This window comes from Sphingobacterium alimentarium, assembly GCF_004342685.1.
Classification (GTDB): domain Bacteria; phylum Bacteroidota; class Bacteroidia; order Sphingobacteriales; family Sphingobacteriaceae; genus Sphingobacterium; species Sphingobacterium alimentarium.
This window is the reverse complement of the sequence record NZ_SMBZ01000033.1, coordinates 1-42,690: the sequence shown is the minus strand read 5'-3', so window position 1 is coordinate 42,690 and position 42,690 is coordinate 1. Positions and strand designations below refer to the sequence as shown.

The window sequence follows — 42,690 nt, the reverse complement described above, 5'->3', positions numbered from 1 at the left end:
TTCTTTGAAGCGCTCAAAATCAAATTTCTCGTTGTTCATTATACTGTGTCTAAAAATAAGTATTTATTTAATGACACAGTTTAATTTACACCCTCTAAAAAGTACTATTATTTCTATTACATCTCTATTGAATGCTTGCAAATTACACCTTAGGTGTTACTTTTTATTTAATAATTATTCTCAACGATATGTCTGGTAAAATGTTTTTCTACTTGCAGGTTTTATCTAAAGATTCAAATAATGAAATCCATTCGTGCAACACTAATTGAAGATAATGCCATTTTAAATTTCTTGTTTAAGAAATTTCTGGAAGAATATACCTCCAGAGAGATAACGCCGGAGATATTTGAAAATGGTCAATTAGCATGGGAGCATTTCATTTCCATAGAATCACATCCTGAATTATTGCCCGATATTATATTTTTAGACATCAATATGCCGCTAATGAATGGATGGCAGCTCCTTGAGAACCTTGTCAACAATAATTTCGAATTTATATATAAAATTCCCATATATATAGTGAGTTCTTCACAGATTTCCTTAGATAAAAACAAAATGTCGGAGTTCCCTTTTTTAAAGGATTACCTGGTAAAGCCTATCGATAAACATACATTTTATAGTTTACTGGATAAATATTTTGAGGAGGACTTTAAGTAATTGTCCCTGCATAGGTTTAACTTTACATTCATCTAAATGACCTAATATTTTTGGGGTGTAGCAAAAAATATTTCTACAAATTGATACGCAAAGCAGGGTTAAATGTAGTTTATCAAGTGGTAAATAGTATCACGCTTTACTTTTTAAATTTCACTTTGCCAATAGGATCAATTCTTGAGTCAATAAAATATAGTGAGGTTGATCTGTTCAAAAAGCGCTACAAGAATAACCTACTATAATAGTTTATATAATTTTAGCACGAAGTTTACTATGTATAAGTATTTAAAAATATTTATCAGTGTTATTCTCACTGTCTTTTCCTTGAATCTCTCCGCCCATCATACCTTTAAATTGAGCGAACTGAATAGTAAAAGGTTTATAGGGAATTATCTAGGTGTCTTACAAGACCCTAGTAATACAGCTACTGTCCATAACCTTCTTAGCAGTAAGCAGAAATTTGATTATAACTGGGGCGACGTACCAAATCTAGGAGTTACGGAAAATAACAATTGGCTGCATTTAAAATTTATTAATGACACCCCTGATCAAAGACTACTGATTTATATTTCCAATCCAACTATAGATGAAGTAACTTTTTATCGTGTATTTAACGATAGGATCGACAGCGTAAAAGCGACCATTGATGACCCATTAACTACTAGAGCTGTGCAGCATCAATTTTACGCATTTGATATTGCCGCAGGATTAAATGACACGGTAACTTGTTTTGTAAAAATTAAAAGCACAAAACAGTTAATCATACCGGTTTCATTATCCGCCAAGGGAAAAGTGGTACGTGAGATTATTCGATATGACCTAGCTGCAGGCGTTTTCATTGGCATTATGCTCATCGTATTGTTATATAATTTATTTATTTACTGGGGCGTTAGGGACGAACATTACTTAGCATTTGTTCATTATATTTTTTGGGTAGCCTTAGTCCAACTCGCCATATTAGGTGTTTTTACACGTTTGAATTCCTTTATACCCTTTTCCACCATACACCTTATAACTTTTGGTGGAGCAATGTCGGGCATTGCGTCAATCATATTTGTAAAATCCTTTTTAAATATAAAGGCATACAGTTATAGGCTAACCGTTCTATTAAATATTATACTTGCAGGAGATATTGCTGCTATCTTGATATTATTTGTAGGCTTTCCAACAATAAGTTATCAATTAGTAAATTTCGTGGCGGCCGTAGGTTCCGTATGCGTTTTTGCTGTAGGGTACAAGGCGCTGCGGGCAGGAAATAAATCCGCTAAATTGTTTTTAGTGGCTTGGGGTATTTTTCTTGGTAGTGTTATCATATATGTTTTAAAAGATTACCAGATTCTACCTTATACAGATTTCACCAACCAGGCCGTTCAAATCGGCGTTTCTATTGAAGCATTACTTTTATCTTTTGCCCTAGCGGATAAAATCAACATTTATAGACGTGAAAAAGAAGAATCCCAAGCCAAAGCGTTGAAGATTCTGTTAGAAAAAGAGCACCTTGTCCGCGTTCAAAATATTGAGCTAGAGAGAAAGGTATTGGAAAGAACGCAAGATTTAACCAATGCCAATGAATCGTTAGAGTCCACATTAAAGCACCTAAAAGAAACACAAAGTCAACTAGTAGAGGCGGAAAAAATGGCCTCCCTAGGGCAGTTAACAGCAGGCGTGGCACATGAAATAAATAATCCCATTAACTTCGTAACTTCTAATGTGGCCCCCTTAAAAAGGGATATACAGGTTTTATGGGAAGTAATTGAAGAATTGGAAAAAATCGCAACAGATACGAACCTATCACCAGAGCAGAAAGAGCTGCTAATAAAAAATTATAGCCAGGAACAAGATTTAGACTATCTAAAAACAGAAATTGAATTTTTATTAAAGGGAATGCATGAGGGTGCAACACGGACTGCAGAAATAGTTAAGAGTTTAAGGATATTTTCTAGAGTGGATGAAGACGCTTTAAAATCGACAGATATTAACGAGGGTTTGGAGTCCACGCTTGTTATCTTGAACAGTCTATTAAAAGATAAAGTTAGCGTAGTAAAGGAATACGGAGATATTCCATTAGTAGAATGTTATGCCGGGAAAATGAACCAAGTCTTTTTAAATATTTTTTCCAATGCCATTAATGCCATAGAGCAAAAGTTTCCTTCGAGTGCTCAAGGGATAATAAAAGTAGAAACTATATATGACCCTGCTGGCGAGCAAGTCATCATAAAAATTACCGACAACGGAATTGGAATCCCAGAAGATATAAAAGATAAAGTGTTTGAGCCGTTTTTTACGACCAAAGATGTTGGTAAGGGTGTTGGTTTAGGCATGTCTATCGCCTATAAAACCATCCAAAACCATAATGGGAAAATTACCATTGACTCTGAGCAGGGAGTAGGTACTACTTTTAGTATAGTACTTCCCAAATCACAAGTATAAGAAGGACTATTTAGTATGAAAAATATTGATATTCTATATATAGACGATGAAGAGAATAATATCAATAGCTTTAAGGCGAATTTGAGATTACTTTATAACATTCACGGCGTCACAAATACCCGGGATGCAGAAATTATTCTAAAAAATAATCCAGCTATCAAAATTATAGTCTGCGATTATAAGATGCCCGGAGAATCAGGCGTGGATTTTTTTAGACGTATTAAGAGTAGCTATCCTCAGCCTATCCGCATACTACTGACGGCTTATGCGGATATGAGTATTGTAATAGCAGCAATAAATGAGGGTAATATATTTAAATTTATCCGTAAGCCCTATGTAATAGAAGAAGTGATTTCCACTATAGAAGAAGCGAATCAATTCTATTCGGCCACTTCTATGCTAGAGCGCAGGAATGCCCAGTTGCAGCAGGCCTACCACGAGCTTGACAAATTTGCTTATAGCATAAGCCACGATTTACGAGACCCCCTAGCGAGTGTTCTCTCTGCCATTTCATACGCTATGGAGTTGCAAAGAGTAGAAGAAATTAGCGAAATGTTACTTCTTATGCAAAAATCAATATCCATACTGGATCAATATATTGAAAATCTGAGAGACTATTATTTGGTTAGGCGAGGAGAGCTGAATTTAAGAGACATAGATTTTAGACGTGTTGCCCAAGACATACGTGCATTTTATCAAATAGCTACCGAGCAACATCATATTAACTTGGATATTGAAGTTCATCAGCACACTTCTTTTAAGAATGATCTTTCATTAATAGAGCTCATTGTATACAACTTGCTGAATAATGCATTCAAATATTATAAAAAAGAGGAGCTTAACAAACAAGTGTGGCTAGACATTCAAGTTGCAAAAGGTTTTGTAAAAATAAAAATTAAGGATAACGGAATTGGAATACCTCAAAGTGATCATCAGGAAATATTCAAATTATTTTACCGCGCCAATGCGCAAGCTCCAGGCATGGGATTTGGCTTGTACAATATTAAGAGTGCTTTATTGAAGTTAAACGGATCAATTGAAGTGGATTCCCAGCTGGGATTAGGAACAACCTTTACTGTCAAAATACCCAGCAAATAATATCTGCGTTAAGACAAAAGTTTCTGGCGTAACAGGAATTCCAACTGTTCGTTAGATAATTCTAAATGAGAGAATTTTTCAAGCGTAGACTTCCTGGCGGCATAAATTTCGTATGCAGCCTCGATTGTGTCCTCCAAAACTTTCTGGTCCCAAGGTTTTGATAGATAATGGTATATCTTACCTTTGTTAACGGCATCAATTACTGCACTCATATCTGAATAGCCCGTGAGTAGTATGCGCATAGGTTCGGCATTAATTTCAATGACCTTCTCCAAAAATTCCACACCTGTTAATCCAGGCATTCTTTGGTCTGATATAATGATCTCTACTTGATTATTCCTTATAATCTCCAGTGCGTCATTACCATTTGTTGCGGTCATGACATTGTATTTTTTGCGGAAAGTAGCTTTAAATGAGAATAGATTATTTTCCTCATCATCCACATATAACACGGTAATTTTTTTCATAGGTGCAATAAAAAGTAAATAAACATTTACTATAAAACAACGACACTAATTTATGGTAATTGTTACTGCATCCTCGAACAAAATATATGTTATATAGTTTAGATGGTATACAAAAATAATCTCATACCCCTACAGCAGAAATATTACTTATCCTACTGCTATACTATTATTCCCCTCCATATGATCAAGTAAAGTAGGGTTCAATATAGTACAGGTTCTTAATAAATCTCGAACAGGGTATTTTGCTACGACATCCTGAAGCGCAAATAATTGTTTCTTATGGTGTAGATCTGTACCCACAAAATCATACATTCCAGACTTAAGCATGGTAAGGGCTGCCACCTTGACTTCTGTACCGTAATAACGACTAATTGATAAAAGATTGAGTTGTAAAAGACATCCTGCATCTTTTATCTGCTTATACATATCAAAATTATAGTGATAATAATTATATCTTTCAGGATGTGCTAGAATCGGTTTATAACCAAGATTCTGAATGTCCATGATCGTTTTAAAAAGCGCATTGGATTCCGCTAGGTAGGACATTTCTATAAGTACATATCCACCCGGCATCACGCACAAATTATCTTTATCTATCAGAGGGCTTATTTGTTCATCAATCATATGCTCTGCGGCAGAGAATATAACAGCTTTATTCTTGGAATTTTGGAGAGTCTCTTCTAAACTAGTATATGCCGCTTGAATGGTACTTTTTGTATTTGGATATAAATCCGCCATAACATGCGGTGTACAAATATATTTATTAAATCCTAACGTATTAAGACCTCTTATGAGTTCTAAAGAATCTTCTAAAGTTTGTGCTCCATCATCAATGCCAGGGAGTAAATGATTGTGCATATCCACTTCTAAAAAAGAAAGCTTACCCATCGAGCGTACCACTTCTTTATCGTCCTTTTTACGGTTAAATAAGCTAGAAAAAAATCCCATATATAAAATCTAGAAAATAGTCATTAAAATTAATACTAACAACATTCGCGCCATTAAATTAAACAAATTTAATTTATATGCAAATATAACTCTATCGATAGTTATAAGCAACATGACCTATGTATATGTTACACGAAATGAAATGCAGATATGCGACATCAAAGAAGTAATTAATATTACTTTTTATAGTGAATGATATTAGATCGAATACATCTGAATCTATTTATATTTGCTAAACTCTTATAGGGTTTTCATCAGCACTTGACATACAACGTATTGTAGTTTAAGTATTTGGGAATAACCTATAAGACGAGCAAACCAGACCATACTACTTAAAAGTGAAAACGAACCACTATTCGCTGATTGAGCTAGTAGATATTTTAAATTTAAATTCAACATTATATGGAATACGGAATTCAGTATATAGATCCGTCAATATTTATACCATCCGCAGATTCAAATCTTGCTAAATCCTATTTGAATATAATAACTACGGACAATAAGGCAAGCTCTATTATAATTGAAGATGACTGTGTAGAAATCGAACCTCATACGGTATTAATTATAGGACCCCAGTTGAATGCGCGTGTCAACTTCCAAGAGAAATCACCATATCATTATTTATTTTTTTCTGAAGGTTTCTATTCGCAGGCTCAAAATGACAGCATATTGCTACCTCAACTAATGGGGATAGTTGAATCGGAAGGCGGATATTTAAAAGTAAGTATTCCACCGGATTACATTTCCTTTTCTCAGTTTGCAAATAACCAACTCAAGCAAGCCTTTGAGAATTACAGCAATTCACCTTTGATAAAAGATTTAGTTCATCTGATTATTCGCCAAATTATAATTTATGTTTATCTGAAACTTACAGAAAACCAAATTAACGTGGTCTCTCCGTTGACCCATGTGGATAACAGTTTACTATGGAATTTTTACGAGCTAATAGACAAACATGTCCACAAAGAAAAACATATATCGTTTTATGCAGAAAGCCTTAAAACTACACCTAGAAGGTTAGCCTCCCTGACTAAAAAAGCTGTGTCTAAAACTCCCAAAGAACTTATAACAGAAGGCCATTGCTGTCCCATTAAAATCTGAAATTGTTCTTTGAAATATTTGAAATATAGTTAGTTACGGGTGTTTTTAGACCGAACGGACTTGAAAACATAGTTTTGTGTCAGATGAATCTGACAGTCTATGTTTCAAGATAAATATGTTTTCGCCCAGTTGGCCTCGTTTCTCAACCGCAGTAAGTTTAATCGTATCGTAGCCAAGTATAATGGAGACAAGTATGTTAAGCACTTCACTTGCTGGAACCAATTGCTTGCATTAATGTTCGGACAACTTTCCAACCGTGAAAGTCTGCGGGATTTGGTGATCGCACTTGATGCCCACCAATCCAAATGCTATCATCTAGGAATGGGCAAGAATGTCTCCAGATCATCGTTGGCCAGAGCCAACCAGGACAGGGATTACCATATCTTTGAGGAGTACGCCTATTACTTGGTCAACCAGGCCAGAGAAACCAGATCCACCAAGATCTTCGAGTTAGGTGGGAACGTGTATGCTTTCGATTCGACAACGATCGATCTCTGTCTTTCCGTGTTCTGGTGGGCAAAGTTTCGCAGGAGAAAGGGAGGTATCAAAGTACACACATTGTATGATGTGGAAACGCAGATACCTGCATTCTTTCATATCACCGAAGCTTCCGTTCACGATTCAAAAGTCATGAATCAAATACCTTATGAATCAGGGTCATATTATATATTTGACCGGGCGTACAATAACTTTAAGTTGCTATATAAGATTCAACAGATAGGAGCATATTTCGTGATCAGGGCAAAGACTAATCTGCAGTACAAAACCATCAAATGGAAACGCAGATTGCCCAAAAATGTGCTTTCAGATCTAACGATCGGATTGAGCGGATTTTATCCAAAACAGTATTACCCCGGAACACTTCGGCTGGTCAAATACTGGGATGAACAGCAGGAAAGAGAGTTAGTCTTTTTGACCAATGCCACCCACATATCAGCTCTGCAGGTCGCGGATCTTTACAAGAACCGCTGGCAGGTAGAATTATTCTTCAAATGGCTAAAACAGCACCTTAAAATCAAAAAGTTTTGGGGTACTACTGAGAACGCAGTTCGGATACAGGTCTATGCTGCCATCTGTACCTACTGCCTAGTGGCCATGGTTCAGCACGACATGAAACTGGACAGAAGTACGTACGAAGTGCTACAGATATTAAGCATCTCATTGACCGATAAAACCAACTTGCGTGAGCTCTTTAGCAAAACTAAATTTCAATATGACAAAGAACGAACTGACCTTAATGGGCCAAATTTATTTAATTTTTAAAACGTCCCGATTTTACTGGGACACTAGTGATTTATTATAATTTATTATGGCGTAAAAATAGGGCTTTTAATGGATTTTTTCCTATTTTCAGCCGAAAATAATTAGGTACCTACTTCTATACTCTTTTAGTTTAATGTTTTTTCGAAAAAATTGGGGTATCTAACTAAATAAAGTCTGCTATCGCAGACTTTAAAATACTTATCTTCCTAATACAATTACAGCGCGACTCAAACGAGGATCATCGTAATACATATTGTCCACACCTCCAAAATAGCTAATGGTCAATTGCGAAGCTGGAACACCAAACTCACGCACTAACACATTATATATCGCTTCTGCTCTTTCGCGGCTCAATCTTTCGTTAATAAGCCTTCGATCCCGTTCCTTGGTCCGCATACCCTGCCACTGGCCAATTGGGGAACAACAGCTCAGAAATTAGCAATTTGGTTTCCGGGAAGAATCATAATAGAGTGGATTAGAAAAGAAATTCTATCTTTTCTGAATATAACGGCTCGATATTTTACCTATTTCGCAATGCGAACTAAGTATTCTCCATAGCCAGATTTACATAAGGGTTCTGCTATCTTTAATAACTGGTCTTTATTTATATAGCCCATTCTGTAAGCTACTTCTTCTATGGCTCCGATTTTCATTCCTTGGCGTTCTTCTATTACTTGCACAAATTGACCTGCCTGCATAAGCGATTGTACAGTTCCAGTATCCAACCAAGCTGTACCACGATTGAAAACCCCTACTTTTAGTTTTCCGCGCTTGAGGTATTCCTTATTGACATCGGTAATTTCCAATTCTCCTCGAGCTGAAGGTTTAATATTTTTTGCTATTTCCACTACATCATTATCATAAAAATAGATTCCAGGAACCGCATAATTTGATTTGGGCTGAGTAGGTTTTTCTTCAATAGAAACAACATTATTGTATTCATCAAATTCTACTACACCATAGCGCTCTGGGTCCTGTACCGAATACGCAAAGACCACACCTCCATCTGGATCTGCACAGGATTGTAATAGTTTGGATAATCCCGAGCTGTAGAAAATATTATCACCTAGGATCAGCGCTACCTTATCCTTGCCTATAAACTCTTCCCCTAAAATAAAAGCCTGTGCTAATCCATCCGGTGAAGGCTGTGCTTTATAGCTAAACTTGCAGCCCAATGAGGAACCATCCCCCAGTAGTTTTTCGAACTGTGGCAAATCCTGAGGTGTGGAAATAATAAGTATCTCCTTTATCCCAGCCAACATAAGGGTCGACAGCGGGTAATATATCATGGGTTTATCATACACAGGCATTAGCTGTTTGGACACCGCCAAAGTAAGAGGGTGTAGACGAGTACCTGAGCCACCAGCAAGTATTATTCCTTTCATAGATTTGATGTTTTTAAGTTTCGCAGCATTTCTTGAAGACTATCTTTCCACGCGGGAACTTTAACATTAAAAGTATCTTTTATTTTTGATTTTTCCAGCATCGAAAATTTGGGTCTTTGAGCTGGCGTAGGGTACGAAGAAGTAGGAATAGGGTGTATGGTGCAATTTAATTCTGCAGCTTCCTTTATCGCTAATGCAAAGTCATACCAAGAGATTCTTCCTTCATCGGAATAATGGTATATTCCCCCTATCCACACGTCCGAAAGCAATATCGTCATAATAGCTCGAGCTAAATTCTTGGCATAAGTAGGTGACCCAATCTGATCATCAATAACAGAAATTTTCGTTCTCTGTTGCATGAGACGTAGCATAGTCTTGACAAAATTATTCCCATAAACCGAGTATACCCAGGATGTACGGATAATTATTCCATCCGGGCAATATGCAGCAATAGCTTGTTCCGCATCCCTTTTTGTTCTACCGTATACATTGATAGGTTGGGTTGGCGCATCTTCTGCTATAGGAGATGAAAATGATCCATCGAATACATAATCCGTAGAAATAGCGATAAGCTTCTTATTATTTTTCCCACAGTACTTTGCTATCTCTGCTGTAGCCAAATGATTTACAGCATCGGCCAGTATAGGCTCTGCTTCAGCTTTATCCACAGCAGTATAGGCACCAGCATGTACAATAATGTCGGGTTGCAGTTGGTTTAAAATCAGCTCAATTTCTTCTACCTTCTCCAATGTAAGAATAGTTCTATCCGCATAAATAGGAATAAAAGGAATGGATGAAGTGCTAAGCATATCCTTTAGCTCCATTCCCAATTGACCATTTGCTCCTGTTACCAATACTTTTTTCATCTCTTATTGGAATGGTCGTGCTACTTTATCTTTTTCGGATAATATAATATGTTCTTGGGGCAATGTCCAATCAATCGCAAGAGTTGCATCTAAAGGATGCACACCATCTTCGGCTTCTTTATTGTATTGGTTGTCGCATTTATAGAAAAAAGTAGCTGTCTTAGAAAGTACAGCGAAGCCATGAAGAAATCCACGTGGAATATACATTTGTTTATTATTTTCAGCAGACAACTCTACTGCCACATGCTCACCATAAGTAGTTGATCCTTCGCGCACATCTACCGCCACATCTAGCACCTTACCTTCCAAAACGCGCACTAATTTGGCCTGCGCATACTCCCCCAACTGCTGATGAAGACCTCTCACTACACCATATAGCGATTTGGACTGATTGTCTTGTACAAATTCAGAAGACATACCTGTTAATGCCTCAAATTTTGATTTATTGAAAGATTCGTAAAAATATCCTCTGATATCTTCAAATATAGTAGGCTCTATTATAAAACAGCCTTTTAGTTTTGTCTCTATTACCTTCATTTTATTTTAAAGTCATTTATGACTTATACTGGTTCTCATAATACTTCTGATATTCCCCAGACGTAACATTATCAAGCCAGTCTTGGTTGTTTAAAAACCAATCAATGGTGATGGATAACCCTTCTTCAAATGTGACAGAAGGTTTATATCCTAATTCTTTATTTATTTTAGTGGCATCTATTGCATAGCGCAAGTCATGTCCAGGGCGGTCTTTTACGAAGGTTATTAACTTTGCAGATGTCCCTTCAGGACGATTCAGTTTAATGTCCATCTGACGGCACAACTCACGTACCAAATCTATGTTCTGCCACTCATTAAAACCACCTACATTATAGCTATCTCCATTTTTACCGTTATGAAAGACAAGATCAATGGCCTTGGCGTGGTCCTTTACAAACAACCAGTCTCTTGTGAATTTACCATCTCCATATATCGGAAGAGGCCTATTATTCAAGACATTGTGAATACACAAAGGAATTAATTTTTCGGGAAAATGATTAGGACCATAATTATTCGAACAATTGGTGACTACGATGGGCAATCCATACGTATCATGATATGCACGCACAAAATGGTCTGATGACGCTTTTGATGCAGAATAAGGGGAATGCGGATCGTAAGGAGTCGTTTCGGAAAACAGCCCCTCTTCTCCCAAAGTGCCATACACCTCATCCGTAGATACGTGGTGAAATCTTTTATCCGCATAATCATCCTTCCAGATTTCCTTTGCCGCATTCAACAAATTCACCGTTCCGACAACATTTGTCATCACAAATGCCGTAGGATTTGTAATAGATCTATCTACATGGGATTCTGCAGCTAGATGTATCACACCATCAGGCTTGTTTTCCTTAAACATATGAAGGATATGATCTGCATCAGTTATATCAGCCTTGATAAAGGTATAGTTCGATTCGTGCTCAATATCCCTTAAGTTCTCCAGATTACCAGCATATGTAAGCGCATCCAAATTAATAATATGATAATTCGGATAATTCTTCACAAACTCTCTAACAACATGAGAGCCTATAAAACCAGCACCTCCAGTGATCAATATTTTTTTCATATGTATAGGATAGATTATATTAATTATAGCACATTGTTTTCCCAATTTGCATTGGAACTAAATTTCAGCAATTGTAGATCAGTGGCTACCATCTCTCTTACCAAAGCTTGAAGATCGTATTGAGGAACCCATCCTAATTTGGTTTTCGCTTTGGTAGGGTCACCAATTAAAAGATCCACCTCTGTGGGCCTGTAATATCTTGGATCCACTTTAACAACAATTTTACCCTCTTCGAGTTGAAATTCCGGGTTATGGCACTTCACTACCCGCGCCACCTCATTTTCTTGTTCGCCTTCGAAAGCAAGATCGACACCAACCTCCTCAAAAGCATAGCGAACAAAGTCTCTAACCGAGGTGGTTGCTCCTGTAGCAATAACATAATCTTCAGGGGTGTCCTGCTGCAGGATACGCCACATTGCCTCCACATAATCCTTAGCATGTCCCCAATCGCGCAGCGCATTGAGGTTACCCAAGAATAGGCAATCTTGCTTCCCGAGCGCAATAGCCGCTGTAGCCATGGTAATTTTGCGCGTAACGAAGGTCTCTCCACGTCTTGGAGATTCGTGGTTAAAGAGAATACCATTACACGCATATATATTGTATGCTTCCCTGTAATTTTTGGTAATCCAGAAGCCGTAAATTTTTGCTACACCATATGGCGAGCGTGGATAAAAGGGTGAATTTTCATCATAAAAACCACGCTCATTTTTGTTTTCAGGCATTCCACCGTATAGCTCGGAAGTGGAAGCTTGATATATTCTTGTTTTTTTCTCTAAACCTAAAATACGTACTGCTTCCAATACGCGTAATGTACCTAAAGCATCTACATTACCTACATATTCAGGGGAGTCAAAAGAGACTTTCACGTGTGACATCGCACCAAGATTATAAATCTCGTCGGGTTGCACCTCCTGAATGATTCGAATTATATTTGTTGAGTCGGTCAAGTCACCATAATGCAATCGGAAGGTAACATTCTTTTCGTGCAGATCTTGGTATAGGTGATCTATACGCTGCGTATTAAAAGATGATGAGCGGCGCTTAACCCCATGGACCATATAGCCTTTCTCTAAAAGAAGTTCGGCTAAATAGGACCCGTCCTGACCTGTTACCCCCGTTATTAATGCCGTTTTCATGTATTATATTTTAATTTCTTTAATGTTTTGTCGATTGTCTAAGAACCATTGGTAGGTTCTTTGGATGCCCTCTTTTAGCTCAACCTGATGTTTCCATCCTAAGTTATGCATTTTAGAAACGTCCATGAGCTTGCGTGGAGTGCCATCAGGCTTGCCGGAGTCCCACTGAATTTGTCCCTTGTGACCAACGATTTGCTGTATCAACTCTGCTAGAGCTTTTATTGTTAGATCTTCTCCTGTCCCTACGTTGTATAGGTGCTCAGGGAGTTTATTTTCCAAAGCAAAAATAACGGAAGCAGCCATATCATCTACAAATAAGAATTCACGCAGGGGCGCTCCCGTTCCCCAAAGAGTAACTGTAGCATGGTTACTCAATTTAGCGTCATGGAATTTACGTATCATAGCTGGCAACACGTGAGAGGTGGCAAGATCGAAATTATCATGTGTACCATACAAATTAGTAGGCATCAGGCTTACATAATCTTTACCAAATTGCTGGCGAATAGCCTGGCAGGCTTTTATGCCCGCAATTTTTGCTAAAGCATAGGCTTCATTAGTTGGCTCCAGGCTGCCTGTCAGAAGATATTCTTCCTTAAGGGGCTGAGGTGCCAATTTTGGATAAATACAAGAAGACCCCAAAAACACGAACTTCTCCACATTGCCTGCGAGCGAGGATTCAATGAGGTTGTTTTGAATCTGTAGATTCTCCATCAAAAATTGATAGGGATAGGTACTATTAGCTAATATCCCCCCTACACGAGCAGCCGCATCTATAACCACATCTGGCTTCTCTGCTTTGAAAAAATCCGAAACGGCTTGTTGCTGGCGTAAGTCCAATTCTTTACTGGTAGCGCCAATTAAATTTTTATAGCCTTCTTGTTCTAATTGCCTCCATATAGCAGAGCCTACCATTCCACGGTGACCTGCTATATAGATTTTACTTTTTTTATCCATGTGCCAGAAAAGTTAAGAATTAATCCAATAATTTGGATTGATGCTTTTCCAACATGTTATAAATCTTTTTCACATCTTGTGATTTTTCCTTTTGAACAAGAAGGAAAGCATCTTTTGTATATACAAATATAGTATTCTTTAATCCAACAAATCCTGTGAAAATTTCTGTACCGATTACAATATTACCATTGTCATCTTTGGGGTACCCCTCGGATATTAAATAATCATATAGCGCCTCATAAGAACCGAGATCCGACCAAGAAAATTCTGTTGGCACCACACGTATTTTTTTTGAACGCTCCATTACAGCATAGTCGACCGATATAGATGGAATCTCCAGTGATAGACTCTCATCCAGCACGCCTTTATTACTTGCAAGCCATGCCTGCTCAGCTTTCTGAAAAACTAGAGGCTCAAAGTTTCTCAATTCTTCTAAAAAAACAGAGGCTTGAAAACAAAACATGCCCGAGTTCCACAAGAAATTTCCTCTTTCTAGAAAGTCTTCTGCAGTATCGAGGTTGGGTTTTTCTCTAAATGAGGTGACTTGATCATCATCATATTCAATATATCCGTAACCAGTTTCTGGACGAGTTGGCTTTATACCAAATGTGACAATAAATCCTTTTTTTGCTTTTTCTATTCCCTGACGCATGGCAGTGCCGTAATCTTCCTCCCCCACTATCATATGATCAGAGGGTGTAACGATTAGCACATCGTCCGGATTAACGGATAGGGCAGCAAAAGCTATTGCCGCTGCAGTGTTCCGGGGGGTCGCTTCAACAATATTAGTATAAGATAGCCCGCACTTCACCATTGCTTTATGACTGAGGTGTGTGTTATCTCTATTACCAACAATGATGACATTATCGGTTATAAATCTATTACGCTCTATAGTCATCTCAAATAAAGATTTTCCGGCGAATAAATCTAAATATTGTTTTGGGGATTGCCTGCGCGATAGAGGCCATAATCTACTCCCCACACCTCCTGTTAATATAACATGTACTACTCTCATTATATACTTCGATTTATATCCACTATTTAAACAGCTGACAAAGATATTGTTCACTGCGGATGACTATTTCTGCAATTTTAACAAAATTATCCTTTATTTAGTCGCTACCAAATAAATCGCGTGTGTATAATTTATGTTGTACATCATCAAGTTCAGGTGCAGTTCGATTAGATATTATCAAGTCGCACTCCTGCTTAAAGGTTTCTAAATCATGTGAAACTCTCGACCCATAAAATAACTCATCTTGCAACACAGGCTCGTATACTACCACTTCTATACCTTTTGCCTTAATCCTTTTCATAATCCCTTGCATTGCTGAAGCCCTAAAATTATCAGACCCTGATTTCATAATAAGACGATAAACGCCTACTTTTTTTGGATTTTTGGATAGAATAGATTCGGCAATAAAGTCTTTACGCGTACGATTTGCATCTACGATAGCTTTGATAAGGTTGTTAGGAACAGAATCGTAATTGGCTAATAATTGCTTAGTATCCTTGGGCAAGCAGTAGCCACCGTAGCCAAAGGAAGGATTGTTATAATGATTACCTATACGGGGGTCTAGACCGACCCCTTCAATAATCTGTCTACTATTCAAATTATATATTTGCGCGTAACTATCCAGCTCATTAAAATAAGCAACACGCATCGCTAAGTACGTGTTAGAAAACAATTTTATGGCCTCTGCTTCTGTAGGATTTGTAAATAATATGGGAACATCTTTCTTTACTGCCCCCTGCTGTAATAAACTAGCAAAAACTTCAGCACGCTCGCTTTTTTCTCCTATAATAATTCTCGATGGATATAAATTATCGTAAAGCGCTTTTCCTTCACGTAAGAATTCGGGAGAAAATATAATATTATCAAATCCCAATTTTTCCTTTATAGATTCCACAAATCCTACGGGCACAGTAGATTTAATAATAATTACTGCCTGAGGGTTATAAACTTTTACTTCCTCAATCACAGATTCTACACTACTTGTGTTAAAATAATTTGTTTTAGGGTCATAATCTGTTGGTGTAGCAACGATGACATACTCGGCTCCCGAATAAGCTAAATGCTTATCTAGAGTCGCCTTAAAATTTAGTTCTTTGCGGGATAAATATTCAATAATTTCCGGATCCTCAATCGGGGAAACTTTTTCATTAAGCATTTTTACTTTTTCAGGAACAATATCTAATGCGACAACTTCATTGTGCTGGGACAAAAGTATGGCATTTGACAAGCCTACATAACCAGTTCCTACAACGGCTATTTTCATATGGATTAATTATTTATATAAGTGCGCTACTAGAGACAATTGCATTAAAAATCTTAGGCGCTCTCAAAGAGTTAATGTTATTTCAAATTTAATAGGAAAAAAGAATATTCACAGCAGTTACTATGCATATGAATTTAAGTTCAGGTATTATGTCATGGTGGATAATGGTTTAATAATTTGGTACTGCAATATAATTAGATTTTTGAAAAATTCTGTTTTTACTATCAATTATATTAAAATATACCATTTATATTCATACATTTGCGTTTCATACGTATGAGAAAAATAGATTTGGTAAATGAAAAGGCCGTCTCAAAATAGAGATGGCCTTTTTAATGTATGATGAAAATGTACTTACTGAGACCTAAATTAGCAGTTCTATAAAATAACTACGGCATATAAACAATCTCCATATCGGCTTTCTTTTTAGTATTTATTACAATTTAACTGGTGAAATTTAGATATCACTAACTTAAAAAATTGTTTTCGTTTCTTTTGCGAAAACAACGATTTTAAGAGCTAATGTAACCTCTGATACGCAAATGCTTTTTTATAGCGGCCTAATTAATAATGTATTTTTTTGGAATGACCCCTAGATATGGCTTGCTTTACAGTATGGAGGAACAATTTTATTGGTACATGGAAAAGCAAGAGGCCAATGTAGCATTAATTAGTGGATAAATAAGTTTCCCCTCCTGCATTGCTCAATATTGCGGCATTGTGCTTTTTCTCACATATGCACTCCTATGAAAATTTACATTGTTACTATTTTTCTTATAAAATAAAATGCCCCGAAAAAATATTTTTTATGGGACATTTTATTTTGAATAGCGTATTTTTTTCTGTGATATTTTTAAGATAGAATCGTTATTGCTTTTCCTTATCAAATATCATAATCCTATAAAGTAACTTATAAAGTTAATATCTAAAACAGATAAAATACATCACTAGGTAAGTAGATACTGAAATTTATTTAGCCTTAAAAGGGATTTACCTCAAACGCACTTTCACAAAAAAAGCAATTATTAGTCTTTATCCACTTTCTCGGCTTCTTTCTGAGCCACTATTTTTCTGAGCCCTGAACTAGAGAATCTATGATCTCTGCTGTTGAAGTATAATTCAATACCTTTATCCTCACAATATTTACGACCAGTAAAATCCCTATCTTTATATTCATCGCCCACAATTCTTACATCAAGTTTAAAAGACCTTAAGATATCCTCTAAATCCTGCTCGGTAGAATAGGGAACAATTTCATCTACATATTGACATCCTCTTAACTGAATATAACGTTCAACTACGGTTTGCGTAGGTGCGTTTTTATCGGGACGGTCTAAGGTAGGATCCATTTGAAGTCCGCAAATAAGATAATCGCATTGGCGTTTGGCTTCTGCCAGCATCATAATATGTCCTGCATGCAGTAAGTCAAAAGTTGAAAAAGTTATTCCTACTCTTGGCCCTGGATTATAATCTTTTTTCATTGATTTATTCTCTATTTTAACTTCCATAATTGAATTTATCTCTTTAAACATTATTAAGGGTGCAATTGTTGAAAAACCGTCAGCATTTCTTTTGCGCGATTTCTTTTAAGGTAAAGCTCGGCACATGCTCTTGCGTCCGAAAGCGCATCATGCGGCTTTATTTCAACATCCATAATTTTACAAACTATACTAAGCTTGGTCTTTTCAAACCCTAATTTTTTATAAATTTTGCTTGTACAATCCCAAGTTTGCTTTAATTCCAACTCATCGTATTCCAGCCCATAGTATTGCATTGTTTGGCGCAAAACTTTACGATCCAGCTCTTCATTATGTGCTACCATATTTTGCCCATATATTAATGGCAAAATAGCAGGGAACAATTCCTCAAAAGTAGGCGAATGTTGGGTGTCTTTAGGTCTTATGCCATGTACACGCGTGGTTTGCCACATGTATTTATTTGCCGGTGGCTGGACCAAACTATAAAATTCATTTGCTATCACACCATCCACTACACTCACTAAACCCACGGCACATACGCTCGTATATTCCGAGGTAGCCAATTCAAAATCAATGGAAGTAAAAGTATGCATTAATCAAATTTAAAAGTAATAAATAAAATCATAATCTTATTAAAGCGGTATGATAATAATAATAGTAGTACTATACTGGCTTAATAGCCATACTTATCTTTCCATTTTTCTTTCAATGAAGCTCGGAGCCGCTCTTCGCTAGAATTACTCCCTGGCTTATATAAGGGTACCCCTTCAATACCAGATGGCATAAACTCTTGTTCTACAAAATTGGTAGAATATGCATGGGCATATTTATATTCTGTGCCGTAATCCAGCTCTTTCATTAGCTTGGTAGGTGCGTTACGCAAATGCAGGGGTACCGACAAATCTCCCGTTTGGCGCACTAGAGCCTGCGCTTTATTTATAGCCTCATAGGAAGCATTGCTCTTAGCAGAAGAAGCAAGGTAAGTGACCGTCTGCGCCAAAATAATCCTCGATTCTGGCCATCCAATGACATTTACAGCCTGAAAACAGTTATTTGCAAGCAAAAGCGCATTGGGATTAGCATTGCCAATATCCTCTGAGGCCAAAATAAGTAGTCGCCTGGCAATAAAAGAAGGATCTTCTCCCCCTTCAATCATTCGCGCAAGCCAGTATACGGCTGCATTGGGATCCGATCCACGTATAGACTTTATGAATGCCGATATGATGTCATAGTGCTGTTCACCTGTCTTATCATAACGCGCCATATTTTGCTGAACTTGTTTAAGCACGAAGTCATTGGTAATAGCAATATTGTACGCAGCGGCGGCGTCAACCACTAATTCTAATACATTCAACAACTTACGTGCATCACCCCCCGAAATCCGCAATAGCGCGTCATACTCTTGAATATTTATATTATCCTTCTGCAAAAACGCATCCTCCTTAATAGCTTTACTTACCAAATGGATCAAGTCTTCTTTATCCAAGGATTCCAGTACATAAACTTGACAGCGGCTTAATAATGCGGATATAACCTCAAAGGAGGGGTTTTCCGTGGTAGCACCTATTAATGTCACCAAACCACGTTCTACCGCTCCGAGCAACGAGTCTTGCTGACTTTTGGAGAAACGGTGGATCTCATCAATAAAAAGTATAGGCTGCTCACCATTGAAGTTCATTAATTGCTCGGCCTTATCAATAACCTCCCGCACATCCTTGACACCCGATTTAATAGCGCTTAAGCTAAAAAATGGACGATCCAGCTCTTTAGCAATCAAGTATGCAAGACTTGTCTTTCCCACACCAGGAGGCCCCCATAATATCATGGAAGGAATATTTTTGCGCTTGATGGCATTATACAAAACCGCATTTTCACCTAATAAATGTTTCTGACCCACATAGTCCTGTATACTACGCGGTCGTAATCGCTCGGCTAATGGAACTCGGGTTGTCATATTTATCTTTCAATTAATTTTAACACAAAGTTACATAAAATCATTTGGCTTGAAAGTTGTCCACATTTACTACATTTGGTTAAATTTGTTTTTAAAAATGTCAATAAAATTCATACTATTCTATATACTTACATTGCTAAGCCTTTCCGTCCAAGCACAAGTACAGAAAGAAAATACACTCGATCCTTATGGTTACGTGACAAAATATGACACGCTCTTTAATGGTATAGGCCCCAAAGTATATATTCTGCCGTTTCCCCGTACATTAGCCGAAGAAATGACAGATACTTACAAGGAGATAGCGCACTTTCAAGACTCCATAGACCAAGGCTTACAATATTTCCGATTGTTCTCAACGTTCAAAAAAACATCCAATTACACACATATAGCTGATATGGTGGAGAAAAATCGTACTGCACAAGAATATATTCCACTTTTGCAGCAGCATAGCAGCCAAAACATATTGAGCTACGCTTTATACAATGAACAAGCAGCCCAATATGTGGTTGAGCAAAATTACCAGGCAGCTGCTGAAGCGCTTCATGCTGCATTATCTCGGGCCCAGACGCAAAAGCAGGCAGAAGATGTTGCTATAATACAGTCCAATTTGGCGTCCCTTTATTTATTACAAGGACGTTACCATGAGGCCGCTGATCTGGAGAAAAACTACCTAAAATATGCTGAAGGGAAAAAAGACCTCGCTGCACAAGCTGCTTCTCATACACGTATTGCGCTTATTCAAGCCTATGACAAGGATTTTAGGGCTGCCGAAAATACAATTATACGCAAAGCATTGCCTTTGTTTAATAAGTCAAAATATTACAGTGGAAAGATTGATGGCTGGATAATTTTAGCAGAAATATATAGAAATCAAAATAAACATACTGAAGCACAATGGTTTCTCATACAAGCCAAAGATTTAGCCAACGAAAAGAATTATGCCGAGAAGCTGCCTATGATCGAATATATGTTAGGTTCCTCTAAGATGATTCAATCCAATTACAGGGTGGCAAAACAAGAGCTAGAAAAAGCTTGGGATCTGGCAGAATCAAGTCCAAATAAGTATTTACAATTGGCAATCGCTGAACAATTAGGTCGGGCGCATGTTAACCTTAATAATTTTGTGGAGGCAGAAAACTACCTGCAAAAATATTGGAATTTAAGGAAGGACTTATTTTAGTAATATTGTTACATCCTTTATCCTCTACTTTTTGCTTATTTGAAGTCAAAGATTATTAGGATGAATTAATTTTAACTAATTTTATCGAGAAGTATAAACCCCATAGGGAATCCTTTTAACAATGATAATACACAACACAATACATATGTTCAAAAATATTTTAGTCTGTTTAGCATTTATTTCTGTTGTCGCATGTGGCGCAAAACCTAGAGTCCTTCTCCAGGAGGGCGAACTTAACCTCAAGCCTACACTTCAGCATGAAATTATTGCTAAAGAAGTGGTGGGCATTCTTGAAAATTATAGTTACAAAAAGGTATCGGCCAATGACTCCATTTCTAACATTGTCTTTGATAACCTAATCAAAACGCTTGATGAAGGAAAAAATTACTTCTTGCAGTCGGATATCGATGAGTTTCAAAAATTCCGCAATAACATCAGCCAGGATATGCGTAATGGCGATCTGTCGAGTGCCTTTTATGTTTTCAACAGGTATAACCAGCGTGCTTTACAATCTTTAGAGTATGCTTTAACTCAGGTCGATGTTGCTCACGAATTCAATAATGAGGAAACTTATGTTAACTACCGGGACAAATTAGCTTGGTTTTCATCCGAAGAAGAGCTTAACGATCAGTGGCGCAAACGCGTAAAATTCGATCTATTAAATTTAAAATTAACTTCTCCTGCTGGAAAAGATGAATCGGAGAAACATAAAGAAACTATAAAAAAGCGTTATAATAATTTAATTTCCCAAGCTAAGCAAACAAACTCAAATGATGCATTTCAATTGATTATGGCTGCTTTTACCAACGCTATTGATCCACATACCACTTATTACAACCCCTCCTTTGCGCAACGTTTCAATGAGGATATGTCTAATACCTTAGAAGGCATTGGAGCAAGACTGCAAATGGAAAATGAGATGGTCACCATAAAGGAAATCATTGCTGGAGGTCCAGCATTTAAAGATAAGACATTAAAGATTGACGATCGCATTATCGGAGTTGCGCAAGGCAATGGAGAGTTTGAGGACATTGTCGGCTGGCGCCTAGATGCTGCTGTAGCAAAAATTAAAGGCCCCAAAGGTACGGTGGTACGTCTAAAAGTACTGCCAGCTGGACAAGACTTGTCGGTACAGCCGACAATTATTAAGCTCACTCGCGAAAAAATTGTTATTGAAGAGGAATCTGCACAAAAAACAATCAAAACAGTGAAAGGTGAAGATGGAAAATCCTATAAAATTGGAGTGATTACCTTACCTAAGTTTTATATCGATTTTGAAGCTTATCGCAAACGTGATCCAAATTACAAAAGTACGACGCGCGATGTTAAACTTATTCTAGATACGCTCAAACAAGAAAAGGTAGATGCTGTTGTATTAGACCTTAGAAATAATGGTGGTGGCTCTCTACAAGAAGCAATCGAGCTCACCGGACTGTTCATCGAAAAAGGTCCAGTAGTACAAGTCAAAGATACACGTAACCAGATTGAAGTTCACCGTGATGAAGACAGCAGTGTAGCATGGACAGGACCATTTGGTGTGATTATAAATCGTTATTCTGCATCGGCTTCCGAGATATTTGCTGGAGCTATCCAAGATTACGGTCGCGGTATCATTTTAGGTTCATCAAGCTATGGTAAAGGCACGGTACAATCAGCGGTAGACATGTCTAGATTTATCAGCCCTACTAATAAGTTACGATTAAGAGCTTCCGGAGAGGAGGATCCCACTACCCCTAACGGTGCACCGCAGTTTGGCCAGATCAATGTTACTGTTGCCAAATTCTACAGAATAAACGGCAGCAGCACCCAGCATAAAGGTGTAGATCCGGACATTATTTTTCCGACACAATTTTCTGCGGAGAAATATGGGGAATCCTCCGAGCCCGCAGCGCTACCTTGGGATCAGATCAAATCTACATCCTATGCGCAGATTAATGATCTCTCAGCAATTAAAAAACAATTGGGCAGCAAGCACGAAGCGAGGATGAAAACCTCCGAAGAATACAAATTCTTAAAAGAGGACATCGAGGAATTCAATAAGGCCATGAATACGACTTCCAAAATCAGTTTAAATGAGGAGGCTCTTAAAAAAGAAAGGGATACCAATAAACTGAAAAATAGAAACCGTCTGAATAAAATACTGGAATTACATAACATGCCGATATGGAAGGAAGGTGAGCCACAACCCAAAGTAGAGTTTGACTTTATCCTTGAAGAAAGTTTAAATGTAATGCTAGATTTCATCAATCTTAAGAAATAACAATGCTCAACATAGGAATCCCTCAAATTTGAGGGATTTTTTTTATGTTTTATTGGAGGAGTAAATATTCTATTTAAAATAATTTGCTGTATATTCTTTATTTATATAATTAATCATATTAATCAGATGATCCTTCACGGCTGCAGCTGTTGTAACTTCAACAGCACGCGACTTTTTCCATAAACTATCCTTAGAAATTAAAGGTGAAGTTCTTGTTTTAAAAGAATGGGCAAAAAACTCAAATAATTTCCCTTTGTTTTCACTGGGAAGAATGTTCTCTACCATAAATAGCCGAATAATGAACGCAAATTCATTAACCGGAATTTCCAAGGTAATTTTTGATGTATCCTTTATAGCAGATAAATTTTTGACCTGATCAATCTTGTTAGTCAACTTTTTCTCCAAGAAATCCCTCTTTTTATTTAAATAATTCTTTAAATGATAAATTAGTGTATTTCGAGTCTTTACTTGAGTCAATCTCTGCTCTATTTGCATTTTTAGGATCTCCTCCTGTAAAGTTATAAGATGATCAATCCTTTTGTACAGATTTGGCTCATCGATTAAAATATTATCAACCAGATTTATACAGAAGTCATATAGCTCAGAGGAATTGAAATTCCTTTTTATAAGATACATTAAGAGCTCCTGCCGTTGGCTCATGTTAATAGAATTTAAATGATTTAGGGTCAATCTTAAATTATTAACCTGGGAATAGGTAATACCTCTAAGCCGGATGATTTTATTTATCCCACTATTAATAACTGTAATAAATTCTGTGGAATAATTTGCTAATGCGAGCTTTATATTTAAATCACTCAGGCCCTTTCTTAAAACAATCCTCAATTTTGAATAGGAATAATTGCTATAAGGCAAATCACCTATTAGATCAAAATGATTTACTTCCACCAAATTTAAAAAATCATCTAAAGCATTTAACACCATCAAATAATTCTTCCGCAAATTGGGAATTCTAAATCGCTGGGTTTTTAAAAACTGACTGTACAGCCGCTCACTTAACTTAATGATCTCTCCAATATTAAATTTACTGAAATTGATAGCTTGCTTATCTATAAGTAAGCCTTTTTTTAAATTATTAATATAATCCTCCAGTTCAGTGATAACATGGATTTGATTCTCAGGCATAATATCAGTTGTAACTTGATGGCTAAAATGATTCTCAATTTGGGCTAATAAGTCCTGAAATTTATCCGTGCTAAGAATCGAATTTGGTTTATTCATGATAGGTTAGCTTTATTGTTAAAAAAGTGAGTACAATGTAGTTATACTATGCAAGGTATTAAATCAGTACCGCTGCAAGAGACTTTTTATATTATTGACATACGCCCTTCCAATAGGGATATGGTCTCTTTTTCCTTTTAGCTTTATATATTTGCGAGAGAACTCCTCCACATAATATATGTTTATTAAAAAGCCTTTGTGTACGCGAATGAAATTTGATTGAGGAAGTTTTTCTAACAATAACTCCATGGAGATTAATCCATGATTTATCGTATTATCATTCATGTGAAAAAATATGTTTTTATCGTTTACTTCACAAAAAACTACATCTTTAAGTTCTATTTTTTTGAGGTTACCATTATTTTTGGTCGTTTTTACAGCAATCCAGCTATAATACTTTCGCTGCTCTTGATTTTTTTTATCGCACTGGTCTTTTGCTTTCTTTAGAGCTGCAATAAAGTTCTCCCTATTTCCAGGTTTTTCAATATAGCCTGAATCATAAGGTGATATCTGGAATATATATTCATTATAACTTGTACAGACAATGACAACAGGTTTTTCCTTTAAAGCATTAAAAAACTGAATACCATTTAATTTAGGCATCTTCATATCAATAATCAACACATCCACAGGCTCTGCCTCTATACGTTTTAAAGCTACTAGCGCATCACTCTCCTTCCAGATAACTTTAAACTCGGGGAAGTCTTTTAGAAAAAATTCAAAGAATTCAATTTCCTCAAGCCTATCATCAACAAAGGCAATAGTATAATAGTTAGATGTCATAATTCCTTAAGGTAATTTTAAATATGAATACGTTGTTATTCTCTTTATAAGCTATTTTATATTTATTTCCATACCGAGAGATCCTCTGGGATAAACTCGATATGCCTGACCTTTCGCCTTGATGTTGTGCTCTATCTTGCTTACAAAAAGTGTTTTCAATAATAATTTCTAGGTCTGATTTTACTTTGTGAACTTTGATCACAATAGGCACTTCGCTTTCCCAGTCAGCATATTTATTGGCATTTTCTAATGCAGATAATATAAGTAGAGAAATGATTTGATAGCGCTCAGAAATTTCATCATTAATCGTGAGCATCACCTTATCCTCTCCGTAATACCATCTCATGAGATCAATAAAGTGTTCTACCTGAATCCATTCCTTTTTTAGAGAGATGAATTCCGCTTTCACGCCCTCTCGTCTTAGCACATAACTGACTATTTCACAAAGTTTTACCAGCATGTCAGGAGAATCTTTACCTTGGCCCATAATAGCCCTGCATAAAGCTGTAGTAAATAAACTGTTAAAAAAATGCGGATTACTTTTACTAAAGGTATTCCGATACCAGAGCTCTTTAATTATCATATGGCTCTTAATAGCATCCCTTCTAGATGCTACAACTGACGATAAGAAAAAGATTGTTAAAAAACTTGTGGTAACATTCTTTATAAAAACTGTATTGCTTAGCTCTACTCTATATGCGTATAATTTAATATCAAAATTTGGGAGAATATCATATACCAATTTATGAATGATAAAAAACGAGCTAAAAAATATTAAACATAATAGTAAAATACAGATTACCCTCAAATTTGAGGAACCCTTCCATATTTTATACGCTATCCCTTCAAGGATAAAAAAATAGAATAGCATGATGATCGAGACCACCAGCGAGTTAATTATTGAGAAGTTTGCCCTATATAAAATAGCATTTCCTATAAATATTATTAAAATTACTATGAATGTTATAAGTAAATAGGGTAATAATTTAGATTTAGACAGCATAATTAGTAATTGGCTATCTTAATCTAAGATTTATTTTTTACTTTTTAAATAATTTATTCGAAAAACCTATAATTAAGAATATCAAAGTATAGTATTTTATTACCTATATTAATCTTTTTCATATCAGCTTTAGGTGCTATTTTCTTACGCGAACTGGGATTTATTTGTATAGTATGATAACGATGCAAGTAGCTCCAACACTCCCATAGATAAAGTTTATCTTTTATTGTCTGCTTAAGAATATAAAACAGATCATTCATGCATCTGATAGCATATCCGTCTTTATTTTCTTGTGGTCTGGGTCGTATAATTGATTGAAGTCTAAGAACTGTATTGTGTCCATTGTTTCTTTGGACAATAGGATATATGTTTAAGGATAGGATGAACGAAATTAAAGCAATACCCTTCCTTACATATAGTTTTTTTCTAAAGAAGTTTACCGGCAGTAAATCCTTTGATTTTGAGTCTGCCCCAACAAAACCATCGGCAAAAATGATAACACACCTCTGTTCGAAAATTGAATTGCGGACTTTCAATAGTACATAAGGATCCTGAGCGTCTAAAAATTTCGGTTGAAAATTGAGCTTATTCTTCTCAATTAATGCTTTAAAGTAAGCTTGGTATTTTTGCGTGAGACTTTTTGTTATTACTATATCAAACTTTACTCCTACTGCGGCCAAATAATTAATGCTTTGCAAATGACTTCCAAGATGGTATAATGCAATAATACCTACAGGTGATTTCTTTAATCTGTCAATTTCCGGAAAGCTTATATTTTTATAACTGGTACTGCTGTGATATGATTTCCAGCGTCTAAATATTTCCTCGTGACAGCTTTGAGAAATATGAGGTAGAAAATAGTGCAGATTGGCACTGAAAAATGCACTTTTTAAATTATCAATCATAATCAATTAGTATTTAACTTCCCTGCCTAATGAAATAGGCAAGGAAGTAGGTTAATTAATGCCTATAAATGGGATATAGGACACTTCTCAATTGGTTCTCGCTCTTCATTACCATTCAGGGTATTTACAATCTGAGGAAGGAAAACCTCATTTAAGGGTCTTGCCTTAGAGGCTTTAGAATTTAAGTTTTGGTTCATTGTTGTTAGCAATTATGTTAGTACGTTCAAACTATCCTGAGTTGAACATCTCAGACTTCGTCGACGAAGATTGTTAGATCCAACAGTTCTAAATTCAAAATCTTTAATCTATAAAAACGAATAAATTCGCAAACAACCAAAATCAGCACCTGAACGACACGTTTTGGGTGTGCTTTGTCGTTCACGCTTTTTTTTATCACGAAAAGTGTCGTTTGGGTCCAAAAAGTGGTCGTTTACGCTTTTTTTCTTTTATTAAAAAAACTCTTATCAATTTGATATGAAAAAGAGTATGGATAGATTTTTAAATTATTTGAACACCATTTTCAACTTGTCCGATGCCGCTAAAGATTATTTAAGTATCCACGGTAAAATAAAAGTATTCCCGGCGGGATCTTATTATAAGTTTGATGATGAAAAAATTGAAAAATGGTGCTTTATGTTGGAAGGGCTAGCTGCCAGAATAGGCTTTGAAAACGATAATGAAGTTATAGAACGGATATATTGTAAAGATTTCTATTTCTCTGGCACAAAGCATGTTTTTTCAAAAACTAGCGAGCGGATTTCAATTAAATTTTTACGTAAATCGGAAATTTATGAGATACAGAATCACCATTTAAGAATAGCTTTCCAGCAATATCAAGAGCTACAAGAGTGTTACCTTGTGTTAAAGGAATACGAAATACAATACATAAAAGATCTTTTAAGTATTTTGAAATCCCCTTCGAAAAAGAGATTGTATGAACTACACAGAAGACAACCTTTCTTATTATCGATCCTTACAGTAAAAGAAAAAATATCCTATTTAAATTTTAAAAATATCAAAGAATACTATTCTTCACTCGGATTCTTAATATATTCCACATAAAGTATTTATAAGCACACCACCGCTATAACTTGACGAAATAAATCAATCTTAATTGTTGCAGGTCGAGCAGTGACACTTTCCGATATTATTCAAGTTTTAACCTAACTGCTGGCTGCAAATCCTACATCCAGGATACAACACTTTATAAAATAATACTTTTTTCTAATTAAAGAATAGGGTGCAGGTAGAATATTTACGCGCTGCACTCCATCTAACTTTGATCTATAAGTTTTTTATATATCAAATTATTCTGAGATGAAAAGAAAAATATATCACATATGCATTTTGTTACTGCTATTATTATGGGTCCCTGTGGTAATAGATAAAGTTTTATATTTTAACACTTTTCGGATCGACATTTTAAAACAGCCCTTTGATGACTAGACTGCACCCCAAAATTTAGACAAATTTAGTTTAAAGTTTTATAATAATGAGTTCGGTATTCCACCGGGCTCATTTTGTTTAAATTAGATTTTATTCTTTCGTTATTATAATAACCAATATACTCCTTTATTTCTCTTTTTAAATGGTCGATGTTATTAAATTTTTTAAGATAAAACAGCTCTGATTTTAAAGTGCCGAAAAAGTTTTCGATTACCGCATTATCCCAACAATTGCCTTTACGAGACATACTTTGTGTAATGCCTTGTTGCTTTAATATTTGCTGATATTGCTTCATCTGATATTGCCAGCCTTGATCGGAATGAAAAACTAAGTCTTTGCCATTTTTTAGCTTTAGAAATGCATTCCGAAGCATGCCTATTATTTGTTTAAAATCTGGTCGCTCACTTAATTGATAACTGATAATTTCTTGGTTGAACAAGTCCATTACAGGTGACAAATAAAGCTTCTTATCTTTCACTTTAAACTCCGTTACATCTGTTACCCACTTTTGCTCTGGAGCATCAGCCTTAAACTCCCGTTGTAAAATGTTAGGAGCAATTCTGCCTTGCTCACCTTTATAAGATTTATATTTCTTTGCTCTTATAAGGCTTTTTATGCCTAACATTTTCATGAGCTTAAGCACCAATTTATGGTTGATTACATGCCCTGTCTTACGCAATTCATCCGTGATGCGCCTATAGCCATATCTTCCCTTATGTTTGTTATAAATACTTTTAATCAGGGTTTTGAGCGCATCATACTTGTCTTTTTTATCTTTTTTTTCATGATAATAATAGGTACTTCTCGCTACGTTGCCATACTTAATGAGTAATGTCACATCAAACTCTTGCCTTAATTCTTGGATGGCTTGGATTTTTGCTGGCGTTCTTGTTCCTCCAGCGCTTGAATTAAGGCATTGTACTTTTTTAAGAATGCCACCTCACAACGTAACTCTTCATTCTCTCTTAATAGCTCCTCTTCACGAGTCAATGGTTTATTCGATTTTCGAGGTTTACGTTTATTAGTACTCATATTTTTGACAGGACGGCCTTTTCGTTTTGGGGTTAATCCGTCCAATCCAAATGTAGCATATTTTTTCTGCCACTGGATAATAATACTCGCATTGGGTATATGAAACTTGAATTTAGCTTGGCTTGAGCTTAGTTTTTCTTGCTCAATTGCGCGAATAACTTTTAACTTAAATTCGACCGTATATCTTTTATTCTTAGTTGAAATTAATCCTTGCAATCCTAGTAGACGATAGTTCTGAATCCATCGTGTGACTAACCTTCTATTCAATCCATATTTTTCCGATATGGAAGAAATAGAATGATACTTTTCAATATTTAATTTTACACAATTGAGCTTAAATGCTACATCGTATTTGACTCTTCGTTCCATAAAAATACCCCCAGAAAGTGTCTAACTTTTTGGGGGCAGTGCAGACAGCATAGCTCCTGTAGTTTATTATAGTTTACCATTTTTAGAGGGTGCCGCAGTATTGTTACTTATTATTCCCAAATATCAAAAGGTGGGATTTATACTTTCCAGTATTTTACTTCTAAGTTTTACCGTATATGTCGCAATTGCAGCGCTGGGCATCTGGGATAAAATTCCGTGTGGATGTGGAGCACTAATAGCGGGAATGAGCTGGCATCAGCACTTCTTTTTCAATTTATTTTTTTTATTCACCAGCTTTTTAGGGCTTTATCTAAATAAAAACCAAAATTATTTTAACAAGTAAAAACCTTGAATCAGCGTCTAAATCTTAGGGGTATTAGACTAAGGGCAAGCCAGCCAAACGGCTCTTCCGGACTTCTTGAAATATGCTTCTTGGCACCTGACGATATTGGAAGTATATAGAAGTAATTTAAAAGAGGAAATTTAAGAATCCTCTATAAACCTAACATCGGGTGAGTGAACAATTCACCTTAAAAAAAATTAAAAACATGAAAAACATGAAAAATTATGCATTTGCCTTGGTAGCCATGGTGATTGCACTCGGAAGTTTTACCCTAATGTCCTTTAAAAAATCGGAAGTTCAAACTTCTTATTTTTATGAGTACACTTCCAGTTCAACCTCTCAACTGGATATAGAAAACATTAATAATTACCAACGATCCGAACAAAGTTGCGAACCCGGAGACCATGTGTGCGGAGTAAATCTTCCTAGTAATACTGGGCTGGGAAATCCGCCAAACACTGCTGAATTTGATGCCGTAAAAAGTCAATTATGGGCGTCTGAACAATCAGGCGAAGCCCAAACGGATCAAATCCAAATGAAGGATTAAAGTACAAATATTCCCTTCGGTAGACGAAGGGAATATTCATTAAGGGTTTTGTGTTAACCCACTAAACTCCACGGATTCTTTTATAATTTTAAATACATACCTGTCTCCTCCAGGCAGTAGCTCATAAATATCCGATCCAAGTTTTCTTTTAAGTGTTTCTTTATACTTCTCGTCTTGATTAAGTCGTCTAAGATCAGTCCATCGTAATCCACGAGCTATAAGTTCCTTCCTACGTTCTAAAAGTATAATATGCAATAACTTTACAGGATCAGTTTCAGCAACTTCCACAAAAGTGTCTTTTTTTATTCTTTTACTTAATAGTAAATTCAAATATTTTAATGCTAAGTCAGTTTTCCCCATACGTGCACTACATTCTGCTTTGATAAGGTAGATTTCGTCAGTAGCTATTCCCACAAACTGGATTGCAGAGCTGGATCCAGAATAATGGCCTTTAAAACCTCTCGTTTTATCAGCATTTAGTGTAAAAAAGGCAGGTACTCTAAGGTCATTTTCACTATAAGATTTTAACAAAAATGTATCAACATGACCTCGATTCCTATGCAATAAGGAGGCAACAGAGGCCTGTACATCTAAAATTACTTCCGCATTTCTTGCCTGAAAAGGAACGTTCTGGGAAGTATTAATCTCATTATAATCTATTAAAGTAGAATATATCTGCAAGCAGGAGTCAGCATATAATTCCGCCTTAGTATAATCGTTCATTGCTAGATAGATTCTTGAAAGAAATCCATATGACCCAGCCCTATTTGGCTGATACTTTACAGTAATATCCGTATCTAAATGTGGAAGTGCTTGTTGAATCTCACTAATAATAAATTCATAAGTTTCCATAACAGTGGAGCGCTGGGGGATTAAATTTATGTCCGCAGTAATTTTTAAAGGAATTCCTAAATCAGTTTCCGCAGACTCCTTTGAATAAGGTTTACAAAACAAAGTAGCAAGTGAATAGTGATATAAGGCCCTCCAAAAACGTGCTTGTGCATAATAATTCTTTTTTATAGATTCTTCACCACCCTCCACTTTTTCTACAGTTTCCATAATTATATTAGAAATAAATATGGCTCTATAGGGAGATGTCCAAAATGGACCAACCTCATCATTCTCCTGCCATAAATATGTTTTACGCTCTCTTTCACTAGCTGAATTCAGATTCTGAATATTTACGTAGAAATTATCAGATGCTAATTCCGCAGCATTCGGATGGGCGGCATTTAATCTTGCATAGTCTTTCAACAAGAGCTGAACATCCTCTAATGTGGAAGGTGTAGCTATTTTAGCTGAAGGCTTTTCGTTTAAATATTTTTCACATGAAACACACAGCATGCAAAAAAGTAATATTAATATATTAAATGTTAATTTCATTATTGTAGATTTAATTGTATACCAACAGAATAAGTTACAGGTCTTCTATAACCCTTAATGTTTTCTGGATCAATTTTCCATTTATTTGCATTCCATACAAATACATTCATGTTGTCTATGTAAGTGTAACAAACTATACTTTTTAGTGATTTTGTATTTTGAGGAATCCATTGATATTGTAAACGTATTTCATTTAGCCGAATATAATCGGCCTTCTGCACGTTAATTTCAGAATACGCATAGAAGTTATCTCTTCTGCTATCCGAAGGAAAGATTTGAGCTGGCACATCCGTATACTTCTCATCTCCTTCTTTCCTCCATCTATTTTCATATTCCTGATTACCATTAGAATCTCCATATTGAAATAATGAAGTGTAATTAAGGGTTGGTTTGCGAAAATAATGACCAAACTTATAGTTAATTCCAACTGTTAAATTCCATTTTTTCCAACCGATATTGTTTCTTAGTGCGCCAAAATATGGAGAAATAGCCGGACCATGAATGACTTGGTCTTCAATGCTATTTGATTGCATCTGATAATAGTCTTCACTAATTTCATTATTTAGATATCCTCTAGGATTTCCATTTAATGGATTCAATCCTGCCCACCGGTAACTTACTAGTAAATAAGGGTGATAATTTTCTAGAGGGAACAAACTTGTACCCGATGAAGCAATACCCGTTACTGATGGGGGGTTAAGATTCTTGGTGACTTTATAGTCAGAATAGCTAAATAATAGATGTGAATTCCATTTTATAACCTTTTGGAGTATATTAACGGATAAATTGACATCAGTTCCATAGCCTTTCATAGAAGCAGAATTTTTTGGCTGTATCGTCATTCCCACTATTGGATCTAGCCTGGTTGAATTAAATATGTCTGTAGATTCTTTTCTGTAATACTCAATACTACCTGTTATGCGACTATTCTTAAACAAATCGAAATCTACCCCAAAATTTATAGTCTTAACAGTTTCCCATCGCAAGGTAGGGTTTGGCCCCATAGCGATGGTAGCATAATTTTGATTAATGGCACTATTATTTTGTCCATAGTAATCTATTTGTGTTAATGCTGTGGCATTAACAGGAATATTCCCACTATAACCATACGTGGCGCGTAAAGAAAATTTATTTACAGAAGGAATATTAAAATAAGGTTCTTTGGCCAGATGCCAAAGTCCTCCCAATGACCATAAAGGATTCCATTTTTGGTTTGTATTTACGCCAAATAAATTAGATGCATCTTTACGAATACTTCCTGTAACTGTGTACCTACTCTTGTAAGTGTAAGCAGCATTCCCAAAAACGGAAATAAATCGGTTTAAAAATTTATTGCTATTTGATCCATAAGGTATATAACTATAACCAAAAAGATTGTATAAGCTTGGATACATTGTCGTCGGATCGATATTCACATGAGTTAGCTTTTCACTATCATACCCATATTTAATATCACTTAATGATTCCCTTTTGCTCTCTCGAACCTCTGCACCAATTAAAGAATTAATTTGATGGTCCCCATAGGTGTTATTAAATTCCAGCTGGGCACGGATATTATTTGCGCTATTATAATTATTGATGGTGTTTTTAATGCCTCCAATAGGAATTATATAATGGATTGAGCCATTCTGCTCCTGTGAAAAGGTATTAATTAGATTTCTCGCGAAGTAACTATCTTTATGATGTATTTGTCTTAATTGATTTTCACCAAATTGCTGTTGTATCTTTACTAAAGCGGCGAGGCCGAAATCCCATTTATAATTTACCCCAAAGTTGATAATAACATCTTTTAGCTTATTCTCATTATCCGAGAGTCGTAGTTCATCTAAGGGACGATATTTCCAGTCCAGTAATTTCCCCTGACCTATAGTATCCGTAAAAATCCCTCTATAATGAATATCAAGTGGAACTGGTGTATTATTCTCGGAAGCTAAGGAATTATAACCCGATATGCGAGGATAATTTCCATAGCCACCTGGGCTATTATTCTGCGAGGTTTGTAAAGCTAATCTTATTCCTAGGTCAATAGACAGGTTCTCACTAAACCTAATGGCATTATCTGCCCTAAGATTAAATCGCTTATTCTGGTTTCCTTGTAAATGTTCTTTTCCATCATCATAACCCGCCGATATTATATAGGAATGTGTTTTATTTGAACCTGAAACCGTGGAAAAATATTGCTGATTAATGGAAGGCTGATACAAATATTTCTGGAAATCATCTCTGTAATCGACCTGCTCTAATCGCGCTAGCTCTTTGTTTAAATCTTGCTCCGAAATTAAGCCTAAGCGATTACTTTCTAACAACTCCGCTACTTGTGGAATAACTTGTCCATTATTCATATTAAATCGACTTGAATAGTATCCCTTTTCATACAGAAATTTTTCCATTTCTATATACGAGTCAACAGACATATGATTTGCTGTAAATAAGTTCGGCCTTGGGGAGACTGTACTATTTATAGTGAAATTGGTTGATACTCTTTCTCCTTTGCTTGCTGCCTTACTCTTAATTACTATGACACCATTTCCTGCACGAGCGCCCCATATTGATGATGCTGCAGCATCTTTCAATATAGATATCGATTCTACGTCATTTGGATTAAGCGACTCTAACCTCCCCTCATATGGAAAGTTATCAAGAATAATCAAAGGTTTCATGGATTCATATCCTAAAGATGAAATTCCACGAATTTCTAAGGTCGGGTCTGCAGGATTTTGCTTATTTGTTTGCAAGCCACTTACCAAACCATCTATTCTAGATATTACATCTTTACCGATTCTCTGATTCCAGGTCGCACTATCAATAAATTCATAGGAGCCTGTCGCCCTTTCCTTGGGTATGCGTTGTAAGCCTGATTCTATAATGACTTCATCTATTAATACGTTTGATGATTTCATTTGTACGATTAAAGGAAGTTCCATTGCATCTTTTACTTCAATTGCGACCTCCTGAAATCCAACTTTTGAGAATATTATAGTATCTACTGGATAACGAAGCAATAAGTAATAGGATCCCTGCGCGTCGGTTTGGGTCTGCGAAAGACTCTTTTTTAGTTTTATACTGACACCCTCGATAAATTGAGAAGACTGCGCATCTTTAACTTCACCCCATATTCTTATTCGACCAGTTTGAGCGAAACTATTACTTACAGAAAATTGTAATAAGAAGATAGATAATATTAAAGAACATAACTTTAAATTATTCATCACCACCTCCTTTTCCTTTCATAAATGACATAACTCTATCCTTGGTTAACTCCGAAGAATCTGTGATGGCCAGAATTTCCCCCGAAGAGCTAAGCCACACCAGATGTGGGTAAACCTTAGGTTTAAATAAATTGGTGAAAATTTCATCCTTATAGATAGTGGGTATAATAAAATTTCCAGAAATATTTTCCGCTTGTTTATCAAAAATATATTGAATACGATTTTTATCATCTTTACTGTTAGATGGGTTAATCAAAAGGATCTGAATTTTATCATTAAAATTACGTTGGATACTATTTAATTTATCAAATGACTTTAAGCAGCTACTACACCAACTAGTCCAAAAGTCAAGTATAATAAGTTCCTTATGCTTATAATCCATTAGCGTCACGGTACTGTTTTGGTCAGGCAGATTTAGTACTTTATTTTCATTGGTCCATATTTCATTTGGTATACTCTCACCGACCTTTAAAGTTTGATGTAGGTAATCATTTTCACTCTGGCCATTGACAATATTAATATTAATAAGGTTTGTTAGTGTGAATAGTATAATAGATAAAAGTGTAGTAGGCACAGTTGTACTGTAGCTATTACGTTTATTTGAATATCTTGGTATATCTGATATATAATCTTTGCAATTATTTGGTAAGATTATTTTTCTACTCATTGCAGATTCCTTAATACTCACTCTATCTAACTGAATGTGGTATATTAATTTAGCGAGATACTGTGTATAAGATTCAAGATGACCGGATTTAGATAATATTTCTCTGTCGGAAACATTCGTATTTTGCATTTCGCAATCTTTTATACGCCTTATTGTAGCGCATACATTATTTTTTCGGACTACATTTTTAGACAAAAAAGTAGCTGCCTTGTAAAAATTTTTCATTTTTCATGGTTTTAAATTGGTTAATGAAGTATGGTAGTAGGATGTATGACCCAAAGTAGATTGTAAGAATCCAAATGGATATTAACATTTAACATGCTTCAAATAATTAATAAATGATTTGGGGGATACCGAATTAAACTACGTTTGTGGTAAAAAATATCTTTATAGAATTGGATATTGCTAAAACGTGAATTCGGAGCTCTGACATATAAATGTCACGCTTCAAACGCCGATCTACTCGGGACTTTTGATGATGTTTTTAAGTAATTGCTTTTTCATAACTCGTATAATTGAACGAGTCTTCACCAGGAGGGAAAAACCATAATGGCGTGACATCCTACCTACCGTCAGCGCAGCCGTGAGAAGCTTGGAACGAGTAAGCGGACGCCACGCCACTATAGACGGGCGCTACTCCACTTATCGCCTTGTTCCATTGAAATTTCTCACGTTTCGCTAACAAGACCCATAAGTGCAACACCATAATGATGTCGCTAAATTATCATAATATTTCCAAATAACATATATGTTTTTAGTATATTTGGATTAAATGTTATACAAATATTTGTAAATAGAAAGTATAATCAAATAGGTAATGGTTATATTTGTATAACTTTCAATTATATTTAGTTATAAAATTACAAGTTATGACTTCAGGAACTAAAATTCGTCTATTAAGAGAGCACAAAAATTGGGATCAGAATTATTTATCTAGTCTAATGGAAATATCCCAACCAGCTTTGTCTAAAATAGAGTCGGACCAAACTAAACTTTCATGGAATCATGCAATAAAATTGGCAGACATATTTGAAGTATCTCCTGAATTCTTTTTTGATTCTAGTATATTTAATAATAATACTAATAGTGGGAATGGAAATCAAGTTATTAACCCACAATCTTATTATGAAAATAATCTTCAATTAATAAAATCCATATACGAAGACCATTTACATACAAAAAATGAATTATTGGAATCCCGTAATGAAAGAATAATGGAATTAAAAAAACAAATAGAAGATTTAAAATCAGAATTAGCAATCTTCAAAAAATCGAAGATATAACTTTCAGCAGAGAGGCAATAAGCCAATGCTTCAATAAACAAAACCCTCTTAGCTGTTTTGTAAATTTAATAGGAAAGATTGGGGGACGTTAAAGTGATCTTCATTATCCTGTCCTCTTTTTAATCAACAACAAAGCGCGAAACCTAGAACACTATACGATATAGACTTTTTATTAGGTGTTTATGATGAAACGAGAATGGGAGCTTTTCGTTTTAAGTTAGATCCTTGGGGAGATTTTCAACAAGTTGTTCTTGTCAATCGAATCTCAATATATAATAAATTGCATGTTTTTAGCTCATAATTTACTTAGCAAGGCTAATTAGTAGACTTTCAGCTACTCTTTTAATCTTTAGACATTGTTTTAGGTTACAAAATTAGCCTGGGATTATGAATAAGTTTAACTTTGCTGCATAATTTAAAACACCTATGAAATCAATTTCATCCTTAATTTACAGTGCCTTAGTAGTACTTGTTTTAGCAACTAGCTGTGATAAATCTGATCCTGTTACCAAAGAAAAGATTATTATTAACAATAATGCTAATTCATTAAGCAACCGTATAACTAGTAAAAATGCTGGTTTATTAAATTTTCATTTACCTTCTTCTAGCTCCATGAAGTTTAGAAGTGGAACTTCGGCAGAATCCGTAATCTTAACATCATCAGATAAAAACTTTGCTTTAGCATTAGTATCTGAAATATCTTCACCTGAATTCCAAGGACAAAAGCTTAGATCTACTCATGTTGCTGTGCAAGGAACTTTTGCTTATGTGAGCTATAATACAGAAGGTGATAAATATTTAGGCGGTATTGATATCATTGATATATCTGACATTAACAATCCAAAGCTTGTAGTAAGTGCGCAGCTACAAGATGTGGATGTTAATGCTATATACGTTGACGGAAATCAGTTATTAATTGCTGGTGCAGCAGATAGAGACGTGTATACGGATCTCCCAACATCAGCCTTCTCGTCCTTCTTGCCTTTGAATAATGGGTTAATAGGTAGCGATTATAATTTTAATAGCATCCAAGGTCCATCTGCGATGGATATTATTGCTGGAACACAGGGCGCAAATTATGTTGTTTCAGGTGGAGCAAGTGGTGTACTTGCAAAACTAAATAAGCAAAATGGAAATGTTGAGATATCAATAAACATCCCAGATTTAAGATCTGTTAAGGAAAATGGAACCAAGGTAGTAGCATTAAGTGGTACAGGATTATTAAAAGTATATAATCAATCCTTAGTTCATGAAAAAGATATAACAGTTCAACCTAATACAGCTGAGTCTAAAAGGACAATGGACTTACAACAAAACATCGCCATTGTTCCACAGGGTAAAGCAGGATTTGGTATCTATAATATAGTATCTGGAAGCCTTATTAAGCAACACGATATCCCTACTTATTCTGGTAATGACTCGAATTTAGATCCTGAGGATGTTGTTGTAAACGCTGTTTCAGTAAACAATGATAAATTATTTACAGCCAATGGTGGAGCTGGTGTGTCTATATACAATTATTCTAATCAATCAGGAGCAGCAAATTTATTAGGTACGGCAAGTTTCAATGGTTTGGATTTAACTTCAAGTAACTTTGTGGTTAGTAGAGATAACTATGTTTTTGTTGCATCAGGAAGAGGTGGATTGAAAATTTTAAAAATGATCGATCTGACCCCAAAGGTTCCAACATGTAATGGTAACTATCCCAATTATACAGGTAATGATAGTTGGTTTAATATAAATTCCAATGAGGTAAGAAGTTTTTCTGGAGTAAGAAGCTTTCAGGGAATAAATATTGGAGGTTCTTTAACATGGTGTGGGACATTAAGTGTACTATCCGGAGATTTGAATGTAAATTCTAATGGAACACTCAATGTTTATGGTACTCTTGCTGCATCAAAAAACATGAATGTTAATTCAAATACCAACCTATATGGAGCTTCTGTTGTGGAGGGTAATATTAACTTGAACAGTAATGGTCTACTAAAAATTAACGGGAGTTTAGCGCAAGGAAAAAGCTCCGGTAATACCACTACTTTTCATGTTAACGGGAAGTTAGAAATAGATGGTGAGGTCATAGTGTATGGTGATTTAAATATTAATAGTTCGGGAGTAGTTGAATTTAAGAATACATCTTCTAAATTAATTGTGTATGGTAGATTTACAAATAACAATGGAAAAGTATTAAACGGACAAATTCAAAAAATTTAAGTTGAGTAAAGCTGCTATAGTGGTGCTTAACTTCCCATTATCACTTTTTAAAGAATATTAAGATATTTAAAATCAATAGAATCCTTATTTATAAGCCTTGTAGAGATTGAAATACTTAGTATAACGATATTACCAAAAGCCGAATCAGATTCACAAAGTGGGAAAAACGCATTGTGACGACTCATCGGCAATTCAGAATCCCAACACTGGGTTGCAGGAAGGTGAAATTATTGTTCTATATGATAAATAAGAATAAGGATTTCTGCAAAACAGATAGGTCGAACGATTTAATTTTTAGCAAGGGGGTGCAGATGCACCCCTTTGATGCTTTTATTATTTATCCTTGCCCAGAAGTAAGCTTCTTCTTCTGTGATCGAATATTTAAAAATTCAACCAGTACAGAGAAAGCCATTGCAAAATATATATATCCTTTTGGAATATGTTGGTCAAAAGCCTCAGCCGTTAAAGAAACACCTATAAGAAGAAGAAAAGCGAGAGCCAACATCTTAACCGATGGATAATTATTGACAAATGCTGAAATACGCTCTGCTGTTAAAAGCATAATGATTACCGCAACAATAACTGATGCGATCATCACCCCGATTTGGTCTACCATACCCACAGCCGTAATCACAGAGTCCAAAGAGAATACTAAGTCCAAAATGATAATCTGAAAAATTACGCTCCTAAAGGACATAAGCTTCTTACCTTGCTCAATACTTTCGGAATGTCCTTCCACTCGATGATGAATCTCTGTTGTAGCCTTATAGATTAAGAAAAGTCCGCCCAAAAATAATATCAAATCTCTGCCGGAGAGATGTAAATATCTTTGCCAATCAGGATTTGAAATATTAAAAGCATTAGCTAAGTCGATCCAAGGCTCAGTAAGCCCCATAATCCACTTAATCGAAAATAAAAGACCTACACGCATAACAAGGGCTAGCATTAGACCGACTTGTCTTGCCTTTTTCTGTTGATGCGGCGGAAGTTTAGCGCTTTGGATTGAGATAAACACTAAATTATCTATCCCCAAGACAATCTCTAATACCGTTAGAGTCAAAAATGAAATCCAAATTTGTGGATCAGTTAGCCATTCCATATAAAGTAATTATAAGTTTATTGCCTTCGTAGCAAATATTAAACCATTTCCATGAGCTAGACATCCTATTAAAATAAGGGGAGCTTCTACTAAAAGATATATTCTAATATCTATGGGAAATATTAATTCAGAAAGTTAGTTCTGTATAAATATTTCCTGCGGGCAAAATACCGGTATGGTCTTGCAGGACTAATGTTTCTATTCAATTATTTAGAGAGCCAAAAAGTTAATGTTTTTGCTCCCCATTCTGTTATAAACGCTTATATAACAACGCTTAAGTGACATATGTTAAATGTTCCAAATTGAGACTTCTTTGGTAAGAATCGCAATAATCTTTATAAAATTTTCCGTCCCTATGAAAACCCGGTTTGACCAATTTATCCATCAGCAGTCAGCAAGGTTACCTATACATTATGCCAAAAACAGTATCTGTAAAAACTATTATTTTATTTGCTGATCATAAGCTAATTTTGCCAGATGAAACAATTTAAAGAAATACAGGACTTATTAAAAGAAGAAAAAGAAGCATTAAAAAATCATCCCTTATACAGCAAAATTCAAAACATTGAACATTTAAGGGTTTTTACGCAAGTGCACGTGTATGCCGTATGGGATTTTATGTCACTTCTTAAAGCATTACAGATTGAACTAACCTGCGTGAGCACCCCTTGGTTTGCTTCTAAGTATCCAAACACCAGATATTTGATTAATGAAATAGTTCTTGCTGAAGAATCAGACACCTATATGGACGGCAGACGTTTAAGTCATTTCGAAATGTACATAGATGCAATGGAATCTATGGGATCAGATACCTCAGGCATCAATAATTTTTTAAATGATATTAAAACTACCAACAATATTTACGTAAGTATCGAAAATTTAAATGCAGATAGAAGGATTAAGGAGTTTTTAAAATTCACCTTTGATATAATTGAAAGCAGAGAACCGCATAAAATAGCTGCAGCATTTACATTCGGCAGGGAAGATTTAATACCCGATATGTTTTCATCAATCTTAAAGGAAATTCAACATAGTTTCCCCGAAACAGACCTTGATAGACTGATTTATTATTTTCAGCGCCATATAGAGTTAGACGGTGATGAGCACGGGCCATTGGCTTTAAAAATGATCGAAGAGTTAGCAAAAGATGATCCGCAAAAATGGGCAGATATTCAATCTGTATCCAAACTCTCCTTGCAAAAACGAGTAGATTTATGGGATGCCATATTGGAGAATGTTTTAATCTAAAAACACAACTGTCCTAAATAAAATTTATTACGTATAAAATCTACCTTCTTCTATTAATTAGAAAAGCTTTTGTTAAAAAATCAAATTATATCCTACCTATGGTTTTTAGAAGAGTTTATATTGTCCTATTTTATCAGGAGGTTTGCCTGAAAAGAATGGATCATTAGCCCATTTCCAGAGATCAATTTTCACAAATATATTTAATCGAATAAAGTTCACAAGATTTGATAAGTTCCAATCGTATTTAGCCTTTTTCTGAATGTATTTAAAGAGTAGTATTCCTATTAATGCAGTCCAAATTTGGATATAAACAGCATTTTCTGATGTTCCTACAAAGCTGGTTACTTTCAGACGCTGTTTTAGATGCTTAAAGAAAGTTTCAATTTCCCATCTTTCTTTATATAACGCCGCTACTGTTGATGCTTTCCATGTGAAATTGTTCGTTAAGAACTCATATTCAGCATTATTTATGCTGTCCCAAAAACGAACTAGACGCATTTTCTTTCCTTGATAGTGCTTTTTAGCATCTCCATCAAGTTCAATGATCTGATCCTGAAGAACTCCGCTGTCCTTGAGTGCTTCACTTTGAAATGTTCTCACCACTGTATATTTCATATTGCTTTTACTGCGTGTGACAAAGAAGCTCTGGTTGCTGTCCTTTAGATTTGCTTTTAACCTGAATTCGATTATTAATTCTATTTAAAATTGCAATCATGGTGGCAAATGTTTATATTTAAGTATCTGAAATTCAAATATTTAACAATATACCAATCCATGATTACATACGATAAAGTTACCGATATTTTCTGCATAGTTGATGAGTTTTGCAAGAACTTTGAAAAAAACACTAAAAACTTCATCATTGGG

At 35.5% G+C, this 42,690-nt stretch carries 38 protein-coding genes and 1 pseudogene; 14 read left to right on the top strand and 25 right to left on the bottom strand.

Annotated elements, in window-relative coordinates; all coding sequences use genetic code 11:
• The first annotated feature begins 240 nt into the window (after positions 1-240).
• From EDC17_RS11810 to EDC17_RS11800, 3 genes are all read left to right on the top strand, one after another.
• Positions 241-657 carry a response regulator gene (locus EDC17_RS11810; protein ID WP_132778273.1) on the top strand — a complete coding sequence of 139 codons (417 nt, stop codon included), beginning with the start codon at positions 241-243 and terminating at the stop codon, positions 655-657.
• 270 nt (positions 658-927) lie between these two features.
• Entirely contained in the window at positions 928-3,084 is a 2,157-nt protein-coding gene (locus tag EDC17_RS17425; protein WP_132778272.1) for a sensor histidine kinase, read from the top strand.
• A 15-nt stretch (positions 3,085-3,099) separates the two neighbouring features.
• Positions 3,100-4,182: a hybrid sensor histidine kinase/response regulator gene (locus EDC17_RS11800; protein WP_132778271.1), complete on the top strand. Its 1,083-nt coding sequence runs from the start codon at positions 3,100-3,102 to the stop codon at positions 4,180-4,182.
• 8 nt (positions 4,183-4,190) lie between these two features.
• On the opposite strand, the gene EDC17_RS11795 is transcribed toward EDC17_RS11800, so the two are convergent.
• Both EDC17_RS11795 and EDC17_RS11790 read right to left on the bottom strand, forming a co-directional pair.
• Positions 4,191-4,649 (bottom strand): response regulator, encoded by a 459-nt coding sequence (locus tag EDC17_RS11795; RefSeq protein WP_132778270.1) that lies wholly within the window; start codon positions 4,647-4,649, stop codon positions 4,191-4,193.
• A gap of 147 nt (positions 4,650-4,796) precedes the next feature.
• Entirely contained in the window at positions 4,797-5,597 is an 801-nt protein-coding gene (locus EDC17_RS11790; RefSeq protein WP_243646137.1) for a tyrosine-protein phosphatase, read from the bottom strand.
• A gap of 402 nt (positions 5,598-5,999) precedes the next feature.
• On the opposite strand from EDC17_RS11790, the gene EDC17_RS11785 reads away from it, so the two are divergent.
• Together EDC17_RS11785 and EDC17_RS11780 are read left to right on the top strand one after the other, a co-directional pair.
• Positions 6,000-6,698 carry a hypothetical protein gene (locus EDC17_RS11785; protein WP_132778269.1) on the top strand — a complete coding sequence of 233 codons (699 nt, stop codon included), beginning with the start codon at positions 6,000-6,002 and terminating at the stop codon, positions 6,696-6,698.
• Between the two features lie 99 nt (positions 6,699-6,797).
• On the top strand, positions 6,798-7,961 hold the full coding sequence (locus EDC17_RS11780) for an IS4 family transposase (protein ID WP_132778268.1): 1,164 nt from the start codon (positions 6,798-6,800) through the stop codon (positions 7,959-7,961).
• Positions 7,962-8,159: 198 nt separating this feature from the next.
• Here EDC17_RS11780 and EDC17_RS11775 read toward each other — a convergent pair whose 3' ends face one another.
• From EDC17_RS11775 to EDC17_RS11720, 12 genes are all read right to left on the bottom strand, one after another.
• Positions 8,160-8,357 carry an OmpA family protein gene (locus tag EDC17_RS11775; RefSeq protein WP_243646136.1) on the bottom strand — a complete coding sequence of 66 codons (198 nt, stop codon included), beginning with the start codon at positions 8,355-8,357 and terminating at the stop codon, positions 8,160-8,162.
• A gap of 128 nt (positions 8,358-8,485) precedes the next feature.
• Complete coding sequence (gene rfbA / locus EDC17_RS11770) at positions 8,486-9,346, bottom strand: glucose-1-phosphate thymidylyltransferase RfbA (protein ID WP_132778267.1); 861 nt, start codon at positions 9,344-9,346, stop codon at positions 8,486-8,488.
• On the bottom strand, positions 9,343-10,212 hold the full coding sequence (gene rfbD / locus EDC17_RS11765; RefSeq protein WP_132778266.1) for a dTDP-4-dehydrorhamnose reductase: 870 nt from the start codon (positions 10,210-10,212) through the stop codon (positions 9,343-9,345). The genes rfbA and rfbD overlap by 4 nt, the downstream gene beginning before the upstream one ends.
• Before the next feature lie 3 nt (positions 10,213-10,215).
• Positions 10,216-10,749 carry a dTDP-4-dehydrorhamnose 3,5-epimerase gene (gene rfbC, locus EDC17_RS11760; protein WP_132778265.1) on the bottom strand — a complete coding sequence of 178 codons (534 nt, stop codon included), beginning with the start codon at positions 10,747-10,749 and terminating at the stop codon, positions 10,216-10,218.
• Between the two features lie 16 nt (positions 10,750-10,765).
• Positions 10,766-11,815: a dTDP-glucose 4,6-dehydratase gene (gene rfbB, locus EDC17_RS11755; RefSeq protein ID WP_132778264.1), complete on the bottom strand. Its 1,050-nt coding sequence runs from the start codon at positions 11,813-11,815 to the stop codon at positions 10,766-10,768.
• A gap of 23 nt (positions 11,816-11,838) precedes the next feature.
• Complete coding sequence (gmd, locus tag EDC17_RS11750) at positions 11,839-12,951, bottom strand: GDP-mannose 4,6-dehydratase (RefSeq protein ID WP_132778263.1); 1,113 nt, start codon at positions 12,949-12,951, stop codon at positions 11,839-11,841.
• Between the two features lie 3 nt (positions 12,952-12,954).
• A complete protein-coding gene (locus EDC17_RS11745) occupies positions 12,955-13,905 on the bottom strand; it encodes a GDP-L-fucose synthase family protein (protein WP_132778262.1) in 951 nt (316 codons plus the stop codon).
• Positions 13,906-13,924: 19 nt separating this feature from the next.
• Complete coding sequence (locus EDC17_RS11740) at positions 13,925-14,920, bottom strand: mannose-1-phosphate guanylyltransferase (protein WP_165894413.1); 996 nt, start codon at positions 14,918-14,920, stop codon at positions 13,925-13,927.
• Positions 14,921-15,017: 97 nt separating this feature from the next.
• Positions 15,018-16,184 carry a nucleotide sugar dehydrogenase gene (locus tag EDC17_RS11735; RefSeq protein ID WP_132778261.1) on the bottom strand — a complete coding sequence of 389 codons (1,167 nt, stop codon included), beginning with the start codon at positions 16,182-16,184 and terminating at the stop codon, positions 15,018-15,020.
• Positions 16,185-17,209: 1,025 nt separating this feature from the next.
• The gene (locus EDC17_RS11730) at positions 17,210-17,716 is read right to left on the bottom strand and encodes an adenylyltransferase/cytidyltransferase family protein (protein ID WP_243646135.1); all 507 of its coding nucleotides are present in this window, start codon (positions 17,714-17,716) and stop codon (positions 17,210-17,212) included.
• A gap of 2 nt (positions 17,717-17,718) precedes the next feature.
• Positions 17,719-18,255, bottom strand: coding sequence for an exonuclease domain-containing protein (locus EDC17_RS11725; protein ID WP_132778260.1), 537 nt, complete (start codon positions 18,253-18,255; stop codon positions 17,719-17,721).
• A gap of 80 nt (positions 18,256-18,335) precedes the next feature.
• Positions 18,336-19,616, bottom strand: coding sequence for a replication-associated recombination protein A (locus EDC17_RS11720; protein ID WP_132778259.1), 1,281 nt, complete (start codon positions 19,614-19,616; stop codon positions 18,336-18,338).
• Positions 19,617-19,713: 97 nt separating this feature from the next.
• On the opposite strand from EDC17_RS11720, the gene EDC17_RS11715 reads away from it, so the two are divergent.
• Complete coding sequence (locus EDC17_RS11715; protein WP_132778258.1) at positions 19,714-20,796, top strand: tetratricopeptide repeat protein; 1,083 nt, start codon at positions 19,714-19,716, stop codon at positions 20,794-20,796.
• Between the two features lie 145 nt (positions 20,797-20,941).
• Positions 20,942-23,056, top strand: coding sequence for a carboxy terminal-processing peptidase (locus tag EDC17_RS11710; RefSeq protein ID WP_132778257.1), 2,115 nt, complete (start codon positions 20,942-20,944; stop codon positions 23,054-23,056).
• 69 nt (positions 23,057-23,125) lie between these two features.
• On the opposite strand, the gene EDC17_RS11705 is transcribed toward EDC17_RS11710, so the two are convergent.
• The 4 genes from EDC17_RS11705 to EDC17_RS11690 form a co-directional block, all read right to left on the bottom strand.
• Complete coding sequence (locus tag EDC17_RS11705; RefSeq protein ID WP_132778256.1) at positions 23,126-24,295, bottom strand: hypothetical protein; 1,170 nt, start codon at positions 24,293-24,295, stop codon at positions 23,126-23,128.
• Positions 24,296-24,358: 63 nt separating this feature from the next.
• Positions 24,359-25,078 (bottom strand): LytR/AlgR family response regulator transcription factor, encoded by a 720-nt coding sequence (locus tag EDC17_RS11700; protein WP_132778255.1) that lies wholly within the window; start codon positions 25,076-25,078, stop codon positions 24,359-24,361.
• Positions 25,068-25,661 carry a sensor histidine kinase gene (locus EDC17_RS16880; protein ID WP_165894412.1) on the bottom strand — a complete coding sequence of 198 codons (594 nt, stop codon included), beginning with the start codon at positions 25,659-25,661 and terminating at the stop codon, positions 25,068-25,070. The genes EDC17_RS11700 and EDC17_RS16880 overlap by 11 nt, the downstream gene beginning before the upstream one ends.
• Positions 25,662-26,134: 473 nt before the next feature.
• Positions 26,135-26,986, bottom strand: coding sequence for a hypothetical protein (locus EDC17_RS11690; RefSeq protein WP_132778253.1), 852 nt, complete (start codon positions 26,984-26,986; stop codon positions 26,135-26,137).
• A gap of 474 nt (positions 26,987-27,460) precedes the next feature.
• Between EDC17_RS11690 and EDC17_RS11685 the strand changes: the two genes are divergently transcribed.
• On the top strand, positions 27,461-28,048 hold the full coding sequence (locus EDC17_RS11685; RefSeq protein ID WP_207895754.1) for a cyclic nucleotide-binding domain-containing protein: 588 nt from the start codon (positions 27,461-27,463) through the stop codon (positions 28,046-28,048).
• Positions 28,049-28,457: 409 nt separating this feature from the next.
• Here EDC17_RS11685 and EDC17_RS11680 read toward each other — a convergent pair whose 3' ends face one another.
• Both EDC17_RS11680 and EDC17_RS11675 read right to left on the bottom strand, forming a co-directional pair.
• Positions 28,458-29,306: an IS3 family transposase gene (locus tag EDC17_RS11680; protein WP_243646138.1), complete on the bottom strand. Its 849-nt coding sequence runs from the start codon at positions 29,304-29,306 to the stop codon at positions 28,458-28,460.
• Positions 29,285-29,833 (bottom strand): helix-turn-helix domain-containing protein, encoded by a 549-nt coding sequence (locus EDC17_RS11675; protein ID WP_132778250.1) that lies wholly within the window; start codon positions 29,831-29,833, stop codon positions 29,285-29,287. Before EDC17_RS11675 ends, EDC17_RS11680 begins: the two co-directional genes overlap by 22 nt.
• Before the next feature lie 49 nt (positions 29,834-29,882).
• Here EDC17_RS11675 and EDC17_RS17630 point away from each other — a divergent pair, with 49 nt between their 5' ends.
• Both EDC17_RS17630 and EDC17_RS11670 read left to right on the top strand, forming a co-directional pair.
• On the top strand, positions 29,883-30,176 hold the full coding sequence (locus tag EDC17_RS17630) for a MauE/DoxX family redox-associated membrane protein (RefSeq protein WP_394343359.1): 294 nt from the start codon (positions 29,883-29,885) through the stop codon (positions 30,174-30,176).
• A gap of 169 nt (positions 30,177-30,345) precedes the next feature.
• Positions 30,346-30,723 (top strand): hypothetical protein, encoded by a 378-nt coding sequence (locus tag EDC17_RS11670; protein ID WP_132778249.1) that lies wholly within the window; start codon positions 30,346-30,348, stop codon positions 30,721-30,723.
• Positions 30,724-30,762: 39 nt separating this feature from the next.
• On the opposite strand, the gene EDC17_RS11665 is transcribed toward EDC17_RS11670, so the two are convergent.
• Genes EDC17_RS11665 through EDC17_RS11655 form a run of 3 tightly spaced genes read right to left on the bottom strand, consistent with a single transcriptional unit; the run spans position 30,763 to position 36,207 of the window.
• Positions 30,763-32,106, bottom strand: coding sequence for a RagB/SusD family nutrient uptake outer membrane protein (locus EDC17_RS11665; protein ID WP_132778248.1), 1,344 nt, complete (start codon positions 32,104-32,106; stop codon positions 30,763-30,765).
• Positions 32,106-35,315 (bottom strand): SusC/RagA family TonB-linked outer membrane protein, encoded by a 3,210-nt coding sequence (locus EDC17_RS11660; RefSeq protein WP_132778247.1) that lies wholly within the window; start codon positions 35,313-35,315, stop codon positions 32,106-32,108. Before EDC17_RS11660 ends, EDC17_RS11665 begins: the two co-directional genes overlap by 1 nt.
• On the bottom strand, positions 35,308-36,207 hold the full coding sequence (locus tag EDC17_RS11655; protein ID WP_132778246.1) for a TlpA family protein disulfide reductase: 900 nt from the start codon (positions 36,205-36,207) through the stop codon (positions 35,308-35,310). Before EDC17_RS11655 ends, EDC17_RS11660 begins: the two co-directional genes overlap by 8 nt.
• A 644-nt stretch (positions 36,208-36,851) precedes the next feature.
• Between EDC17_RS11655 and EDC17_RS11650 the strand changes: the two genes are divergently transcribed.
• Together EDC17_RS11650 and EDC17_RS11645 are read left to right on the top strand one after the other, a co-directional pair.
• The gene (locus EDC17_RS11650; protein ID WP_132778245.1) at positions 36,852-37,265 is read left to right on the top strand and encodes a helix-turn-helix domain-containing protein; all 414 of its coding nucleotides are present in this window, start codon (positions 36,852-36,854) and stop codon (positions 37,263-37,265) included.
• 426 nt (positions 37,266-37,691) lie between these two features.
• A complete protein-coding gene (locus EDC17_RS11645) occupies positions 37,692-39,476 on the top strand; it encodes a hypothetical protein (protein ID WP_132778244.1) in 1,785 nt (594 codons plus the stop codon).
• Positions 39,477-39,813: 337 nt separating this feature from the next.
• On the opposite strand, the gene EDC17_RS11640 is transcribed toward EDC17_RS11645, so the two are convergent.
• A complete protein-coding gene (locus EDC17_RS11640; RefSeq protein ID WP_132778243.1) occupies positions 39,814-40,575 on the bottom strand; it encodes a TerC family protein in 762 nt (253 codons plus the stop codon).
• Positions 40,576-41,052: 477 nt separating this feature from the next.
• Between EDC17_RS11640 and EDC17_RS11635 the strand changes: the two genes are divergently transcribed.
• The gene (locus tag EDC17_RS11635; RefSeq protein WP_132778242.1) at positions 41,053-41,823 is read left to right on the top strand and encodes a DUF3050 domain-containing protein; all 771 of its coding nucleotides are present in this window, start codon (positions 41,053-41,055) and stop codon (positions 41,821-41,823) included.
• 105 nt (positions 41,824-41,928) lie between these two features.
• On the opposite strand, the gene EDC17_RS17420 is transcribed toward EDC17_RS11635, so the two are convergent.
• The gene (locus tag EDC17_RS17420) at positions 41,929-42,510 is read right to left on the bottom strand and encodes an IS4 family transposase (RefSeq protein ID WP_262708191.1); all 582 of its coding nucleotides are present in this window, start codon (positions 42,508-42,510) and stop codon (positions 41,929-41,931) included.
• Positions 42,511-42,597: 87 nt separating this feature from the next.
• On the opposite strand from EDC17_RS17420, the pseudogene EDC17_RS17720 reads away from it, so the two are divergent.
• Positions 42,598-42,690: pseudogene (locus tag EDC17_RS17720) on the top strand (IS982 family transposase); the annotation flags it as partial.

Excerpts from the sequence above, each read along its gene's own strand:
- EDC17_RS11800 (WP_132778271.1), top strand. The coding sequence starts at position 3,100 with ATGAAAAATATTGATATTCTATATATAGACGATGAAGAGAATAATATC.
- EDC17_RS11785 (WP_132778269.1), top strand. The coding sequence starts at position 6,000 with ATGGAATACGGAATTCAGTATATAGATCCGTCAATATTTATACCATCC.
- rfbC (WP_132778265.1), bottom strand. The coding sequence starts at position 10,749 with ATGAAGGTAATAGAGACAAAACTAAAAGGCTGTTTTATAATAGAGCCT.
- EDC17_RS11775 (WP_243646136.1), bottom strand. The coding sequence starts at position 8,357 with ATGCGGACCAAGGAACGGGATCGAAGGCTTATTAACGAAAGATTGAGC.
- EDC17_RS11790 (WP_243646137.1), bottom strand. The coding sequence starts at position 5,597 with ATGGGATTTTTTTCTAGCTTATTTAACCGTAAAAAGGACGATAAAGAA.
- EDC17_RS11705 (WP_132778256.1), bottom strand. The coding sequence starts at position 24,295 with ATGAATAAACCAAATTCGATTCTTAGCACGGATAAATTTCAGGACTTA.
- EDC17_RS11645 (WP_132778244.1), top strand. The coding sequence starts at position 37,692 with ATGAAATCAATTTCATCCTTAATTTACAGTGCCTTAGTAGTACTTGTT.
- EDC17_RS11640 (WP_132778243.1), bottom strand. The coding sequence starts at position 40,575 with ATGGAATGGCTAACTGATCCACAAATTTGGATTTCATTTTTGACTCTA.
- EDC17_RS11660 (WP_132778247.1), bottom strand. The coding sequence starts at position 35,315 with ATGAATAATTTAAAGTTATGTTCTTTAATATTATCTATCTTCTTATTA.
- EDC17_RS11685 (WP_207895754.1), top strand. The coding sequence starts at position 27,461 with ATGAAAAAGAGTATGGATAGATTTTTAAATTATTTGAACACCATTTTC.
- EDC17_RS11635 (WP_132778242.1), top strand. The coding sequence starts at position 41,053 with ATGAAACAATTTAAAGAAATACAGGACTTATTAAAAGAAGAAAAAGAA.
- EDC17_RS11795 (WP_132778270.1), bottom strand. The coding sequence starts at position 4,649 with ATGAAAAAAATTACCGTGTTATATGTGGATGATGAGGAAAATAATCTA.
- EDC17_RS11700 (WP_132778255.1), bottom strand. The coding sequence starts at position 25,078 with ATGACATCTAACTATTATACTATTGCCTTTGTTGATGATAGGCTTGAG.
- EDC17_RS11745 (WP_132778262.1), bottom strand. The coding sequence starts at position 13,905 with ATGGATAAAAAAAGTAAAATCTATATAGCAGGTCACCGTGGAATGGTA.
- EDC17_RS11720 (WP_132778259.1), bottom strand. The coding sequence starts at position 19,616 with ATGACAACCCGAGTTCCATTAGCCGAGCGATTACGACCGCGTAGTATA.
- rfbB (WP_132778264.1), bottom strand. The coding sequence starts at position 11,815 with ATGAAAAAAATATTGATCACTGGAGGTGCTGGTTTTATAGGCTCTCAT.
- EDC17_RS11725 (WP_132778260.1), bottom strand. The coding sequence starts at position 18,255 with ATGCATACTTTTACTTCCATTGATTTTGAATTGGCTACCTCGGAATAT.
- rfbA (WP_132778267.1), bottom strand. The coding sequence starts at position 9,346 with ATGAAAGGAATAATACTTGCTGGTGGCTCAGGTACTCGTCTACACCCT.
- EDC17_RS11715 (WP_132778258.1), top strand. The coding sequence starts at position 19,714 with ATGTCAATAAAATTCATACTATTCTATATACTTACATTGCTAAGCCTT.
- EDC17_RS11665 (WP_132778248.1), bottom strand. The coding sequence starts at position 32,106 with ATGAAATTAACATTTAATATATTAATATTACTTTTTTGCATGCTGTGT.
- EDC17_RS11735 (WP_132778261.1), bottom strand. The coding sequence starts at position 16,184 with ATGAAAATAGCCGTTGTAGGAACTGGTTATGTAGGCTTGTCAAATGCC.
- EDC17_RS11650 (WP_132778245.1), top strand. The coding sequence starts at position 36,852 with ATGACTTCAGGAACTAAAATTCGTCTATTAAGAGAGCACAAAAATTGG.
- EDC17_RS16880 (WP_165894412.1), bottom strand. The coding sequence starts at position 25,661 with ATGATAATTAAAGAGCTCTGGTATCGGAATACCTTTAGTAAAAGTAAT.
- EDC17_RS11810 (WP_132778273.1), top strand. The coding sequence starts at position 241 with ATGAAATCCATTCGTGCAACACTAATTGAAGATAATGCCATTTTAAAT.
- EDC17_RS11780 (WP_132778268.1), top strand. The coding sequence starts at position 6,798 with ATGTTTCAAGATAAATATGTTTTCGCCCAGTTGGCCTCGTTTCTCAAC.
- rfbD (WP_132778266.1), bottom strand. The coding sequence starts at position 10,212 with ATGAAAAAAGTATTGGTAACAGGAGCAAATGGTCAATTGGGAATGGAG.
- EDC17_RS17425 (WP_132778272.1), top strand. The coding sequence starts at position 928 with ATGTATAAGTATTTAAAAATATTTATCAGTGTTATTCTCACTGTCTTT.
- EDC17_RS11690 (WP_132778253.1), bottom strand. The coding sequence starts at position 26,986 with ATGATTGATAATTTAAAAAGTGCATTTTTCAGTGCCAATCTGCACTAT.
- gmd (WP_132778263.1), bottom strand. The coding sequence starts at position 12,951 with ATGAAAACGGCATTAATAACGGGGGTAACAGGTCAGGACGGGTCCTAT.
- EDC17_RS11730 (WP_243646135.1), bottom strand. The coding sequence starts at position 17,716 with ATGTTTAAAGAGATAAATTCAATTATGGAAGTTAAAATAGAGAATAAA.
- EDC17_RS11675 (WP_132778250.1), bottom strand. The coding sequence starts at position 29,833 with ATGGAACGAAGAGTCAAATACGATGTAGCATTTAAGCTCAATTGTGTA.
- EDC17_RS11740 (WP_165894413.1), bottom strand. The coding sequence starts at position 14,920 with ATGAGAGTAGTACATGTTATATTAACAGGAGGTGTGGGGAGTAGATTA.
- EDC17_RS11655 (WP_132778246.1), bottom strand. The coding sequence starts at position 36,207 with ATGAAAAATTTTTACAAGGCAGCTACTTTTTTGTCTAAAAATGTAGTC.
- EDC17_RS11710 (WP_132778257.1), top strand. The coding sequence starts at position 20,942 with ATGTTCAAAAATATTTTAGTCTGTTTAGCATTTATTTCTGTTGTCGCA.